Genomic DNA, 57,671 nt, shown 5'->3' with positions numbered 1-57,671 from the left:
CTTACGCTCCTGATCATTCTCGTCTTTTGAGTTTTTACTTCTAATATAAGTCAATGTTCTCCAGCTAAGAGAAGCACAAAACTTAGACATCCAATTATCGTAGTTCGCTACCGATTTACCCTCATTCACAAACGGATAAAAAACCTTGTTTGCAAATTCACGCTCCCACCCAGAGAACAGTTGTTCGCAAGCTCCACAAAGCCAATACTCTTTAGCTATATCTTGTGCTCGTTTGTGGAGTTGGTTTTTCTCACGAATATATCCCGTAACAGAGGTCTGCTTTATCCATTTTCCTACGAATTTCGGAATAAAATGACTTTCCTTCAAATTATCATTTTTTTCACATAGCTTACATACCCCTCCCATTACTCAGTACTCTGATTGCAGTAGCGGACCATTTGTAGTGAGAAAGGGGCGAAAACTAGATCTGACTGCCACCTATTGTTAGGTTTATTCATTTGGATTCCTATATTCAAGTAAAGGAAACCCACGGATATCCTGAAGCTTTGAATATATATGAAAAATTCTCTTGGCGATTTTTTGCCCGGTTGAGTTCTTTATTCTTCGCATTGTTGCTTCTAAATCTCCTCGAAATTGAGGTATTTCCGATTTATATTTTGTTGATTCAGCTATAACCCACCTATAGTCACCCCTCAACTCTTCGGGAAACTCTTTTTCCTGAAGTGGAAGCAGCGTCAATACTGCTGTATGCAGGCGTTTTCAAACATCACCTTGACCAGTGCAAAGCTGCTGGACGGCGAGATAGACCCTTTCAATGACTCCTTCAGCAGCCTGTCGCACTTCAATACTTTCCTGACTCCGCGTACCAAAATCTTCCATAGAGCTTTTATCGGCCTAACTGTATGTTCTGTGGATATAAATTAATTTTTTCACTAAACATCATATTGTTAGCACACTCCCTCGGTTATCCAAAAAAACTAAACAGGATCTAGTCTCTGTTTATCAGTTTTATCTTCACCCATCATTACAACTTTTATCAACTTAATCAATTAATTAAATAACTATAGGAATGTTTTTATTGTCGGGTATGCGGACCAGTAGAAATATATTTCCAAAGTATCAAGGTCTAACTTATCGTTGGTTATACTCCCTAGAAAGCAGCTCCCTCTGAGATTTGTACGACCTAGCAAGTAAGTCCTCTAAGTAATTGTTGAGAGGGGCTGTGGAACTGAAAATAGCGTTGCCAATACTCATAAAAATGCTCATAGATATAACGTCACGCGATGTCATGCCTGAGATACCTTACTATGTTTTTATCTGATTGCTGACTCAGACTGGTTGCCAACCTCATGTCGGGTAGGGCAATCTGTCAAGCTAATAGGCGCTAGTTGTTACTGTGAAGCGCTGAGGATTTCCAGTTCAATTCCATATACGGCAGGAATAAAACATGTACGAAGTATGGTGATGCATCGCTTTAAGATTGAAGAAGCATTGCGCACAGACTTTGAATAACGTTATTTTATCCAGCATCAAGTGGGTGTCTGATTGCCCCGATGCTATTTATTTATATGAGGAAACAGATTTGGCAGATATACATGGGGCAGGTGTTCGTGACGATATCGATGGTAATGGCTTTCGGGTAGGTATCGTTGTCTCGCGGTTTAATTCTGAGATTTGCACGGCGCTGTTAAATGCCTGCGTGGATCAGTTAAAAGCCAGTAACGTTCAGGAACAGGACATTCAGGTATTGTCTGTGCCGGGGGCATTGGAAATACCGATGGTCATGCATGAGCTGGCATTAAAAGGTAACTGTGATGGTCTGGTGGCATTAGGTTGTATCATTCGTGGCGAGACCTATCATTTTGAGATTGTGGCCAATGAGTCTGCTCGTGCTTGTACGGATATCCAGATTGGTACAGGTATTCCGCTGGCGAATGCGATTTTGACTACAGAAAACGAAGAACAAGCGAAAGATCGGATGATCATTAAAGGTCGTGAAGCGGCTTTGGTGATTATTGAGATGATTCAGACGTTAAAAACACTTCATACAGAGTAATTATTCTCTAATAAATATTTTTCATATCAAGAGGTTGTTCAGGTAGACGAGTAGATATTCTGGTGGTTTTTACCCACTAAGGAGTACTCCATCATGAGAATTTTTATACGCCGCTGATTTCGGTAAGTTTTTTACATTGAATTCGTTCTATGTAACCGGAGTTAGACCATGAATAATCCACTGCCCAAAGACACTATTACCCGTAACTCAGTTCTCAATGTTCGACATAGAGAGCTGGGTTGTACACTGGATGGCGAAACATGGAATGGCATGCCCATTCCATGGAGCTACCATACTGATGTTAACGATGAGGTTGTAGCTGTCCGTACCCGGGCAGGTTTATATGACGTATCTGGCCTCAACATTGTTAATGTTTCTGGGCCTGCGGCATTAAAAATTCTCGACAAGTTAGTGACAATTGATGTGACTAAACTTGAGCCCGGTACTTCTCGACTTGCTGGTGAAGTCAATGAGGAAGGGGCACTGGTCGATGACATCATGGTTATCTGTGATGATAAAGAACATTACCGTTTATCGCATGGTAGCGGGGCCACTCAGCAAACATTAGCTGAACTTGCCAAAGGCGAAGATGTGACGGTTGAGCAGGACTATGACGTGCATATCCTGTCACTCCAAGGCCCACGCTCTATCGATATTCTCGACCCTGAGCTGGATTTCGATTTGGCCCAATTACCCTATTTCAAACATATCAACACCACGCTATTTGGTCGTGACGTTGTTATTGCGCGTGGCGGTTACTCCGGTGAGCGGGGTTATGAAGTTTACTGTTCTGCTGCCGATGCTGTGTATCTGTGGGATATGATTCTAGAGAAAGGTCAGCCATTTGGTGCTATTCCGGCATCATGGGACTCACTCGACCTGACTCGTGTCGAAGCGGCCTTACTTTTCTTCCCATTTGATATGCCTGAAGGCGATACCACTCCGTGGGAAGTCAATATGGACTGGTGTGTTGATCTGGATAAACCTGGTGATTACATCGGTAAAGATGCTGTGCTGAAACTTAAAGGCAGAGAGCGCTTTAAACAAATAGGCCTGGAATGCATGACAAATCAGGCTGTTGAGATAGGTGCGAAATTACTTATTGACGGCAAGGAAGTCGGTGTCATCACCAGTGCCATCTACAGTCAATATCTGATGAAGTCCATCGCTATGGCCCACATCAAACCTCAATATTCACAACTGGGAACGGCTGTGACGATTGATTCTGACAAGCCTGTCAAAGCCAACATTGTCAAAATGCCTTTTTACGATCCAATGCGTATGCGTACCCATCCTAAATAAGCCGTTCATATAGAAACAGGCTATACCGTTATTCAGATTTAAGAAGAGGAAATGACAATGGAAAGAGGTTACAGAATTAGAAGTAAGCCTTTGTACGATCCGTTGATTTGGAAAGATCATGCTACTGATCATGTCGTGATTGCTCATGCTGAAGGTGGTGTTGGTGTATTGAAGCTATTTCAGATGATGACGCCAAAACAACCAATCAAAGTGTTATTTGCCGATGATGAGCGTGCACAGCGTTCTTATCGTGACATTATCAGTAAGTTGGTGGATGAAGGTCTGCAGATTCTTGATGATAAAGAAGGCGTATTGTCAGCCGTATCGGCCACGCTTGATGACTGTGTCATGGGCACACAGTTTTATATTGCGGGTAATGAGGATTTCATCTGGGCAGCATCTCAGATACTGAAATCAGCAGGTGTGGATGACAAAAATGTCATGAAAGAGCAGTGCGGCAGTCTGGCTCGTCCTGTCTATTGCGTGCATTGCAAAACGATCGATCCTGAAGTGCATCACAATGTTTACACCTGTCCTGGCTGTGGACGTCATCTCTTTGTCAGGGATCATTTTTCCCGTCGTTTGGGCGCCTATATGGGGCTAATGGTAGATGCAGAAGAACCCGGCAATATTCCTGAAGTTGAGGAGATGTACCCATGAGTGTTTTAAATGTGACCGTGGAAAAAGTGGAGCAAATCACTGATGTGGTAAAGCGGTTTACCTTTGTACAGGATAACGGTGAAGCTTTACCGAAATTCTCAGGTGGTAGCCACGTTGTTGTATCAATGGACATTAATGGACGCACGCATCGTAATCCTTATTCGCTGATGAGTTCGCCTGCCAATACCGACAGTTATCAGATTGCTGTTCGACGTCAGGATAAATCTCGTGGTGGTTCCGTGTTTATGCATGATCAGGTCAAACCTGGAACGAAATTAACCATTACATATCCGGTGAATTTGTTTGCCATCAACCGTCTTGGCAAAAAACATATTTTAGTCGCTGGTGGTATTGGAATTACGCCCTTTATGTCCCAAATCGCTGACTTGAATCGTTTAGGCGCAGACTACGAGCTGCATTATGCCTATCGTTCTTCTGAGCATGCGGCTTTTCGTGAACAACTGGAAGAATTATGTGGTGACCGCGTGCATTTTTATGTGGAAGGTGATGGCACTCGCATTGATTTTGGGGACTTACTCGGCCAGCAACCATTAGGTACGCATGCTTATGTTTGTGGTCCTGAACCAATGGTGAAAATGATGCTGCTGACAGCAAAATATTTAGGCTGGCCCAGTAATCATGTTCATAGTGAGCAGTTTTTAGCTCCACCGGTTGGTGATGAATTCACCGTTGTTCTGAATCAGTCAGCGAAAGAGATCGTTGTCCCGGGTGATATGAGCATGTTGGAAGCGATGGAAGAAGCCGGAGTGGATGCGCCTTTCCTATGTCGTGGTGGTGCTTGCGGTCGTTGTGAGTTAGATGTGCTTGAAACTGACGGTGCTTTATTACATCACGACCATTATCTCAGTGATGCTGAAAAAGCCGCTGGTAATAAGATTATGCCTTGTGTGTCTCGTGCGAAATGTACCCGACTTGTAGTGAATTTGTGAGGATATGAATTATGAATATGGCATTTAAAAATGAAACATTTCGGGATGACTATACGTTTACCAACTCACCCGAAGCGATTCGTCGTTTTCCTTTTCCGTTTGATAAAGACGAATATATGTATAGCGTCAATATCGAACAACATACCAAAGGGGCTCCAGGCTCAGTATTTGAGAATGTAATCGATCTCGACGAGCATTATCTGGCCGAGTGCGAAGACCGCCGTATTACTCTGGCTGATGACCCTGACAGATGTATTGCTTTGCCACACATGATGGATGCACAGTGGGATATGTTGGAGTTAGGCATGGAGTCTTTAGCGAAAGACTTTCCAGAGCATTTCCAACTGAGCAGAGATGGCGATAACTGGCATTGGGTGAATAAGCCATTAGACATTGATCAAAAATTTGTGTTTGGTGATCTCTCGACCTTACCTATGGAGCCGTTCGAATTTATTAGTCGTCAGCTTCAAGGCGACTGGGTCGTGATGGATCAGCGTGATGAAGATTTATTTGCTGATATGGGCATGGTCACCAGTCAGGCAGATTGGTCACTGGCATTTGACGCTGGGATGTCGTTTAAAGAATGGCATGGTCCAGTTCCACAGGCCAATGAAATGGGCATTTTTGAACGGGCATTAAAATATCTATTACATTTGCAATATGGTAGCCCGGTCCGTCGTCTGAACTGGACGATGACAGTCAATCCACGCTTAGATACTTCACCAGAGAATTATCCTATATGGGGACCGGACAACGTTTCTGTCACGGCGAATAATGTGGCAGATAAAGTGTTTCTGCGTGTTGAATTACAGACCTTATTCCGCTTACCCAGAAGCAATGCCATTACCTTTGGTATTCGTGGCTATCTTATCAGTGTGCGTGATATTGCTACTTATCCACGCTGGGCTAAACGTTTACATCGTGTGTTGACCAATCTGCATCCTGATTTGGCTGAATATAAAGGGTTAACTAATTATCGCCAGCTCGTTATTGATTGGTTGGCACCGATGGATGATGGGGCAGATATTGGAGAAGGTACTCATCCAGAATAAGGGATTAAGTTTAGGGGTAATCACTTAGGTTTAAAGGAAAGCAAGATGAAAAAAACAGTTTTGATGGTGGCAACGGCGGCAACATCAATGTTTTCAGCGAGCAATACCCTGGCAGAGGAAGCATCACCACATAGTTTTAGTTCCAACGTTGGAATTTTTAGCCAATATGTATTTCGTGGCATTACTTATAGTGATGAGAGACCTGCATTACAGGGTGGTTTTGACTATGCACATGATAACGGGCTTTATGCTGGTATCTGGGGCTCGACACTAGAAGAAGACGACAATTCTGGTAATAGTCTTGAAGTGGATTTTTATGGTGGTTATTACCATCAACTGACGGACGATATTGGCATTGACGTTGGCTTGCTGCAGTTTTATTACCCTGATCACAAAAAGTATAACGGCGAAAATATTGACACTACTGAGGCTTATATCGCGGCATCCTGGAAATGGTTTACGGCTAAATACAGCCGAACATTAACCGATTGGGGTGGGGTGAATAACAAGTCAGCGGGTATTGATGGTTATGCCAATGGTGATACCAAAGGCACTGAATATATCGAGTTGAATTTTGCCTATCAATTACCTTGGGAAATCAATTTGGATCTGCATGTGGGGCACTTAGATGTCAAAAACTACAGTGACTTTAACTACACGGATTATTTGATTGGCCTGAGTAAAGATCTGACGATCGGTCAGTCTGAAGGCTGGACAGTAGGCATCAATTACACTGATACCGATGCAGACAAAGACTGGTGGACAGGTGTAGATGGTGATAACCGTGGTGATAGTCAGTTTATAGGTTACATCTCACGATCGTTTTAACAGTTTCATAAGCGGCAGCAGAGGGTCATGGACGGCTCTCTGTTATTGCTCTGAAATGAGCTGCTCTAAGCCTTCCATCATGGCGTGATAATTACAATGACTGATATCGATAATGATGCCTTCGATGGTTAATAGCTCATCTGTACCCGAGAAGACGCCTTTACCTCTTTCCAGTACCCACTTCACTTTATTACTTTGGGTTTGAATTCTGTAAATTATCTGAAAGTTCTTCTGTTCACTAAGTTGTTGTTGTACATATTCCCATACGCGTGCCTGGTCGTCTGGGTGAATAAGTCTGTAACAATTGAAATGGATGGAATTGGTGATTTCATAAGGAGGATATTCTGTCAGTTCGAAACAGCCTTCACTGACAAAATCAAATGTCCAGTTACGGTCATTTTTACACCGATATAACATGCAGGGTAAATTTGACATGATCATATCGTTTGCAATGCGGGCACTGGCTTTAAGCTCAGCTGAGGTTTGCTTGATACGGCTAATATCGGTGAGTGTACCTAATACGCTGGTTCGTTCACTTTTAAGATGAGAGGTCGTGGTGGCACGCATTTCAAACCATTGTGAACGACCATTCTTAGCGATAAGTCGTAACTCAAACTGGCTGTGATGACGTTTGCCCTCAGTTAAGGCATTTATCCTGGCTTCTGCCAGAGGCAGATCTTCCGGATGAATGAATTGAAACAAGGTCTGCTGCATGCTTTCTTCTGACGTGTAGTCAAGTACATGCTCCCAGGCCGGATTAAGAAAAATAATTTTTTGATCGACATTGATTTGAAACACGATTTGTTCGAGCCGATCAATCAGATAGCGATAAGTATGGTCGATATCCAGCTTATTTGAGGTAGGTTCTGATGAGGTAGTGGTCGTAAACTGTAATAGGAATTGACCATCCTGCTGGACAGAATTAAGTGGTGACAGCGAAATTTGTGCTGGAATAGTTGTTCCATCCACATACAGCATTCTTAGCATCATGGTTTCGTTGGAACGCTTATTATGCTGACGACCTAAAAAGTCTGTCATTTGTTGGTGTGAACTGGGATGAATCAGGTTGGTAAGAGGTAAGTCGGTGATCATATCGCGCATACCATTCATACCCAGCTCTTTTAAAAAGGCATTGTTAGCAAATTTAATGTTATAACCATCTATGACGGCGGCGGGGGTGGAGAGTTTACTGGATAAATCTTGGCCCCAGGCAGCATCATCAAAGGCGATGGGCGATTGCTCGGATTGGAAGCGACGTTTTAACTTCGGGTAAAGCGTCATAGCTAAAGTGGCGGATAAAAACATGGCGAGTACGGCAGCAATAGTTGAGATGTGTACTTTGAATGGGGCGGTACTGTCCCACCAAAAGCCCAGTACCAACACAAACATACTGCTCAGCATAATTAGACTGAATAAAATGATATTCATTATTCGACCCTTATTTTTGTGCCTGCCTTGTCATCAAATGTGTGTCACATAATGAAATTGAAACATCGACTCAGCCAAATTTTTACTATTTTTTCTCGCCGCACTTTGTATGCAAAGTGGGTCGTGCTATTGATATGTATTGCTGCGACTTTTTCATTAATGCAGGCTGGAATTTTCTTTCTCCTCGATTATATGCCTTCTGTTCAAATAGCTCTAGCCAAGGTCAATGAGCAGAAGTTTTATTGGGAAAATCAATTAGTTCATATGGAGATGAAAAGCAGCGAGCGGGCACAAGAATTATTCCATGATATGCAGTCAAACTTTCTCGACACACACGATCCTGCGGTAGCTTGGATGCTACGACAGAAGAATGAAGATATCGCCGAAGCTGTAAAAGTTATCGAAACTGAACAGGCAAACTTTGATGAAATGGCGACGCTAAATTTGCGTGCTGCTGTGCAATTAAGGGGCGCAAGTCGTTTGGCTGATGCCTACAAAAAGCTGGAACAGGCCCTCTACAAGGATATTGAGATTAAAAGGGCGGTACTGACACTTCTGGAGTCAATTAGCCTGGTATTTGTGCTGAGTTGTATTTTGTTATTAGTGCTCAGTGTTCGAAGAGTGCTGGTCGAAAGACTGGATAGATTGCTGGCGTTTATTTACACCAAAAACGGTGAAAACACTGAACTCGATGTGGAAGATGAGTTTGCTGTACTTGAACACAGAGTGTCTGAGCTATCAGCCAAAATGGAGAGCTATGAATCAGAAGTGGCCTGGGCTCACCGTACCAGTGAACATATTCGTGTATTAACGCGTGCACAGGCATTTTTATTACGATTTATTGAGACCGTATCAGAAGATGTGTTGAGTGAAAAAACACTGCTGAAAATGCTGTACTCCCTGGAGCGTACCATGGGGTTTACCAATACCGCACTAATTTATACCGATGATGCTGCGGTGATATCCGCCGAACAAATCCTTTACTCTCATCATAAACCTAACCCTATTTCTGAGAGGGTGTTTGATGAGTTACTGACATCCGGGACGGCGGCATTTCTTGAGTTGAATATCGAGTCTGAAGAAGTGGAGTGCTTGGGGTTGAGTTTTACCGGTAGTGGAAATGCGGTTGGTATCTTATTGGTAGAAATGCATAAAGGACGCTTTCTTGAGGATTCTGAAATTAAAGTGCTGGAAATTACGGCGAATTTACTCAGCATGGTGACCAAGTTTCAGAGTCACGATGAAGAAGGCCGCCGCCTTGCTGTTCTGGAAGAGCGTGCCGCCATTGCTCGGGAATTACATGATTCGCTGGCGCAATCATTGTCATTTATGAAAATACAAATGGCCAGATTACAATCCAATGTGATTGATGATAAACAGCGTGAGGTCACCACAGAACTGAGGGAAGGTCTGGATAACGCCTATCGCGAATTAAGAGAGCTATTAACTACCTTCCGGGTGCATATGGACTTGCGAGGGCTGGGTTATGCCATACAGGCGACGATTGACGAGTTTTCACAGCGATCGAGTCTGACGATTACATTAGACAATCGGCTGGTCAATTGCCGGCTGACAGTGAATGAGGAGTTTCATATTCTTCATGTGGTTCGTGAGGCTTTATCTAATATCGTACGCCATTCCGGAGCAAAAAATGTCTCCATATTGATGTTGGTGACGAGTAGTGGTGAATTAGAGTTAACAATAGACGATGATGGAGTGGGCTTTAGTAAACTTTCATCCACTTATGACCATCATGGTCAGGCGATAATGAAAGAAAGGGCACAGACCCTGGGGGGAGAAATTGATGTGATGTCGAGACGACATGGCGGCACTCGGGTGCGTCTCAAGTTTCTACCCAAACTGGCTGAATAACGGATTATAAAATTAAGAGAGAACTATGCAGACTAAAATAAGAATATTGATTATTGATGATCATCCTCTGTTTAGGAAAGGCGTCAGTCAGATTATTTCTGATGAGCCTGATTTTGAGGTGGTTGGTGAGGCCGCATCGGGACTGGAAGGCATAGAGTTAGCGTTAAAACTCACGCCGGATCTGGTTTTGCTGGACTTGAATATGAAAGGTATTGATGGGCTGGAAACCTTAAGAAGACTCAAACAGACAGATCTGAAATCACGCTATGTGGTATTGACCGTTTCTGATGCAGAAGAAGATTTATTGGAAGCGTTGAAATCGGGTGCAGACGGTTACTTATTGAAAGATATGGAGCCTGAGGACCTACGCTCGAACCTGGTGAAAGCCACACTTGGGACTACCGTGTTACAAGACAGTATGACCGATGTACTCAAAAAAGCGCTGATTGATCCGGACAAAAAAAGTACGGCCTCAGATGTGAGCTTGACGGAGCGTGAGACAGAAATTCTGGATTGTTTAGCGGAAGGGATGAATAATAAAAATATCGCCAGAAAACTGGGGATTAGCGATACCACAGTGAAAGTGCATATCAAGAATATTCTGCGTAAGCTCAATCTAACCAGTCGACTTGAGGCTGCTGTCTGGCGACACCAGAATAAATAAAACCGGTAAGCGAGTTGCCTACCGGTTGGTGAACCATCTGAACGTGATCGTTTACAGTGGTTTACGTTGGCCTACAAAAAAGCCGACACCTCTGGATGGTGTTGAAAATGTAATGGTTTCACCATTACCGAAATAAAATACGTCGCCGACTTTGGCGTGAACTTCTTTGCCAGATTCATCACTGATGATAAATTCACCTTCAGCGATAAGCTTCATTTCTTCATAATCGTAAGTGTAAACCAGTGGTTTATCACCTTTGTTGAGATGAAAGAACCCAGCACAGATTGTTTTATCTTTGCTGTCTGAAGTGACTGTATCACCAAGTGTTGCATCTACTCCATCAACACCCATTGAAGGTTGTGGATCTTTTATCGCTTGCTGAAAATATTTCATATCTTGTCTCCGTATTATTTGTGTATAAACACAGAGGCTATTAAATCGACATGATGGCGTGGCAACAATTATTCAGAAGGCTTAATCAAAAAGAAGTAGATGCTCACAACACGCTACCTGAGTCTGGTCTGGTTTTATATCGTTATGGAAAAAGAATTTCTGCTTGTTCAGCATGCCACTGTTCATATTTCACCATGACATTGGCAAACAAATCACTGTGTAAAAACTCACTCAGCCAGTCTCTGACGAGGGGATAGGGTGATTGTTCGAACCAGTCTTTATCAACAAATGCGAACTGACGGATAAAAGGCAACAGTGCAATGTCTGCCATCGTCCATTTTTCAGTGAGCAGGCAACCATTTTTTGCCAATAAGGATTCCAGTTTTTGTAAGGTTTTTTCACCTTGCTCACGGTAATACAGCTCTGGGTATTCCGGGTATCGGTCAGCATATTTATAGCGATCGAGATAATACTTAAACTCACCATCATTATTGGCAATCAGTTCGTCACAGTGCTGTTTTTGTTGATGTGTGAGCGTTTGATACCACTCCTCGGGGTCTCGCTTTTCCAGTGCCCAACGCATAATGTCGATACTTTCGTCGATGACTTTGCCGGTCTCGGTCTGTAGAACGGGGACAGTCCCTTTTGGGGAAATAGCTAATAATTCTGCAGGTTTATCTTTTAATACCACTTCGCGAAGTTCGGTTTTAATACCGCTGGCAGCGAGCGCTAACCTGGCTCGCATAGCGTAAGGACAACGACGAAAGCTGTATAAAGTCGGGTACCGCATTGAGTAAGAATTCCGGTTTGAATAAAACGCCAGTATAGACAATCAAAGCAGATGACTGTAAATTAGCAAATGCTAATATAGTTATTGAGAACACCATGGAACAGTCATTATTAAGGTGGACCGCTTTTATCACATTGCTGTTGTCAGCCAGTTTTAATATTAACGCGGAGGGGCTGCCCCATACCGAAGCGGTCTATAAAAACTATGCTCGACAGTGGACTTATGATGGCAGTGTTGAAGCTATCAATCAGGCAACTGTTTCGTCGCGTGTTTCTGCGCAAGTGGCTGAGATTTTTTATGACGTGAATGACCGGGTAGAAAAGGGCGAGCTGATTTTACGTTTTAACGACGAAGAAATTAAAACCCGTTTATGGCAAGCAGAAGCGAACCTGCTGGCTGAACAAGCTCAGTTAAAAGAAGTACAGGCCAGATATACTGAAGCCGCAGCGGAAGCCAAACGAATCAGTGATTTATACCAACGCAAACAAGTGACACGTTCTGCGCTTGATAAAGCCGAAGCCGATAAAGCAGCGACAGCGGCGCGGGTCAATGTATTAAATGCTCAAATTAAAGCCCGCCAAGCGGAAGTCGAGCAGGCTAAAGTTGAGCTGTCATATACCGAAGTCCGGGCACCTTATGCTGGTGTGATGACCAAGCGCTGGATTGAAGTGGGTGAAATGGCAACACCGGGCCAGCGCTTAATGTCAGGCCTGTCACTGAATGATTTGCGTGTGGTTTTTTCCGTGCCACAGAAACAATTAACAGAGGTGATGGCGGCCAAGCTGGATGTGCTTTTACCTTCAGGCGAGCATTTAACACAGCTTGATAAAACCTTCATTCCAGCAGCAGATCCACAGACTCACAGTTTTCATATCCGTTTGGATTTACCACAAAATATCAATGATATTTTCCCTGGCATGACGACAAAAGTCATCGCTTATGGCCGTGAGCAGCCGGTACTCGTGATTCCAAAACAGGCCTTGGTAAAACGGTCTGAAGTGGATGGGGTTTATGTGCTCGCGAAGCAACAGCTTGTATTCAGACAAGTCAGAGTTGGGATGGAATATGAGGATGGCTGGGTTGAAGTCTTATCCGGTATCGATGCCGGAGAACAAGTGATGACTCAGCCAGATAGGGCTTTAGTGTATTTGCAGCAACAACATGACTGATCTTAAGCCAACATTGGGAATATCCGGCCGTATTGCCGCCTTATTTCAGGACAATGCACTGACACCGCTAATGGCATTGCTGGCTTTATTGCTGGGGGTGTTTGCATTGATGGTAACGCCGCGTGAAGAAGAGCCGCAGATTGATGTCACCATGGCAGATATTTTCATTGCTTACCCTGGTGCGTCAGCCAAGGAAGTGGAAAGTCTGATAGCGACTCCGGCGGAGCAGGTGGTGAGTGAAATTTCTGGCCTGAAACATGTGTATTCAGTATCGAAGCCAGGGCTGGCTATCATCACTGCACAGTTTGAAGTAGGCGAGAACCGTACCGATGCGATTGTGCGTTTATACAATAAAATCTATTCCAATATGGATTGGCTGCCAAAAAACTTAGGTGTGTCCCAACCCATTATTAAACCCAAAGGCATTGATGATGTGCCGATTCTGACACTCACTCTATGGCGTGAAGGCCAGCAGGATTCCAGTCAGTTAAAACAGTTAGCTCAGTCCTTGGAAGTAGAACTGAAGCGGGTTGATGGAACACGGGATATTTATACTGTTGGCGGTGCTGATACCGTAGTGAATATCACCTTAGATCCAGAGGCTATGGCGGCCTATCACATGGATAGTCATAGCCTGAGTTTGGCTTTGGAAGCCGCAAACCAATCGGTCGAAGCCGGGACGACGGTACAAAATAATCAAATGACAAGTGTTCAGGCAGGTCAGTTTATCGTTTCAGCTGACACGCTGAAATCACTCATTGTCGGTGTCTTTAATGACCAAGCGGTGTATTTAACGGATGTGGCTGATATTTATCTTGGTCCAGAACAACCCCGTCAATATGTCTGGTTTGGTACGGGGCCAGCGGCAGCAGACAAACAGATAAAAGCTCAGGGTGAATATGATGCTGTCACCATTGCCATTGCCAAACAGCCAGGAACCAATGCCGCCGATATTGCCAATGCGGTTCTGCAGCAGGTAACAGCATTAAAAGGCGTGATGATTGCGGATGATGTGCAGGTGACCGTGACGCGTAATTATGGCGAAACGGCGGATCAAAAGGCTGATACGCTGATCCATAAACTAATTTTTGTCACGGTAGCTGTGGTTTTATTGGTGTTATTTGCACTCGGCTGGCGAGAGGCTATTATCGTTGGCGTAGCGGTGGTGATTACCTTATTACTGATGTTATTTGCTTCGTGGGCATGGGGTTTTACTTTAAATCGGGTGTCGTTGTTCGCCTTAATTTTTTCTATTGGCATTCTGGTAGATGATGCGATTGTGGTGGTGGAGAATATTCATCGTCATATTCAACAAGAAAAATTAAGCTTAAAACAAGCGATTCCAGTCGCTGTCGATGAGGTGGGGCAGCCAACAATATTGGCGACTTTAGCCGTGATCGCCGCCTTATTACCCATGGCCTTTGTCAGCGGTTTGATGGGCCCGTATATGAGCCCGATTCCGATTAATGCCAGCATGGGCATGCTGCTGTCATTAATGGTGGCCTATGTCGTGACACCATGGATGGTGTTGAAGATGCTTTCACATTCTCGTTCGGCCAAGCATGAGCAAGTTGCCGAGTCCCAATATGACGCGGTTTTTCAGCGTGTTTTGAGCCCCTTTCTATTACATGAACATGCTGCCCGCCGCCGAAAATTACTGTGGGGTGGACTTATTTTGCTGGTTATTGTGTCTGTTGGTCTGGCAGCAATGAAACTGGTCATTCTGAAAATGCTGCCGTTTGATAATAAGTCTGAAGTGCAGATTGTGATTGATATGCCTGAAGGCTCGCCATTAGAAAAAACAGCAGCAGTCACCCGTGCGTTGACAGATTATCTGTCGACCGTTGACGATGTGACTGATTATCAGGCCTATGTCGGCACAGCTTCGCCGATTAATTTTAATGGTCTGGTGCGTCAGTATTATTTACGTGAAGGCTGGCATCAGGCAGATATTCAAATCAACCTCAGAGATAAACATCAGCGTGATGAACATAGCCATTCTTTAGCACTGAAGCTAAGAGAACCACTAACAGTGATTGCTAGGAAATGGGACGCGCGTATCAAGGTCGTTGAAGTGCCGGCGGGGCCACCTGTGTTATCACCCATTGTGGCGGAGTTGTATGGCTTGAGTGAACAACAGCGACAAAATCAGGCATCACAACTTGTTAAGGTGTTTGAGCAAACTGATGGCATTGTCGATATTGATAGCAGCATTGAAGCGAAAGCCGACAGACAAATCATTCATGTGGATAGAAATAAAGCGAGCTTGTTTGGCTTGACTCAGCAGCAGATTGTTGAAGCTATTCAGTTGGTCCTGGCTGGCGAGGATGTTGGGTATCTGCATGATGATAATGTGAAATATGCCATACCATTGCGATTGCAATGGGCAATCAAGGATAAAGCGAACCTTGATGCTGTATTGAATATGAAGCTCATCAATCAACAAGGTGAGCTGATTCGTTTAGCTGATGTCGTCAATGTGGTGGAGGAGGAACATCAACAAACGCTTTATCATAAGGACTTACAAGCCGTGACTTACGTGACAGCGGATATGGCTGGCAAGGTCGATAGTCCCTTGTATGGCATGTTTTCGGTGTATCAGCAATTAGAGAATATACCGATTCAGCAATATTTGGTTTCAGTACCGAGTCTGGCCTTACAAGATTCATTGAAATGGGACGGGGAATGGCAAATTACCTATGAGACGTTTCGTGATATGGGATTAGCCTATGCCGTAGGCATTATTCTGATTTATCTGCTGATTGTGGCGCAGTTTCGATCTTATTTATTGCCGTTGATTATTATGGTGCCGATTCCGCTGACCGTGATTGGCGTCATGCCTGGGCATGCTTTATTAGGCGCACCTTTTACAGCAACATCGATGATTGGCATGATTGCAATGGCAGGGATTATCGTGCGTAACTCTATTTTGTTAGTCGATTTTATCCGTCAGGCGATGGCTGAAGGCATCACGGCTGAGAAGGCAGTAATTGCCGCTGCTGCAACCCGTGCTAAGCCTATTATTCTGACTGCGCTGGCTGCGATGGTAGGGGCGGTATTTATTCTCGATGACCCTATATTTAATGGTTTGGCTATTGCCTTATTATTCGGAATTCTGGTGTCGACTTTATTAACCTTATTGGTCATTCCGTTGCTGTATTACAGCTATATCAAGACTCGATAAGGGTCATGGCGCCTGTGAGTTCACCTTCGCGTAGACGTTCTGCCTGACGTTTTAATGTATGACGAATGAGCACATTACGATCCATTTCATCCATATGAGTGAAGGCCATACGCAATAAATAAGGTGTTTCAGCCGGTGCTTGTTCGATTTTGTCACAGCCAATCACCGTTGCCAGAGTGTGAATAGTGCTGGCTGAGGGTTTTAGCTGCATAAAGAGTTCAACATAATCTCTTGGCTTGATAGGGGTAGCGACCAATAAGGCAACACCACCCCCACTCAAGTTTACGTCTGTCAGCTTGTCAGGATTGATAGGATTATTGTGACGTTCAATACGTTGTGCAATCAGGTTGACTTTGTCATCTAATAAGCGCAGTGCACGTGCAATTTCACGATCATGCTGACTGATTTGGTCTAATAAGTGTGAAAACACGTTTTGCATCGTACGAAGCTGAGCCCGTTCAGAATCACCATCACTTTCTGATGATTGTGAAATACGTTTGGCGACTTCACCGACGTGCGTTTTTTCCACAGGTTTGTACTCAATGACTACCGAGTCATTGATTCGAAAAAACTCACGTCTGTCTGAACCTGGATGTTGCATCACTCTCTACCGTTATCCTTAAAAGCTTAATGTCACTTAATCGGCCTGAATATAAGATTCTTTATATCATGTTCAGACTAAGTTGCCAGCATTAAAGGTTTTCAGAGGCGTAATCAGCCAGTCTTGAACGCTCACCACGGAGCAGCGTAATGTGACCACTGTGCTGCCAATATTTAAAGTGATCAACCACATAGGTCAGGCCAGATGTTGTTTCGCTCAGGTACGGTGTATCAATTTGAGCGATGTTACCTAAACAGACAATTTTGGTACCTGGACCGGCACGCGTAATCAATGTTTTCATCTGTTTCGAGGTTAAGTTTTGCGCTTCATCGATGATTAAAAAGCGATTCAGGAAGGTGCGGCCGCGCATAAAGTTGAGCGAACGGATTTTAATCCATCGCTGTAATAAATCGTTAGTGGCCTGACGACCCCATTCGCCACCTTCTGTTTTATTTAATACCTCAAGGTTATCCATTAATGCGCCCATCCAAGGGGTCATTTTTTCTTCTTCGGTGCCTGGTAAGAAACCGATATCTTCACCGACAGGCACGGTAACCCGTGTCATGATAATTTCACTGTAGCGCTTGTGTTCGACAGTCTGCGTTAAGGCTGCTGCTAATGTCAGTAAGGTTTTACCAGTACCGGCCTGACCCAATAAGCTGACAAAATCCACTTCAGGATCCATTAATAAATTCAGTGCGAAATTCTGTTCGCGATTACGGGCGGTAATGCCCCAGATGGCATGATTATCTTTGCGGTAATCGTTAATGAGTTGAATATCTGCACTGGTTTCAGTGACGGAACGCACCACGGCTTCAATATTATGATCTTCACCTGGAGAGTAAATAAGCTGGTTCGGATACCAGTCTTTAACCACATCGCCTTCAACTTCATAGAAGGTCTGCCCATCCGCTGTCCATGATTCCAGACGATTCAAATCATCCCAGAAATCCGCATTGAGCTCGCTGGCACCGCGATAGAGCAGATCCACATCATCCAGCACTTTATCGTTGTAATAGTCTTCGGCACAGATACCTAAAACGGTGGCTTTAATCCGTAAGTTGATATCTTTTGAAACCAGAATAATGGTGTGATCTTTAATGGCTGCCTGTAAGGCAATCGCCACACTCAAAATAGCGTTATCGCCCTGATGGCTGGGGAGTTCTTTAGGTAATTCCTGCTCCATTTGGGTGGTCTGGAAAAACAGACGACCGCTGGCATTAGGCATATCACCACTGTTCACGCTGGGTAGAGGAATGCCTTTGGTAATGGCTTCATTATCTTCAGCCTGCAGTAATAAATCATCGAGGAACCGACTGACCTGGCGTACATTACGGGAGACTTCAGATAAGCCTTTTTTACCACGATCGAGTTCTTCTAATACAACCATGGGTAAGTAGATATCATGCTCATCAAAACGGAATAAAGCCGTTGGGTCATGCATCAATACATTGGTGTCCAGAATAAACAGACGTTTACCTTCGGCGGGACGTTTGATCATTGGTTCGAGATCCTCTTTGGTTAGTTGGAGACCTGAGGTTGATTATGGTGCAAGAAATCACTGATGCAAAGAGTGAATAAAGATTATTTTGCCAATGTCATCCCTATAAACGTACTACCACTTCACAACTGGATATTTAGTGTTAATATGAAAAGCCTTCCTCAAACAATTTATATCCGAATATTTAGCTATCACTCTGCTTTGATAGGCGGGATTCTTTTCTGAATGTATTTCCTATCTTATTGATTGTTAAGATCTCTATGTCTTTTTCCTTAGACATGCCTAAATTGCTCAGTCGGTAATGATTGACCGCTTTGCTCTGACTTGAAAGTCATTTCCATCTCCTGAAAAGACAGTAAAAAAGTTCTGTTTTTGCAGCAAGCTGATATTGAAAAACAGGGCTTTTGCGATAACGCTGCATTAACGATCTAGGAGTCAATCCCAATTATCACTAGGATGTCTTGTTCTGCATGAGCAGCGAGATTAGTGTTATCGGATGAGTTAGGTGGGTGTTCTGAATCTTGTTTGAGTAATGAGTCCTCCTATACCTATGTAGACATCTAAGGAGGTTGATTCCCATGAAATTAAAACCAATGTTGTATGCCGTGTTGGCTGGTTTATCCGTATCAAGTGTGGCTGTTGCAGATGTGACATTCGATGATTTAATTGGCACCTGGTATGCCGAAACCCAACATGATGGTGAAACCATGAAATGGTTAGTCAAACGTGAGCCTGATCAAAGTTATGCGGCATTATTTCTAGTCTGTGATGGCGAAAATCTGTCATGGGTTCAAAAAGAGCGTGGCCAATGGAAGATGGAAGGGGACGAAATGCACACGGTCATTGCTGCTTTTCAGGATATGAATGGTGGCCCCTCTGATCAGATTGGTAAGCAAATTCATTATGAGAATCTTGAATTAGCTGATGACGAGCTGAATTATGAACAGAAAGGTAACGACAATACTTACAGCTTTAACCGCGTGAAAGATGGCTATCAAGTCAGCTGTCAATAATCGAAAACAGGTCAGTCTGAATCAGGCTGACCTGTTTAGGCTTAAACACATGCAAGATGTGTTTAAGCTAGTCATATTGTGGTTATCAGTGTCGACGAAGACGTATCAAGCCGATCAAACCAGACAGTAATAACCAGAATGCAGCGGGTATGGGGACGGCTGAGATATTAGCGCCATAAAGGTATTGAATACCGGCGATATCGTCAGCTTGAAGGCCGGTCAATGAGGGATTATAAAAAGGTCCCATTACTGATTTAGATGCCTCGGAGTGTCCCAGTCCAAGTGAGTGCCCGATTTCATGTAAAGCTACCCAGAAAATACTGATACCATCTATGAGGCTATTGATACTCCATGTTTCTGCACTATCAAAATGCAGATCACCACCTGCAGAGAAATACCAGTGGGTATCTGGATAAAAGGCATGCGCTAATACCCCGCTCGGGCCATCAATCGCTTCACCTCCAATTCGAATATCACCTGATGTTGTGAGTGTATTAAAGTTAGCACCATCATCTGCTACTTCAATAAAATTGAGGTTAGCGACACTGCTCCAGGCATTAAAGGCTTTTTTAATTTCTTGCTGAAAACCCGTGGGCATAAAACTGTTTAGTGGAGAGCAAACCGCTTGGTCACATTCTTCACCACCCAGCATGAAGCTATAACTAATCGTTGCCCCGGTACCCAATGTGGGGTCGCCCCACTTTTTTATCGGACCGGGAGAGAGGGTGTAAGCATTGGCTGTGGAAATAAAAAAGAATAAACAAAATAGGCTTAAAAAGAGTTTCACTGAAGTCATCCTTGTCTTAAGTTTGGTGTAAATTAGCTATCCAGCTAATGTGAAATTTATCACATTTTTCGGCTTCATAGTCTAGCCATAAATATCACTTCCAGTCTGCTTGGATAAGCAAACGTATGAGGATAATCAAAAAATATTCTGATGGATGAGCTCGATAAAATGATATGGCAAATGGTTGATGCTATTCCTTATGGTCAAGTCATGACCTATGGGCAAATTGCAATCAGTTGTGGTTACCCGGGGTATGCCCGCTACGTAGGTACCGTTCTTAAAAAACTTCCACCAGACACACATTTGCCCTGGCACCGCGTTGTCAATGCTCAGGGGCGTTCTTCTTTTCCAGAGGGAAGTGAGAAATATCGGGAGCAATTACAGAGGCTCCTCGCTGAAAATATTGTAGTGAATAACGGCAAGATAGTCTTATCGGTTTATCAGTATCAGTAAGGTCAGCCCTCATTTTGCCAATGAGGATGTGGATATATTAATAATAGTATTTATGGTAACAAGCGCCACTGATACCATATGTGTTTAAATTTCTGAGAACACCATGCAAGGTTTAATCTTAGCCGTTCTGGCTTATACCATCTGGGGGCTTTTTCCTCTCTTTTTCAGTTTCCTGAGTCACGTGTCACCGATTGAAGTTACGGCGCATCGGATTACCTGGTCACTGGTAGCGACTTTGACCGTGGGCCTGGCCTTAAGACGTGGCAAGCATTTATGGGAAGCGTTACACAATAAAACGACCTTACTCTGGCTTGGTGGCTCAGCGGTGTTTATTGCGATTAACTGGTTGGTCTATATCTGGGCCGTTGGGCAGCATCGTGTGCTTGAAGCCAGTTTAGGTTACTTCATCATGCCTCTAGTAAGTTTATTGATGGGGAGGCTTTTGCTAAAAGAGTCGCTGCATCCTTTACAGGCCATAGCTGGGGGCATTGCTTTTCTAGCCGTGCTCTGGGAGTTGTGGTCGTTTGGCAGTTTACCGTGGGTAGGCGTGGTGCTCTCATTTGCTTTTGCATTCTATGGACTGATACGTAAGGTGCACCCGATTGATGGGATAAATGGATTAACCATCGAAGCGTTGTGGTTAATGCCTTTTGTTTTGTTGTGGATTGGCTGGCAGTCAAATTCAACAGAATCGATATTACAATTCGGCGAAGATACAACGACGACCGTTTTGCTCATTAGCTCTGGTTTTCTGACGGCATTACCTTTGGTTTTATTTGCCATGGCCACTCGTCGCATCAATTTATCTATTGTCGGTTTTATTATGTATATCAATCCGACCATACAATTTTTGATTGGGGTCTACGTGTTAGATGAGCATTTCCCTCAAGCCAGGTTAGTCACATTTATTCTCGTTTGGTCGGCGATGGTGTTGTTTATGATGGGGATGTGGCAGTTACAAAAACAGAAACGACCTGCGTCATAAGTTTTGGCTGATCTACTCACTACATCAACCAACCGGCAGCGCCGTTGTTTTGATAGGTGATTTCATGACAAACGAGGTATGAACTCCTGTCACACCCTCAATGCGCGTTAGTTTATTGAGCAGGAATTGTTGATAGGCATCCATATCTTTCACAATCACCTTTAATAAATAATCGGCAGATTGGCCGGTAATGAGGTGACATTCGAGTACCTCAGGATAGCTGGCAAGTGTGGTCTCCAGTGCTTCAAAACGCTCCGGTGTGTGTTTATCCATACTGATCCCAATAAAGGCCATTAAAGTCAGACCTAATTTTTTTGCGTTGAGTAAAGCAACGTAACCATCAATTAAGCCTTTTTCTTCCATTTGTTTAACCCGACGAAGACAGGGCGAGGGGGACAGTTTGATAGCTTCGGCTAATTCCTGGTTGGTAATGCGTCCGTCAGCCTGTAATTTTTGCAGGATCATGATGTCGTATTTATCGAGGTTATCAGACATGTAATTTCTCCATTAATTTTTATTGTGGTTATATATTTCAATATTTGTATTATTTAAGCAATATTATTCTTGTTTAAGTCGGTTTTATGCAAATATAGCAATTTAATTCCATAGTGACTTCTTTATACTATTTCACATGGCTGGAACTGATAGCCGATGCGTCAAAAGCGCAGCTGGCACGATGAACTGACATGATCAAAAGTCATGAAAGTCCTATCGGAAAAGTATGAATTAACCCGGTTCATATGGTGAGTCAGGCAAATTTGTTTCAGCAACTTGTGTGTCATTAATAGTTATTGTCAGGAGTCAGACATGATTAGTCAGCCCGCTCAAAAATATCGTCGCTTTGATGCTATCCAATTGCCTGATCGGCGGTGGCCCAATGTGGTATTGGATAAAGCCCCAATCTGGATGAGTACAGATTTACGTGACGGTAATCAGGCTTTGATTGATCCGATGTCTGTTGATACCAAAATGCGGTTTTTCCTAGCCTTGGTGGATATGGGCTTTAAAGAAATTGAGGTTGGTTTTCCATCAGCCTCAGAAACGGACTTTAATTTTGTACGTCGTCTGATTGACGAAAATCGTATTCCTGATGATGTCACGATTGAAGTGTTAACGCAGGCCAGAGAGGATTTAATTGCCCGAACCGTGGAATCCTTGAAAGGTGCCAAACGCGCTATTTTGCATATGTATAACCCGATTGCCCCTGCTTTTCGTGAAATTGTCTATCGCACTGATAAGGCTGGGGTGAAAGAGATCGCTGAGCGTGGAACGCGTTGGGTGAAAGAGATGACGGCAAAACAGCCAGAAACCGAATGGGTATACCAATATTCACCGGAGACCTTTTCCAGTGCGGAAATGGAGTTTGCGAAAGAGGTTTGTGACGCGGTGACGGCCATCTGGCAGCCAACACCAGAACATAAGATGATCATCAACTTGCCGGCAACAGTAGAAATGGCGACGCCGAATACCTATGCCGATCAAGTGGAATGGATGCACCGCCATCTAAATCAACGTGACAGCATTATTCTGAGTGTGCACCCACATAACGATCGTGGCACGGCGGTAGCAGCAGCTGAGTTAGCCGTCATGGCGGGGGCTGATCGTGTGGAAGGTTGTTTATTTGGTAATGGTGAACGCACGGGTAATGTGGACTTGATCACCTTGGCGATGAATTTGTATTCGCAGGGAATTCATCCTGAGCTTGATTTCACTCAGATGGATCAGATCCGACAATTGTTTGAAGAAGCCACACAATTACCCGTGCATCCGCGCCATCCTTATGCGGGTGAATTAGTGTTTACGGCTTTTTCTGGCTCGCATCAGGATGCGATTAAAAAAGGATTGGCCGTACAAAAAGCGGATGACTATTGGCAGGTACCTTATTTACCCATTGATCCAGCCGATGTAAATCGTAGTTACGATGCTGTGGTGAGGGTCAACAGTCAGTCCGGCAAAGGTGGCGTGAGTTTCTTGTTACAGCAACATGCCGGCTTTGAATTGCCACGTCGTTTGCAGATTGAGTTCAGCAAAGTGGTTCAAAAGGTCAGTGACAGCAGTGGTCGTGAGATTAACGCTGAGAATATCGTCTCACTGTTTGATGATGAATACGTGCAAGTGAACAGTCCTTATCAATATATGGGAAGTCATATCGTCGATGAAGAAAGTCATCAAGTCATGAGCCATGTGGTGGTGAAATATGAGCAACAGCGTATTGAGTTAAAGGGACAAGGCAATGGACCATTGGATGCTGTGGCCAAAGCTATCTCAGAGCATATCGGTGAAACAGTGACTGTCGCGGATTATCATGAACATGGCATGACGGCCGGTTCTGACGCAACGGCGGTGAGCTATGTTGAAGTCAAGGTGGGAGAGCATGCAACCGTGTTCGGTGTGGGGCAGGATAAAAACATCACTACTTCAGCGATAAAAGCATTATTAAACGGAGTCAATCGCTTTATGAATACTGGCACTTCTGTAGCCGTTGATAAAAAAGCAGTCAGTTAATCAGTGATATCCTGAGTCAGCTGTAAGGATTGTCTTGACTAGCGTTAAGGATAATCATTGAATAAATGATGTGAGTGTGAGTTGTTGATTATTAAGGTTATTTTGTTTCTTGGCGATTTGATCTCATATGAATAATTCGTTAGGGTAGGAATCAGTCCTGAATGATAAATTCAATATTCAGGCTCTTTTTACCGATGTTTGATGGTTCAAACAAAGGAGAAAATAATGTTAAACAAACAATTTACAACATTGTTATCAGTAGTATTCACGCTTCTATTCGCATCAAGTATGGCGTTTGCGAATGAGCATAAAGACTCCCATGACGGTGCGAAACATCCTGCCCATGAAATGGGAGAGTCTGTCGACACTCATAAAGATAAAGAAATGAGTGATGACTACAAAGAAAATATGAAAGAAGCTGAAGATGCAGCTAACGCTCCTCATCCTGCACATGAAATGGATGAAAACGAGGAGCTTCAGGAACGAGGTCAATAACCGTTTCTGAATGGGATAAAGTCCCATTAAAGCGATTAAACGCCGCATATTGATTGAAATATGCGGCGTTTTTTTATGTCACTAAAACAAGTATCGATTGAATAAGCTTGAATTAAGGCGTTGCGTCTATATTAATACTTAACTTTCTTATTGCATCAATGAACAACAACAGGACCGTGTTATGCGACAACTCCGCTTTATTTTTCTATTCACCATGGTTTATTTTTTGTCGGCATGTGCGAGCTTTTCGCCTGAATTTGAACAACCTCAAGTCAATATCACTTCGTTTAATCTGGCACCGTCTTCAACTGCCTCAACACCTATATTCATTATCGGTTTACAAGTGATTAATCCTAATCGACAAGCGCTACCATTGAAGGGGATGAGCTACTCCGTTGAGGTAGATGGTTATCGGATATTGAGTGGAGCGGAACCGGATTTACCGCGAGTTGCGGCATACGGCACCGAAGAATTTACAATCCAAGCAATACCAGATTTGCTTGGTAGTGCGAAATTGATTAGTCAGTTAATGTCTCATCATCAGGATGCGGTTAAATATCGATTTAAGGCACGTTTGGATATCGGTAGTCTTTTTCCATTTATTGACATTGAAGAAGCTGGAGAGTTGAGTTTAAAGCGGCCATCATCATCTCAATAAATTCACTGTCATTTCGTGCTCTTCAGAGCATTTGTTGCTATGTTTAGTCCATAGATCACTGATAAAAGCGCCTTTATGAATTCGATAAGTATGTTGTTTTTGTTAAGCGGAACCTTGATTGCTTTAAGCATTCTGGCCAGCCGCTTATCTTCTATTTTTGGTTTGCCATTGCTGATCATTTTCCTGGCACTAGGCATGCTGGCCGGAGAAGATGGCATATTAGGTATTCAGTTTGATAATTATTCCGTGGCATTCGTTATCGGTCATTTGGCACTTGCCATGATTTTGCTCGATGGCGGTATGCGTACTCGCCTCAAAACATTTCGTGTCGGCTTTAAACCTGCTTTATCCATGGCAACGATAGGTGTGTTTATCACCAGCGGTGTGGTGGGGTTAATAGCCATGTGGATATTCAATCTAACACTGGTTGAAGGCTTATTGATTGGTGCGATTGTAGGGTCGACAGATGCGGCTGCAGTCTTTTCTATGTTGCGTGGTCAGGGCATTAATATCAACGAACGAGTTGGGGCGACGCTAGAAATCGAGTCTGGCACCAACGATCCGATGGCGATTTTTCTTACATTGATGTTCATCCAGTTATTGATTAGTGATGAAAACACTGTGTTAGGCAATGTACTGTTTTTCCTTCAACAATTCGGCTTTGGTATTGGTATTGGTCTCTTAGGTGGCTGGTTAGTTAAGCGTTTATTGGCAAGACTGGAGTTAATGCCAGGCTTGTACTCACTGTTGGCATTAGCATTGGGGTTTAGTATTTTTGGTTTAGCGTCCTGGATGGGGGGCAGTGGTTTTCTGGCTATCTATCTCTGTGGTTTGATGATAGGCAGTGAAAACACCCGTCAATTACAGCATATTTTGCCGGTATATGATGGTCTGGCCTGGTTAAGCCAGATTGGTTTATTCCTGGTGTTGGGGTTGCTGGTCACTCCAACCGAATTAATGGAATATGCTTTGCCATCACTTGTGATTGCCTTAGCCCTGATATTTATTGCAAGACCACTGGCAGTCATTCTCTCCGTAAAACCATTTTTTAAATTCCGCTGGCGTGAAATTGGTTTTATTTCCTGGGTGGGATTACGAGGAGCTGTGCCTATTGTGCTGGCGATTTTTCCTGTCATAGGTGGGGTAGATAATGCCCCGATGTATTTTAATGTGGCGTTTGCTGTTGTGTTGTTATCGCTACTTATCCAAGGCGGTACTTTATTACCGATGGCAAAATGGATGCGAGTGCAGATCCCTAAAAAGGCCAGTCCAAGACAACGCGGTTCTTTAGGTATCTTGCCTGAGCGCGATTTTGAAATGTTTGTTTATAAAGTAGAGAACCAACGTCTCGATGACCAACCTATTCGTTTACTGCGTTTTCCATCTGGTGCGATGATTTCTGCCTTATTCCGGCATGAGGAGATGATTCATCCTAAGGGCAGTACGCGTCTAAAACTAGGCGATATTCTATGTGTGATCAGCCGTGAAGAAGACCTAGATAACCTGAACGAATTATTCAATGGTGATACTCAGCTGAATCAGAAGCAATTAGCATTTTTTGGCTCTTTTGTTCTCAATGGTGAAGCGATGTTAGTGGATATCGCTAAAGCCTATGGTCTGACGATCAGTCCACAGGAAGTGGGGGTGAGTTTAGGCGAGTTTATTGCACGACGGGTGGGGGGACATCCTGTTGTGGGTGACGACATTGATTGGCACGGCATTCATTGGGTCGTGAATGAGGTCGATGGTGACATCGTGAAAAAGGTTGGGATGCGTTTATATTAGAAAAAACGGAAATAGTTCATGTTTCCTCTCATTAAACATTGTTTTCTGAGAGGCTTTCTGTCATATTTTGCGCATCATCATTTCTTTGGTGCCCTGTTGTCATTCATAGAACATTTTCCGGCTGCTGTTTAATGAAGAACTGTCTGCATGGTTTGTGCCTGTTTGAGTCTTTCACTGTAAAGGTTTAGCTTGATTTTTCAGCTGATAAACATGATGCGATGTTGACGGGGAACCGCTTTGTGTGGAGTCAGTATGAACTTATCTATTCAGCAACGGTTTAGCTTCTGGGCTGGACTTAGTCTACTCTCTGTTGTGCTCGTGACCGCCTTGGTGGCGATGTATAACTTTGGCAAAATTAATCAATCACTCACAGAATACAATAGCGAACTGACAAAAAAGCAGGCGGAATCGTACCTCGGACTACTCGCCAGTGATACCAGTGCCAGCCTGCTTGTCCCTCTGGAGAAAGCATTGAACGTGGCCACATCTACGTCGATGTCCATGCAATCGTTAGCCAGTGCTTCTAATACTATAGACAAACGTCAACTGGCTTTGGATACCCTAAAAAAGACCTTGAATCTGAGTCCTAATTTCCTGGGTACCTATGTTGCCTTTGAACCCAATAAGTTTGATTTTTCAGATGCTTTGTATCCATCAACCGTTGGTAGTGATGAGAGTGGCCGGTTTCTACCCTATGTGATTCATGGCGATAATGATGGTTTCACCGTCGAGAGTTTAGTTGGATTAGAAGACCAGACGCTTGACGATAATGGTGTGAGAGCCGGTGAATATTACTTATGTCCCAAAGAGTCCAACAAAAGCTGCGTCGTTGACCCTTATATCTATCCGATAAATGGGAAGGATGTATTGCTAACCAGTATGGTTGTACCAGTAACGAAGAATGGTAATTTTATTGGTATGACAGGGATTGATATCAGTGCTGACTTCCTACAGTCCAATATCGTGAAAGTCGATAAACAGCTCTATGACGGCGCTGGTGAGATTTTATTAGTTAGTCCAAAGGGCGTCATTGTTGCTGATAGTGAGAATCCAGAATTAGTCGGGAAAAATTTGAAGTCAATTGACGCTGATCTTGTGAGTAAAATTAAGAATCTATCCATGTCAGATGAGAGTACTATTTTTGCTGCTGATGATGCTTTGAAAGTGTTAAAACCTTTTAAGCTAGGTGATACGGGTGCTCACTGGACTGTTTATATCTCCGTGCCTGAGTCCGTTATTTATGCTGATCTTCAGCAACAACAAGCCTTTATGGATCAGCAACAATCACGCTTTATCAGTCAGACGACTCTGCTGGGCTTTTTGTTTGCGATGATTGGTGTGGTCATTGTCTGGTTTGTTGCCAAAAACAGCGTTAAGCCCCTGCATGATATGACCGGTATTGTTGGTAAACTGGCCGGAGGCGAAGGGGATCTGACACAACAAATCACTGTCTCTCGCCAGGATGAAACCAGTAAGCTGGCAAATCTATTGAATACCTTTATTCAAAAACTACAGACTTTGATTAAGGGGATGTTGCCGATTGGTAACCGTATAAGCGCCTTATCTGCTCAAGGTAAGCAAATTAGCCAACAAACCAGTGATCAGATGAATGAACAGAGCAGTTTACTGGATCAGATGGTCTCTGCAGTCACTGAAATGTCGGCTTCAGCTCAGCAGATTGCTGGTAACGCAGAGCGCACCGCAACATTAGTCAGTGATGCGCATCAATCAACAGAAGCGGGTGCAGATCTGGTGAGTCAGAATGCTCAATCAATCAGTGATGTGAAAAATAGTGTTCAACTCTCTGAAGCTGCATTGGATCAACTAGTCAAGAATAGTGGCGCCATTGCAGAGATTCTGGTGGAAATTCAGGGCATTGCTGAACAAACAAACCTATTAGCTTTGAATGCTGCGATTGAAGCGGCCAGAGCCGGTGAAAAAGGTCGTGGTTTTGCCGTGGTGGCAGACGAGGTGCGAGCGTTGGCGAATCGTTCACAATCAGCGACTGTGGAGATTCAAAATCGTTTGGCCTTACTGAACCAAGGAAATAAAGAAGCCTCTGTCGCTATGAAGAAAAGTGGCGAGCAGGTCGAGCATAGCGTGGAATTAGCGCATTCTGCTGCTAGCGCTTTAATCAAAATTAGAACCGCGATTGATGAAGTCTCTGAGATGACCTTACAGATTGCATCCGCAACAGAAGAGCAAAGCAATGTTTGTGAAAATGTCAGTGAAAATTTAACCCGTATTTCGGATTTGGTTCAGCAGACAGCTGAGGGTGCAAAAGAACTCAGTCAGGTCGGTAGCGATTTGGATGCCACAGCCAATGAGTTACAAACAGGCTTATCGTCATTTAAGGTATAAATTCTAATGCTCAGCCAGTAGCGATGCTGGCTGAGTTCAATCTGTCACAGTTCAAAAGTCGTGATGAGTATCTGGTATAATCGTGCGATTTTTATAATCGCTTTACCAGATGGGAAATCTGCTTTAAATGACTGTGCATCAACAAATTAAATCCTTACTTGAGCAACGTATTCTGATTCTAGACGGTGGAATGGGGACGTTGATCCAAAGTTATAAACTGGAAGAAAAAGATTTTCGTGGTGCGCGATTTGCAGATCATCCCTGTGATGTAAAAGGCAATAACGATCTTTTGTCTTTGACCCAGCCGCAAATTATTCGCGATATCCATCGTGCCTATTTTGAAGCCGGTGCGGATATTGTTGAAACGAACACCTTTAATGGTACGTCAATTGCCATGGCTGATTACCAGATGGAAGATCTGGTTTATGAGTTAAATAAAGTCTCAGCCGAATTAGCTAAAGAAGTGGCTGATGAATTTACGGCTAACAACCCAGACAAGCCACGTTTTGTCACCGGTGTATTGGGCCCAACTAACCGCACGGCCAGTATCTCTCCTGATGTGAATAATCCTGGCTTTCGAAATGTCAGTTTTGATGAACTGGTTGATGCATACATGGAAGCCATTCGTGGTTTGGTTGATGGCGGTGCTGATTTGTTGCTGGTCGAAACGGTGTTTGACACCTTAAATGCCAAAGCCGCCTTGTTTGCGATTGATCAGTTCTGCGAACGAAATGGTGTACATATCCCGGTCATGATTTCAGGCACGATTACTGATGCCAGTGGTCGTACACTTTCAGGCCAAACGGCCGAAGCATTCTGGAACTCGCTGGCGCATATCCAGCCTCTGAGTATTGGCCTGAACTGTGCACTGGGTGCGGAGCAGTTACGTCAGTACGTGGAAGAGTTAGCCAATGTAGTGACTTGTCATATCAGTGCTCACCCCAATGCAGGCTTACCTAATGAGTTCGGTGAGTATGATGAATCACCAGAAGTCATGGCAGCACAGATTAAAGAATGGGCTGAGTCTGGTTTCTTAAATATTGTTGGAGGCTGCTGCGGTACCGCCCCTGCTCATATCAAAGCGATTGCTGATGCAGTAGAGGGTATTCAGCCTCGTCAGCCAAAGAAGAATCTACATCACTGCCGTTTGAGTGGTTTAGAACCTCTGAATATTACCCCTGACAGTTTATTTGTGAATGTAGGCGAACGGACCAATGTCACGGGCTCGGCGCGTTTCGCCAAGCTAATCAAAGAAGGCGATTACGATACGGCATTGGAAGTGGCACGTCAGCAAGTAGAAAACGGTGCTCAAATCATTGACATCAATATGGATGAGGGCATGCTGGACTCGAAAGAGGCCATGGTCATCTTCCTTAACTTACTCGCTGCTGAACCAGATATCAGCCGTGTGCCTATCATGATTGACTCATCCAAATGGGATGTGATTGAGGCTGGTCTGAGATGTATTCAAGGTAAAGGCATTGTTAACTCCATCAGCCTGAAAGAGGGTGAAGATAAATTTATCGAACAGGCCAAATTGGTTCGCCGTTATGGTGCAGCGGTGATTGTGATGGCCTTTGATGAAGTCGGTCAGGCCGATACACGTGAACGTAAGCTGGAAATTTGTCGACGTTCATACGAAGTGTTGACTGAGAAAGTGCATTTCCCACCAGAAGACATCATCTTCGATCCCAACATCTTTGCCGTCGCCACAGGTATCGAAGAGCATAATAATTACGCCGTCGATTTTATTGAGGCTGTTCACGATATTAAACAAAGTCTGCCACATGCGCTGATCAGTGGTGGTGTTTCCAACGTCTCGTTCTCATTCCGTGGTAACAATCCGGTGCGTGAAGCGATTCATGCGGTTTTCCTCTACCACGCGATTAAAGCGGGAATGGATATGGGGATTGTTAATGCTGGCCAGCTGGCTATCTATGATGATCTGCCTGAAGAATTGCGTGAAGCCGTAGAAGATGTCGTCCAAAACCGCCGTGAAGATTCTACTGACCGATTGCTGGAACTCGCCGAAAAATACAAAGGCGAAGGTGGCAGTGTGGCTAAGCAGGAAGACTTGGCCTGGCGTGAGCTACCTGTCGTCAAGCGTCTTGAGCATGCTTTGGTAAAAGGCATTGCGGATTATGTTGAAGACGATACAGAAGAAGCGCGCCAACAATTTGCCAAACCACTGGAAGTGATTGAAGGGCCGTTGATGGACGGTATGAACGTGGTGGGTGATTTGTTTGGCGAAGGTAAAATGTTTTTACCTCAGGTGGTCAAATCTGCCCGTGTAATGAAAAAAGCTGTTGCGTATCTGATGCCCTTTATCGAAGCAGCGAAAGAAGAGGGCGACGATAGCAAAAATAACGGCAAGATTTTGATGGCCACCGTCAAAGGTGACGTACATGATATCGGTAAAAATATCGTGGGCGTGGTATTGCAATGTAATAACTTTGAAGTGATTGATCTTGGCGTGATGGTGCCAGCGCAGAAAATTCTTGATACGGCACGCGAAGAAAAAGTCGATATTATCGGCTTGTCTGGTCTGATTACGCCATCACTTGATGAAATGGTGCACGTCGCGAAAGAAATGGAGCGACTGGGCATGGAAACCCCACTGATGATTGGTGGAGCTACTACTTCTTTAATCCATACCGCCGTGAAAATTGAACCGAACTATCATGGCTGCAGTATCTATGTAAAAGACGCGTCACGTGCGGTGGGTGTGGCTCAACGTTTAGTCACCAAAGATACACGTGATGCCTTTATTGCTGATCTGAAAAAAGACTATGAAGAGAAGCGTTCAAGACATAAGGGACGTAAGAGCAGTCGACGTCAATTAAGTATCACGGAAGCACGAGCGAATAAAACCAAGATTGACTGGGCCGCTTATCAACCAACCAAACCTGCTAAATTGGGTCTGGAGGTGTTTGATGACTATCCTCTGGCTGAATTGGTGGATCGCATTGACTGGACGCCTTTTTTCCAATCCTGGGAGCTGGCTGGCAAGTACCCTCGTATTCTGACCGACGAAGTGGTTGGCGAGCACGCCACACATCTATTTGAAGATGCACAAAAAATGTTGCAGCAAATCGTCGATGAGAAATGGCTGACAGCCAAAGCGGTCATTGGCCTTTTTGCGGCGAATAGCGTGAATGACGATGATATTGAAGTGTATCGTGACGATAGCCGTGATGAGGTATTGATGACATTGCATAGCTTACGTCAACAAACCGAGCGTCCACCTGGTCGTCCAAATGCCGCTTTAGCCGATTTTATCGCGCCAAAAGACACGGGCGTCAATGATTATATTGGGGCGTTTGCCGTAACGGCAGGTATTGGCATTGATGAGCACGTTGCACGCTTTGAAGAAGATCATGACGACTATCACAGCATTATGCTGAAAGCGCTGGCGGATCGTCTGGCAGAAGCCTTTGCAGAACGCATGCATGAACGGGTTCGAAAAGAATTCTGGGGTTATGCTAAAGAAGAGCAATTAGACAATGATGCCTTGATTGATGAGAAATATCAGGGCATTCGTCCGGCACCAGGTTATCCTGCCTGTCCGGATCATACTGAGAAAGGTCTGTTATGGGAGCTGATTGATCCTGTTACCCATGCCGATATGACCATTACAGAAAGTTATGCCATGTTGCCAACTGCCGCTGTCAGTGGGTTCTATTTTGCCCACCCTGAGTCACGTTATTTTGGCTTGGGTAAAATCGACCAGGATCAGGTGGAAGACTATGCTGAGCGAAAAGGTTGGGATAAACAAACAGCTGAACGTTGGTTGGGACCGGCATTATCTTATGATGGAGATGACTAATGACGGTAAATGAGAATGACATTATTGATCTTCAAACGCGTTTAGCATTCCAGGATGGTTTGCTGGAAGACTTGAATCAAGTGATTATTGGCCAGCAAGATCAAATTTCTCGCTTAGAACTTGCCATTGAAACCTTAAAGGTGCAAATGCGTACTATGCAGACCTCAATGCATCAGAGTAATAATGGTCAGGAACATGAGATACCACCGCATTATTGAACCATAAAGTATGTCACTGCCACAGCGTCACTGTTGGATCATACAAGGCGATACCGAATGGCTTTATCAGCAGGCATACGCTTTGTACCAGTCTGTGTCGTCATCAAGCTGTTTTTGGTTAAGTGATGCTGAACACACCAATCAGGCAGTGCATGTTAAACAGGCTCACCAGCATTTAGGGCAAGAGTGTGAGTTATTACTTTTTGAGGTAAGCAATAAGTTTGATGCCGATGCCTTCGGCGCAGTCGTTGGCTGTGTCAAAGCTGGTGGCACTGTCGTTATTTTATTAAACAGTACATTATCATCGACCCGATGGTTGAGACGATTTCTTCGAACTGCAACTGACTTTCCAGCAATTCAACAATTCCATCAGCCGCAGTCTTTACCCTCTATATCCAAATTACACGCTAAGAATATAACCACCACTATTATCGAGCCCACACAAGAGCAAGAGCAGGCGATAGCGTTGGTTCAGAGGGTAGTCACGGGGCATCGCCGTCGCCCGTTAGTGTTAACAGCGGATCGTGGTCGGGGGAAAAGTGCCTTATTGGGTATGGCTGCCGCTGAGTTGCTCAAAGCTGGAAAACAACATGTCCTGGTCACAGCACCAAGCCCGGCTAATATCCAGACGTTACTCTTTCATGCCCATCAGCAATTACCATCAAGTAAGTTAAGTGCAACGTCAGTGACATGGCAGGATGCCATGATTGAATTTATGGCACCAGATGCCATTTTACAGGCACAACCGACTACTGATTTATTGATCATCGATGAAGCTGCTGCTATCCCAGCTAATATGTTGGAGCAATACCTGATTCAATATTCGCGTTTGGTGTTCAGCTCAACTATCCATGGTTATGAAGGCACCGGGCGAGGGTTTGCTTTACGGTTTTATAAAACACTGGATAAGTTAGCACCGGACTGGCGAGCTTTAAGCCTACAACAGCCTATTCGCTGGGGTGAGGGAGATATCGTTGAGCAGTTCTGTTTTGCGGCTTTATTACTGGATGCTGAGCCGATTGATAGCCAAGAGATTGACGCTGCAACCTTAAATGAGCTGAACTATGTTCAGCTTGAACAAGGGCAGTTATTAAATGATGAAAGCCTGCTCAGGCAAGTCTTCGGTTTAATGGCTTTGGCGCATTATCGTACACGACCTTCTGATTTACATATGTTATTGGACCAGCCTGATATACGAATAGGTGTTTTACGTTTTCAGGGTAAAGCCGTCGCCACACTGTGGACTATCGCCGAACCGCAGCTTGAGGACACGCTTGCTCAGGCTGTTTATGACGGTCAACGGCGGTTGAAGGGCCATTTGCTGCCACAATCTTTATTAGTGCATACGGGAATCATTGATGCGGCACAGTGTGACTATCAGCGTATTAGTCGTATAGCGGTACACCCTGACTTTCAGCAGAAAGGTTGGGGACAGTATTTATTAAAATGCGCTGTTGCCGAAATGACTGATGACACCGATGTGGTGGGAGTGAGTTTTGCGATGTCGGAGGATTTGTTACATTTCTGGCACAAAGCCGGATTTGAAACTGTTCGGCTGGGTCAACATCGTGATGAGGTGTCCGGCAGTTTATCGGTGATGATGTTAAAAGCATTGACGCCAAGGGGGCAGACCCTGGTTGATAAGGCCCGTAAAATATTATCTTGTCAGTGGTCGTTTTTATTAAGCAGACAATGGGATGAGCTGGATGCTGAGTCGGTAATTCAGATTAGCCAGACATTGCTTGATGACGAAACCTTCAGTATTGATGTGTTGCCGCAGATACAGAGTTTTGCATTCAAGCAGCGTCCTTATGAGTCCTCGGAGTGGGCATTATGGCAGTGGTTCAGGTCTCAACTATCCAGCCCAGGATTTGAACAGTTACATAAAGAGCAGCAACAATTATTGATTATGTTGATTCTGCAAGGTTTGCCATTTGATAAAGCGGCTAAGCAACTCAAACTATCTGGTCGAAAACAGATCATTACACAATTAAGAAAAGCGGTAAGTCAATTACTCGACTTCGAAGCAGATATTAGTTCATAAGCAGTTTGACTATCACCCCACCAACTAACCAGATACCTGATAAAGTAACAAGTGTATTCATTACTATTTTTCCAAGGGAAAGTGACGTTTGATGATGTTGGCCTGATTGTGACCGTTTCCAGTCATAAAAAAGATAGCTTGAAATAAGTAAAAAGCCAATATTTAAAAAGAAATTATAGTTGAGTTTGAAATGGTCTTGCTCAGCAGGTGATGACCAGTTTTCAGGATTAGGTAATACATCAAATAATTGAAAGCCATAATGAAGTAACAGTGATGTTATTACCAGGCAGATAAACAGCATCATAAGGATGAATAAGGCCATTTTCCAACCGTAATATTTGGCATTAATACGAAGTACTGGCAGAACGACCATATCAGAAAAAATAAAAGCCATCACACCAGCGAAGGCAACTCCTTGGCCGTATAAAACAGCAGCCAGAGGAATATTACCCATTGAGCCAATGAAAGTGAAAAAAGCAGCGATTGGACCCACTAATGTTTGTTGTAAGACTGACCAGAAGTCTGGATTGTCTGTGCCTGCGCCGATGAATAGCCATTTAAAAAAAGCATCAGGGACAAAAGCAGAGATGATACCGGCAACAGTAAAGCCAATTAGTACATCTTTCCATACCATTTGCCATTCCATGACATATTTCTGACTGATTTGTTGCCAGATATCTCGGCTGAATAGTTGTGACCATGCATGTCCATCAGACTCATTTGCCTGCATATCCTCAGATTGATTATCACGAGCCTGCTTTATCAGGGATTTAGGGTTGGTTAAGTAAATAAACAACCAAGCGATCAGAATTAATAAAATTGCGCCTAGGTATTCACCAATAACAAATTGCCAGCCTAGAAAAATGGCGATGACAAAACCCAGTTCAATAACCAGATTCGTTGAAGCCAGCATATAAGCCATAGAAGCGGCGAAAGTGGCGCCTTTTTGGAATAAGGCACGTGTGGTGGACAAAGCAGCAAAACTGCATGAGCTAGATATAAAGCCGAATAGTGTGCCTGTTGATATGGATTTAAGATCATCGCCTCCCATAAGCTTTCGCATTTCTTTTCGAGAGACCATGACTTGAATAATACTGCTGACGATGTAGCCAAATATAAATGCCCACAACGCCATCCAGAAAAAACCAAGACTGGTTAGAGAGGCTTCAGACCATTTTTCCAATAGTTGCAAAATAATCTCCCCTGGAAGGTATAAATCTACCGTATCAGGAGATGGAGATAAGGTAAACCTCGCCCGATGCTAGAACCTTAATGTTAAGCGGTGTGAGACTTTCCCCCCGGCAGGGGCCTGAAAAGCAGTAACCGTCTTCCAGTTGAAACAAAGCACCGTGAGTTGAACATTGGATATGGGTTCCTTCCAGCGACATAAACTGATCGGGTTGCCAGTTCAGTGGGATACCTAAATGAGGGCAAAAATTTAAATAAGCTCGCACCTCACCATCTTGTTTCAGTAAAAAACAGTCCAGTGTTTTATCGTCTTCCAGCTCAATGTTAAACCCCCGCGTTTGGTATTCCTTGAGCTCATTTTTATTACAAAGATAGATTTCTGTCATAACGGTAATAAATTCTCCAGTCCTTCCTGGCCACATTTTTTGCCTGCCAGGCGACAAGCAAACGAAAGTGTCTCTTCATCAGTTAGTTGTTTTATCATTCCAGAAATGATGCCGGCATTAAATGTATCTCCGGCGGCGAGCGTATCAATCACGTCGTTAGGAGGGACAGCTGGACTAAAAATGAGCACATCATGGTTTTTTAACCAAGCCCCCGTTTCACCCCAGGTACAAGTCATAAGACTCGGCAGGGATAAACTCTGAAGAAACAGCTCAGCGGAGTCATATCCCTGACTGAGCACATAAGGTTTAGAGAATAACAGTACATCTGCCAGAGGAAACAGTTTTTCTATACCTTCACGTGGTTTCTCTATTTCCAGAGAACAAGGTAAGTGTGGGTAATGTGTTTTTAACCATCGCAGCATTTTGTCGAGCTCATCGACATTTCTACCTTCAAAATGAATCCAGTCAAAGCCAGCCAGATCTTGTTGTGAAAAAAAGTGAAAATCCAGCTCGGGACAATCACGGTAGTGCACGATGGTGCGACTGCCTGTTGGCTTGCTCACCGTGATGTAAGAGGTCGGTAACTTACCTGTAGAGAGTTGCTTACAGAATCGATAGCTGATCTGATGAACGTCTAGATCTTGTTTAACAATAGTGGCATCGCTTTCGTCAATCAACACGCCAGACCAGGCGCATTGATGGCCTAACTGACTGAGAACGACCAGTGTATTTGTCGCATTTCCACCACGACGAATACTCTGGCTGATAGCTCTGATCTCATCATCTTCGTGAGGATAGCCGTTAACACGGTTGATGATATCTATGGTGGCGATACCGACAGCTAAAATATTTGCCATAAAGTGAAGCCGGCCCTTTAGGGCCGGTATCTGTGTTGATGGATTAGATGTTATCGAAAACAGCACCGACGGCATTGGTGATTTCATCAATATCACCTGTGCCAGGAATGGCGTGAAGCTTATGCTGTCTTTGATAGTAACCAATTAATGGCGCAGTCTGTTCTTCGTATACTTTCAGACGATTACCAATGGTTTCTTCATTATCATCAGCGCGCTGAAATAATTCGCCGCCACAGCTATCACATTGGTCTTCTTTTTTAGGTGGTGACAGGTGGATATTATAAATGGCACCACAGTCTTTACAGGTACGACGACCAGTTAAACGTTGCATTAACTCTTCAAAAGGAACGTCTAGTAACACAACACCCTGCAAAGGTTGGCCTAATTGCTCAAGCATGCTGTCTAAGGCTTCTGCCTGGGCAATATTGCGTGGGAACCCATCAAGAATGTAACCATCTTGAGCATCTTCTTCTGATAAACGCTCGCGAATAAGACCGATAACGATATCATCCGATACCAGAGCACCTGCATCCATCGCACTTTTGGCTTGTTTGCCTAACTCTGATCCCGCTTTTACTGCCGCACGCAGCAAATCACCCGTAGAGATTTGTGGAATATTGAATTTCTTTGATAACACAACGCCTTGTGTGCCTTTACCGGAGCCTGGGGCACCGAGAAGAACCGTTCTCATTGTTAGCCTCTTAAATAGATTAATTTTATGTTGAACTTTAATGCTCAGTCATCATAACGGATTCCAAACGCTGGATTTGTTTGGCAACCTGCCTGAGTAAATCCGGAATTTGGTATTCATTCAAGCCCAGCAAATCCCAAGCTGCTGGGTCTAGCGGTGGAACATGGCTGTCGCCACTGTGTCCGAAAGGCACGGAAGATACCAATATGTCGGCAATATGTACAACTGCGGCATCAATCAAAAACTCATCCGCATCGGAAGGAGAATGGTGATAACGTGCGACTTCCTGAAGTGATTTTGGTAAACGCCAGGCTTTAGTCAGCGCTTCACCTACGTGAGTGTGATCAAAGCCCATTGCCCGCTGCTCGGCTTCAAAAATTATTTCATGGCCGAACTCAGCACTATTAATCGCTTCACGCGCTAATTCAGGCACTGTCTGATAAATCACCAAACTACCGATATTGTGAAGCAGGCCGGCAATAAAAAAACGCTCACTTGAACGTTGGCCACACTCTTCAGCCAACAGCTTGCTGGCGATCGCACTGGCAAAACTATGGCGCCAAAACTCATTCATGTTGATCAATGAGGTAGGAATGCCTCTGAATGAATTCAGTACTGATGTCGCTAGAATTAGATTAGTCAGCTCACGGGTACCTATAATGGTGATGGCTCGCGAGATAGTATTTATTTGAGAGGGAAAGCCATAAAAAGGGCTGTTCACGATTTTTAACAGACGTGTTGCTAATGCCGGATCGGTATTAATGACCGCACTGATATCATCGATACTACTATCGGGGTCTTCCATTAGCTCATTGAGCTGTGTGTAAGTAGTGGGTGGTGAAACGAGTTCCAGTGATTTGTTGACCAGTGATTCAGCTGTGAGACTCATGTTTGCTCCTCCTGCTCATTTTCCAAGTCTAACTGCATTTCATACAGTGCTTTCATGAGGGGGTGACTCAGATCAACATAGCGAAAGCGTTCATCACGCTCTTCGCGTTGGGCTTCAGTTAATTCAATGGTGTCTGCCATATTATTTCACACTCCATGATGCCTTCTCACTGACGAATTGAGAGATAGATGCGCCGAGCTTGCCTGCAAACTGATCAAGGTAGTTTGGACGCGGGGTGTAATCAACAATATCTTCTGCGCCCAGAATATCACGTGCCACAGTACTGGTGTTTGCTAAACCATCAATCAAACCAAGATCGACAGCTTGCTCTCCCGACCAGAACAGTCCAGAGAATAAATCATCATTATTCGCCAATCTATCGCCACGACCTTCCTTTACTACGTCAATAAATTGTTGATGAATGGTGTCCAGCATATTGTGGGCATGTTCGAGATCCGCCTCTTTCATCGGCAGGAATGGGTCTAAGAATGCTTTGTGTTCACCAGCGGTTAAAGAACGTCTTTCGACACCCACCTTGTCAATTAAATCAGTAAAACCAAAACCATCCATTCTCACGCCAATTGAGCCGACTATACTGGCTTTATCTGCATAAATTTTGTCAGCTGCTACGGCGATGTAGTAACCGCCTGAGGCACAGACATCTTGAATAACGGCATAGACGGGAAAATCAGGGCGTGTTTTTTTGAGGCGCTGAATTTCATCATTGACGATACCTGACTGAACAGGGCTACCGCCGGGAGTATTCATTCTCAGGATTAAACCTTTGGCTGATTGATCTTCAAAAGCGTTACGAATACCCGTAACAATACTGTCAGCATTCGCTTCGGATTCACTGGCTATAGGGCCACTGATTTCAACCATGGCTGTGTGGGGGCCAGTAGCAGAAGATAATTGTTTGGGTGAGTAACTTAGAATTAGAAAGGCGATAAGATATAAAAAAATCAGGCCTTTAAAGACATATCCCCAGCGGCGTTTGTTACGCTGTTCTCTTATGGCTGCAAACGCCAAATCTCTCAGAACATTGCGTTCCCAAGTCTGATCTTCCTTGCTGTTGCTTGTATTTTCCGAATTATTATTAGGTGGGAAATCGCCAAATGTTGCCATGTTTATCTATCCTGAAAAAAACATAAGTATGCCATCATATCAAAACTCTGTGTCAGGACGAGCTAACCACTTCTCAACTTGATATAGATCATGAACAATGGCTCTGGGGTTCGCTGCTTTAAGAGTGAATTCTGGGTGTGCACCATGAGTGATTCCGAGACTGTCAGCACCGGCATTATGGGCCATCATTAAGTCGAACTCTGTATCACCTATCATCAGCGTTTGGTCAGAAGTGACACCAGCATAATCCATCAGTTCCATCAGCATTTGAGGGTGTGGCTTTGAATGGCATTCATCGGCACAGCGGGTTGATATAAACAAATTACCCAACCCGGTTTGTTGCAAGGCTCTATCCAAGCCTCTACGACTTTTCCCTGTGGCCACGCCTAACAAAATATTTTGTTCATTAAGTCGACTTAGTAAGGCTTCAGCATGGGTAAAAAGCGGTGTTGACTCCGGCGTGTTTACCCAGGTTTGACGATAGCAGTCAGCCAATGCTGTCCAGGTTGCCGCATCAGCATCTGGATAGAGTGTCTGCACTGCTTCATGTAATCCCAGCCCGATGATATGGCTGACTTGCGTATCTGACAGTGGTTCTAAAGATAAGGTTGAAATAGCTCGGTGCATACAATGAGTGATGTGCGCCGTTGAATCCATCAAGGTGCCGTCCCAATCAAATACGATGAGTTGGTAGTCCATTATGCATGCTCCATGAGTGAAACAACGCTCACCAGGTTGTCTGGAAGAGGGGCCTCCAATAGAAGTGGCTCATTGCTGATGGGGTGTCTGATACCCAGACGCCAAGCGTGAAGAAACAAGCGTTTCAGGCCATAGCTTTTCATGATTTTATTGAATTCGCGATCGCCATATTTGTCATCACCTGCAACAGGATGACCAGACCAGGCTGAATGGACACGTATCTGATGAGTTCTGCCAGTAAAGAGTTTGACCTCAGTCAGCTGGGCAAGGCCAAAAGCTTGTTTGGTGATAAATAAGGTTTTGGCTTTTTTTCCTGCAGAGTCGACTTTGACCATGCGTTCACCGGAAGAGACGGTATTTTTCTGAAGAGGTTGTTCGACGTAGAGTTCGTCTTGCTTGATTTCACCTTTTAATAAGGTTAAATAACGTTTGTCGATTTCATCAGAAAGCATTTGTTGTTGTAGACTCAATAGACATTCACGACTTTTTGCTATTAACAAGCAACCTGAGGTGTCACGATCGAGGCGGTGAACTAACTCGATAAATTCCAATTCAGGTTTTATCAGTCTGAAGGCTTCGATGACGCCCATTTGAATCTGAGTGCCTGCATGAACCGCCAGACCTGAAGGTTTATTCAACACCAGCATGGATTCGTCTTCAAAAATGATGCAAGCGAGTAACTGCTGTTTTAATGCGTCTGAAATCTCTGTTGGCTGATTTTTTTCAGATACCTGCAAGGGTGGCACACGAATAGAGTCACCAGCCTGGATTTTATAGGTTTGTTTAATACGGCCTTTATTGACACGCACTTCACCTTTCCGGATGGCACGATAGATCCGACTTTTTGGCACACCTTTTTCAAGTGTAAGCAAAAAATTATCGATACGCTGCCCAGCTTGAGATGCGCTTATTTCAATAAATTGTACTTTTTGTGACTGAGGTTTGTGAGCTGCCATAGAAATAGGTTAAATTTTGAGTTGCTGAGATGGCAATAGACTGCTATATTCGAACGTTGGTCCGTGCGTAAAATGAGGTCAGTATACCTACTTTTGTCCACGATGACTGAATTTTGCGTCGCGCCCTCGAAAAAGAGGTTGATGCGGCGCCCGGTAAACAAATATATATCTTCGCTGGACAGGGGTTCAGCGGGTGGGCTCATAGGGAGCCCTTGTAAGAATATCAGGTTCCCATGTCTTGATTGCCATCAAAACGAGTAGAAAGACGCATCAGACAGGACGACAATTAAGTAATTAATATAAACAAAAAATGGTTCAGATTTAGGCTTGAAGGTAAGCTAAGAAACCAATGAAAGTTGCAGAACACTATTGCAACCCGATGAAAGAAAAAGATGACTCATGTTCGCCTTGATGGGATGGCGCATGAAAGAAACGATACGATAGACAATTAATTACTGAACAACAGACATCGTCGCTCTGTAAAGCCCGACTGGCTAACGCGTCCCCTACGATGGTGGGCGGCAGGATATGCGAACCTCAACATTGAGGTTAGTGCATGAAACGAATTTTAATCAACGCAACACATGAAGAAGAGTTGCGTGTGGCAATGGTCGATGGCCAACGCCTATTTGATCTGGATATTGATACCCCATCCAGAGAACAGAAAAAAGGTAACATCTATAAAGGAAAAATCACTCGAGTAGAGCCGAGCTTAGAAGCTGTTTTTGTTGACTATGGTGCAGAAAGACAAGGCTTTTTGCCACTGAAAGAAATTTCAAAAACGTATTTTAAAAAACGTGATGATTCTGATGACAACAATGGGCGTCTCAACGTTCAGGATGTGCTTTCTGTTGGTCAGGAATTAGTTGTCCAAATCGAAAAAGAAGAGCGTGGCAATAAAGGTGCGGCTCTGACGACTTTTATCAGCTTGGCTGGTCGTTATTTAGTTCTAATGCCTAACAGTCCTCGTGCAGGCGGTATTTCTCGTCGGATTGAAGGGGATGACCGTGCAGAGTTGCAAGAAGCTTTACGCTCCTTAGAAGTCCCGGAAGGCATGGGCATGATCGTGCGAACTGCTGGTGTTGGAAAACAGCCAGAAGAGTTGCAGTGGGATCTTGAGTATCTTGTCCAGCTCTGGACGGCTATTGACGTGGCTGTCAAAGATCGTAACGCGCCATTTTTGGTTTACCAGGAAAGCAATATTATTATCCGTGCTTTACGTGATTACTTGCGTAAAGACATTGGTGAAATTCTGGTGGATTCGCCTGAAGTCTATCAAACAGGCTATGACTTTATGCGCATGGTTATGCCGCATGAACTCAGTAAATTTAAACTGTACCAGGATAGAGTGCCGCTATTCACTCGTTATCAAGTTGAAAGCCAGATTGAGAGCGCTTTTCGACATGAAGTGCGTTTACCATCCGGTGGCGCATTAGTTATCGATCCAACGGAAGCGTTGATCTCGATTGATGTTAACTCAGCACGCGCTAATAAAGGCGGTGATATAGAGGAAACAGCACTTAACACCAACCTGGAAGCTGCCGAAGAAATTGCACGTCAGTTAAGATTACGCGATCTGGGTGGTTTGGTCGTTATTGACTTTATCGATATGGGGCCTAGCCGTAATCAGCGCGAAGTTGAAAATCGCCTGCGTGAACATCTGAAAGCCGATCGTGCACGTGTTCAGGTTGGTCGGATATCTCGTTTCGGTTTGCTGGAAATGTCTCGCCAGCGTTTGCGTCCTGCTCTTGGTGACGCCCATCAGGAAATTTGCCCACGTTGTGCTGGTCTTGGCCATGTGCGTGGTGTGGAATCCTTGGGGCTGGCGGTATTACGCCTGATTGAGGAAGAAGCAACCAAGGATAAGGTCACGCAATTAATCGTTCAACTGCCTGTACCTGTTGCTACGTTCATTCTTAACGATAAACGCGAACAAGTCGATATTATTGAAAAGCGTCACGGTGTGAAAGTGGTGTTGATACCGAATCCACACCTTGAAACACCTCATTACGATATCGAACGTATCAAAGATGGCGGTGAGCGAAATGAAGTCAGTCACCAGCTTATCTCTCAACCAGAACAAGAGGTTCCGGTAGTATTACGCGATAAACCCGTCATGGAACAACCAGCAGTGAAGGGAATATCACCCGCAGCACCTGCACCGGTGATTGTTAAGGAAAAAGAGCCTGAACAAAAACCTAGCCTGCTGAAACGTTTGTTAAATGTGCTGACAGGAAAAAGTGAGCCAGAGAAGGAAGAAAAGCCTGTCGTGGATACAAAAAAAGAAAAAAGCTCACCAGAACAACGCACACAGAATCGTCGAGGACGTGGTCGTTCTAAGAATAATTCAGCAAATAATCAGAATCAGGAATCTGCTGATAATAATGAACGTAAAAAACCACGCCGTAGAAATGATAAAAATACGGACAATACTGAGCAGAAGAAGACTGAATCAGCAAATCCAGTAAAAGAAGAGGCTGCTTCAGACAATAATGACGATAAGCAGACACGTAGCAGTAATGGTCGACGCTCACGTCGTGGAGGCCGTCGCCGTCGTCCTGCTCGCGCTGAAAATACATCACCTGAGAATAATAACTCAGCTGACACTCAGAAAGGCAACATTGCTCCACCGCCGCCACCTGAGGTTAATGGCAATGCCGTTCCTGAGCCTGAGCCAGAAGTGAATGGTAATGTGATTAAGGCAGAAAAAGAGCCCGAAGTGGATGGCAACAAAGTACCTGCCTCAAAACCACGCAGACCACGTTCGTCAGGCCCGACAAATAGACGTCGTCGTCCGAGTGATAAGGATAAAGCAGAAGCGGCTGCTGCTAACAATGCTTCTAGCAACGAGGATGCTGCAAAACCAGCTCCCAAGCCAGAAGCGACAGATAAGCCTGTTGATAAAAAGGTAGAAAAACCAGCTGAGGAAAAAAAACCGGTGGTAGAAAAAAATTCGTCTTCGGATGATAATGGCTCTGAAAAGAAAAATAAGGCCAAATCTGAAGCGAGTGAGACGAATGCCACGCAAGAGTAATATTCCGCATGAAGAACTGCTGGCCTTAATTGGCCAGCAGGTTTCGTATCAACAACAACGTTGTGAGATTATTGAGTTGTTGGATGGCGCTGAATTAATCCTGCAAGTGCTCGAATCGGGCCACAACATTCAGCCCAACCAATATGGTGAAGGACACCGACCGGTGCCAGTAACGTATACCCTACCTGTATTTGATGGTGAGGGAAATTTACACGCTGAGCTTATTGCCGCAGGTTTAGATAAGTTACTCTGCCAATAACTGCCTGACTTCAATTAAGTCTGCTTCTGTATCTACCCCATGTCCGGCACTGATAAGAGCTTCTGACATGTGGATTTTTTTCCCGTGGAATAATACACGTAGCTGTTCCAATGATTCTTCCGTTTCAAGCAAACACGGCGCCATCCCTGTGTAGTTTTTCAAGAAGTGAGCGCGGTAACCATATAAGCCAATATGGCGATAATGAGGAAGTTCTGGTGGTAATTCCGTTTTGTGAAAGTGATCTCGCATCCACGGAATAGGAGCACGGCTGAAATATAAAGCATAGCCTTGATTATCCATCACCACTTTGACCACATTAGGATCGAATACTTGTTTCTCTTGATGAATTCGACTAAATAGCGAAGCCATATCTGCTTCTTTGTGTTGAGCTAGGTCTGCGGCAACCTGATTAATCAGTAAGGCAGGTAAACAAGGCTCGTCACCTTGTACATTAATCACTATTTCCTTATCATTGAACTGACGTTTTTCAACGACTTCGGCCAGTCTGTCTGTTCCGGAGCGATGAGTCTCCGCCGTCATACATACATCGGCATCAAAAGCGGTCACTGTGTCAGCAATACGTTCATCATCTGTTGCGATAATGACCTTGTCAGCATCACTCTCCAGAGCACGTTCATAGACATGTTGAATCATGGGTTTACCAGCAATATCCATTAGCGGTTTACCTGGCAGGCGACTTGATGCATAACGAGCTGGAATAATGATACTAAAGCTCATTCATTAGACCTCTTCATCTGCTGGCATTTGACGTGCTTCCTCTATCAACATGACGGGAATATCGTCTTTAATCGGATAAGCAAGACGGCAAGCTTTACAAATTAATTCCTGAGATTCTTTTTTATAATGCAATTTACCTTTACAAGCAGGGCAGGCGAGTATCTCTAAAAGCGCGTTATCCATTAGATCGTTCCTTTAATATTTGGTGAATAGCCGGAAATACAGGGCTATCGAGTGTGGCCTCAACCGGCAAATACCACATATTTTTGTGAGCAAAAGACTGACATTTTACGGCATCTTTCTCGGTCATTAGAATGGGGAGGTCATCATAAAATCTCAGGTCATCCGGTAAATACTGATGATGATCAGCAAAGTCGTGAGGGTGAACAATAATGTCATGAGCGGTTAAAGAATCAAAAAACCGTTTAGGATGACCGATTCCGGCGACCCCATGGACCTCTTTATGCTGGAAATAGCTTAATGGCACGGTCACGGTCTCATCATGTAAATTGAGCCACTGCATAGGGGTTAGCTGCATGGAATGACCATGTTCATCACTAGAGCCATTATAGATAATCAAGTCAACAGAATTTAAACGAGACAAGGGTTCCCGCAGTGGACCTACCGGCAGGCACTGTTTATTTCCAAAACGTCTTTTACCATCGATAATCACAATTTCCAGGTCACGTGCTAATGCATAGTGTTGCATACCATCATCAGAAATGATCACATTACAATGATGCTGGCTGAGCAGATGAATTGCTGCTTGTGGACGATCAGGATTAACGACGACCGGACATGCTGTGCGTTTTGCGATAAGTACGGGTTCATCACCACATTGTTTTGCATTGCTGTTTGCTGTGACTTCTAATGGATATTTTCTGCTGGCGCCACCATAACCACGACTGATAATCCCTGGCTTATAACCCGCTTGGCTAAGCTGTTGAGCCAACCATATAACAAAGGGTGTTTTACCGGTGCCGCCAACCGTAATATTGCCCACAACAATGACTGGTACAGGCATGGTGTGCTTGGTCAGCAAGTTTTGACGATAAGCCCACCGACGACAGAATATGACAAGCCGATATAACCAGCTAAGCGGTAATAAAAGCCAATATCTGGTGCCGGACTGATACCAACTGTCAGTTAACCAGCGCATGATGATCAGTCATCCTGAAATTGTAGACGATACAACTCGGCATAGTGTTTGCCATTAGCTAATAATTGCTGGTGAGTACCTGTTTCAAGAATTTCACCATCATGCATGACAATAATTTTATTGGCTTTTTCGATGGTAGATAGGCGATGAGCAATGACCAGCGTAGTGCGTTCACGCATAAGCTCTTCAAACGCCGCCTGGATATGGCGTTCAGCCTCAGTATCCAAGGCAGAGGTGGCTTCATCCAGAATCAGAATAGGTGAGTTTCGGAGCAGTGCCCTTGCAATAGCCAGACGTTGTCGTTGTCCGCCGGATAACAGTACCCCATTTTCACCAACTTCAGTGTGTAGTCCCTGAGGGAGTTTCTGAATGAATTCCCAGGCGTGAGCTGACTTAGCGGCTTGTATAATCGCTTCTTCACTAACGTCACCTGCCTGACCATAACTGATGTTGTTAGCTATCGTGTCGTTAAACAAGACAACTTGTTGGTTAACCAGAGACAATTGTTTACGCAAATCTTTTAATGTGAGCTGACTGATATCAACGCCATCAATCAGAATTTGTCCTTTTTCAATATTGTAAAACCGTGCCAGCAAGCTGACTAATGTGGTTTTACCACTGCCTGAATGACCAACAAAAGCGATGGTTTGTCCAGGTTCTGCATGAAAAGAAATATCATTGAGTACGCTTCCTTTTCCCTCATCGTAGCTGAAGCTGACGTGACGGTATTCAATCTGTCCTTTGGCACGGTCCATGGTAAGTGTGCCATTGTCATGCTCAGGTTCTTCATCCAGTAAGGTGAAAATACTCTCGGCTGCTGCGATACCTGCCTGTAGTTTTGAGTTTATTTTTGTTAAACGCTTTAACGGTGTCAGCAGCATAAACATTGCCGTGATAAAGGAAATGAAGCTCCCGACTGTGATGGCTTCAAGTACTTCTGGCAGCGTGGCCAGATAAATGACGACAGCAAGGCCTAACACAGTAATTAACTGAATCACCGGCTCACTACAGGCATCCGTGGCTATCTTTTTCATTTGCTGGCCACGGTTTTTTCTGTTGATACGATCAAACCGTTCAGTTTCATACACTTGACTACCAAATGTTTTGACTTCGCGATGCGCTTCAATGATTTCTCCACAGACATGACTGACATTGCCCATAGAACCCTGGATTTCTTTACTGATTCGACGAAATCGTATACTGACAAAATAAACCAGAACAGCCACAAAGGGGACGGTGACTAAAATGATCAGAGACAGGAAACCATTCAGATAAATCATCCAGGCAATCAGACCAATGATCGTTAATGTGTCACGTATAACAGTCAAAATAGCATCAGTAGCCGCGCCCGCAACTTGCTCGACATCGTAAAGCAGTTTGGACATAAGCTGACCAGAGTTATTTTTGTCGTAAAAACTCGCAGGTAGCGTAATGAGTTTTTCGAACATTTCTTCACGTAAGGTTTTAATGACATTACGTGCAATCCACCCCAGTCCATAAGTCGTCAGAAAATTAGCCACACCCCGGATAAAGAACAAACCGATGAGCATCAGTGGCACGTACTTAATCGTAGTGGGATCTTTTTCTACAAAGCTGCCATCAAGTAGAGGTTTCATTAAGGCGGCCATGCCGGTTTCTGTGCCAGCAAAGACAATCATTGCCAGTATCGATATCAGAAAAGCCAGCCAATAGGGTTTAACGTAGTTTAATAAACGCTTGTAAAGCTGGACGGCTGTCAGGGTGACAGGTGTTTGACTCATTGATTATTCCGCAGTTGTTTGACGTGTCGCCAGGGTCAATTTGGTGTAGCCGAGTTGTTGTGCTGTGTCCATCGCTGTGACGATAAGTTGATATTCTGCTTTGGCATCAGCACTAATAATCACATGGGGATCATTTTGTTCACCAACAACGCGTTTTAACACCTCGGCTAGCCCAGCGGAGGTGACGTTAGTGACAGCCTGATCATTGATAAGGACTTTACCATCCGCTTGTATCACAATATCGATTGGATCGATCTGCTCAGCCATGGCTTCGCCCGTCGCCTCAGGTAGGTCTACTTTTAAAGAGCTTTCACGAATAAAACTGGTGGAGACCATAAAAAACAATAACAGCAGAAAAACGACGTCAATCATCGGGGTCAGATTGACATCGGGTTCTTCAGAGCGTTTTGGTGATAGATTCACGTCTTGCTTCCTCATCTGGATCATACTGACGGTCACCATGCAGAATCTCGATAAGCTGCATCGCTTGTTCTTCCATGCCTACCACTAACATATTAATTTTACCGCGGAAATAGCGATAAAAAATCAAACTAGGGATGGCGACAGCCAGGCCGGTAGCCGTGGTAATCAAAGCTTCTGAAATACCCCCTGCCAGCACTTCAGGATTACCCACTCCTGCAGTGGTAATAACGGCGAAGACTTTAATCATGCCTAAAACCGTACCCAATAAGCCTAATAGCGGTGAGATGGCTGCGATTGTTCCTAATGTGTTGAGATTACGTTCCAGGGCAACGGTGACATGACGACCAATGTCCTCAATACTTTCTTTCGTTATTTCACGTGAACTGTTGCGGTTGACGAGGCCAGCGGCCAGAATCTGGCCAAGAGGAGAATTGCTTTGTAGCGCTTTAATGCGATGTTCATCAACCTGATTAAACTTTAACCATTGCCAGATTTGGGTAATGAGCTCCTTGGGGGCAATACGTTTCTTTTGCAGGCTCCAAAAACGTTCTGCGATAATAGCAATGGCAATGACCGAGCAGATAAATAGCGGGATCATTAACCATCCGCCTGCTTTAAACAATTCCAGCATGATGTCAGTCTCAGTTGTTTAAATGAAAATAGCGCTCATGATACGTGAAAATTGACTTACTCAGTAGCTTTCGACGTCCACAATTGTTCTTGTTGTTGACGCCAGAATATTGGACTATCGCCTTTACCGAAGAGGATAGCGCCATTCAAGTCGGTTCTGAGAATGCTACTAGGGATGTTTCTGTAGCGATCAACTACGTCAGTCACAGGAAAACCATACCGATTACGAAAACCAACAGAAAACACAGCATACTTTGGAGAAACGGACTCGATGAAATGACGGCTGGAAGACGTTTTACTACCGTGATGAGGTACAAGTAACACATCGGATTTAAGCGATTTTCCATAGCTGGCTACTAATATTTGTTCGCCTTGTTTTTCAATATCACCGGGTAATAATACTGACAGGTTTTTGCCTTTTATCTGGAGGACACAGGAACGTTCATTGTCCGAGCCTGATTGATTTTGAAACGGATGCAAAATTTTAAATTCAACCTGATCCCATTGCCAGTGTTGGCCCGCGGTACACAAGGTGGTGACTTTATGCTCGAAGGGTTGGCTGGTCATGATTTGTGTGACGTTAATATGCTTGAGAATGCCAGATAAGCCACCGATATGATCATTGTCACCATGACTGATGATAACCATATCAACATCATCAATGTCTCTATAGCGTAAAAAAGGCACCACAACAGCTTCGCCAGTATTAAAACTCTGACTGTATTTTGGACCTGTATCAAAGATTAACGTGTGGTGTTTTGTTTCGATGACAGAAGCCAGGCCTTGTCCGACATCTAAAACGCTGACATAAACATCCCCCGAAGCAGGGCGGTCAGTCTTGTAAAACAAAAGAGGTATTAACAACAAGACAGCAAGATATTTTCCTGGAAAGCCCCTAGGCAACATCATTAATAAAACAGCCAGCGCCAACATGACCAGTATTGGCCAGGGATAAACGGGTGTATGCCAGCTGGCAAATGACAAGTGACTTAGCCAGGACAAAATAGACCAGAGACAATTGAGTAAATAATCTGCCGCGGCTAACAATAATGATGAAAGCTTCATGCTGAGCGGCAAGAGCATCATAGCCAGGATAATCAGCGGCACAATCAATACACTCACCAGAGGTACTGCCATCAGATTGCCTATCGGCGATACGACTGATACATCGTTAAAGAAAGTGATCAGTAGCGGTATCAGTGCCACAGCCATGAGGAAATGAATTTTCAGCCAGGCCAGTTTGATACTTGGGAAACGCTGAGTGCAACTCATCAAAATGATGGCTACGGCACCAAAGGATAACCAAAATCCTGCATTTAACACGGCAAAAGGATCAAGGAATAAAACAATGATGCAGGCGAGTGACAACACATGTGAAGGGTAGAATGCACGTTTAAAAAATACAGCTAGCATAGCCAGACTCACCATAATCAATGCACGTTGAGTGGGAATGGATAAGCCTGCCAGGCAAGCATAAAAAATAGCAGTGTACAGTCCGCCCAGTGCGCCTATTCTGTGCGCAGGGATTCGAACGGATATCAACGGACAATAGCGCCAGAAAGCGCTTGTCAGTAAAAAACCTAAAGCGGCGGCCAGTCCGATATGCAAGCCAGAGATTGCCATTAGATGACTGGTGCCAGTTTTGCGTAATACTTGCCATTGGGTTTGACTGATATCGTCACGTTGGCCTATAGCTAAACCGAGTATTAAAGGTAATTGTTCCGCTTGAGGAATGAGTGAACGAATATGCTGTTCGAGTTCAGAGCGCCAGACATTGATCTGCCATTGAGATGATATGGCCAGTCGCTGATTATCTTCGGCTTTTTTTATATAACCTGTTGCGCCAATGCTTTGGCTGAATAACCATTTTTCATAATCAAAACCACCGGGATTCATCATGCCATAGGGTGGTTTGAGTTTGACACTGAATTGCCAGCGCTCTCCAGCTTGGGGGATGTCTTTAGGTGGGTAATACCAGCTGAGTTTTATTTTTTTGGGGAGGGATGAATCTTCTGGAGAAAATTCAAAACTAATATGGTGATCACCTGTCTGAGGTATGGAGGCGATAAGGCCTTGTACTTGTGTTGTTTTTGCAGGCGTGTATGTAGCTAGTTTATTTTGAATAGCTGATTGAGCTTGAAATGCACACCACAATAGTCCGACAATAAAACCTAAAATCCATAATTTTCGATAGTAGGCTAATGCCACGAAAGACAGTAATAGTAAGCTCCCTATTAGCAGTGGAGAGCTGACATATAGACCAAGCAATGTGCCGAGCAAAAATGCAATGGCAGTTTTATTCATATATCCCTATAATGACGCCCGACTTAGCATGTTACTGAGACGCCATGCCTCGTAAATTCCTAAAACGCATCATGCCAGATCACAACACGATGCGCGAACACCCACATCTGCGTAAGTTTGGTCAGCGACTAACTGAACCACGTTTATGGCATACCAATCGACGCTCTATTTCAGGTGGGGTGGCGTTAGGGCTGTTTGTTGGGTTTATGCCGATTCCTGGTCAAATGTTTATTGCAGCGGCATTAGCCATTTTATTCCGGGTGAATCTTCCTATTGCAGCGATGGGAGTATGGATTACTAATCCTTTCACCATGGCACCTATTTTTTTCTACGCCTATAAACTCGGGGCTTGGGTATTGAGTATCCCCATGGGCGCCCCGGCTTTTAGTCTGACCTGGGAATGGTTTTCAAAAGAGTTTCTAGCCATATGGCAACCACTACTCTTAGGTTGCACAATTCTGGGACTGGTATCCGCCATAGCGGGGATTCTTTTTGTTCGAATAGGTTGGCGACTGGTTGTTATCCATACATGGACACAACGTCAGCGCCAACAAAAAGATAAATCAGGCTCCTAAAGCCAGACAGCCATCAATCAATGTCAGTTGTTGATCCATTTTAGCGGCAAGCCCTGTATCGTGAGTCACAATGACTAATGCCGTGCCAAAATCTTCATTTAATTTCAAAATCAGATCAAAAATCCCTTGAGCTGTTCGATGATCCAGATTGCCCGTTGGCTCATCCGCCAGTAAGCAGGCGGGTTCGGTGATTAATGCTCTGGCCAGGGCTGCCCGTTGGCGTTCACCACCCGATAATTCACTGGGTTTATGTTGAAAACGATGGGCTAGTCCGACTTTATCAAGCAGTTCAGTCGCTTGTTCTTGAGCTGAGGTGGGTGACATGCCTCCAATCACTAATGGCATAGCGACATTTTCAACAGCCGTAAACTCTGGCAGCAAATGATGAAATTGATACACAAAACCCAGCTGCTGGTTACGTAATCGACTTGCCGCTTTATTTTTCATGGCATGAATATCTTGACCTTGCACCAGTACCTGGCCCTCTGTGGGGGAGTCAAGCCCACCAAGAATATGTAATAAGGTGCTTTTACCAGAACCAGAACTGCCTATAATGGCGATACGATCAGAACGGTTTACAGTCAGGTTCACATTATTCAGCACATCGGTTTTTAACTGACCATCTGTAAAAGATTTTGATAATTGGCTGGCAGATAATACTGCTTGATTAGTCATAACGAAGCGCCTCGGCCGGTTTAATCTGTGATGCACGCCATGAAGGGTAAAGCGTGGAAAGAATCGATAAGACAAAAGCCGTAATAGCAATGACGGTGACATCACTCCATTCTAGCTGTGATGGCAAACTGCTGATGTAATACACATCTGCAGGCATGAATTGATACCCGAGCAGTTTTTCTAAACTGGCGATCAAAGACTCAATATTCCAAGCTAAAAGTACGCCACCAACAACACCCATGGCGGTACCGATTAAACCGATTAACGTGCCTTGCACCATAAAGATACCCATAACGCTGCGTGGACTCATACCCAAGGTACGCAATATAGCGATATCAGATTGTTTGTCGGTGACCATCATCACTAAGGTCGATACGATATTAAATGCTGCTACTGCCACGATAAGCATCAGGATGACAAACATCACTGTTTTTTCTGTTTTTAGGGCGCGGAAAAAATTGGCGTGCTGGAATGTCCAGTCAGCAGCTCGATAATTAACGGGAACATCCTGCATGACTTTGCGAAGTAGTTGTGGTGCCTTGAAGACATCATCAAACTTTAAGCGTAAGCCAGTGACGCGATCGGGAATTTTGAATAATTTAGCGGCATCGTTGATATTCATCACGGCTAGACCGCTGTCATATTCATACATACCTATTTCAAAAATACCGACAACGGTTAAACGTTTAAGACGAGGAATCACGCCTGCGGGTGTGGGACTAACGTGTGGTGTGATCATGGTGATTTTGTCACCGGTTGTCACGCCCATAGCGGAAGCTAAATCTTTACCTAAGACAATGCCAAAGCTACCGTCAGTTAAATCAGCTAATTTGCCTTGAATGATTTTCTCACCAATCGTAGAAACACTTTGTTCCATATCGGCATCAATACCGCGAACCAGCGTGCCTCTGACACGGCTTCCCTGACTGAGCATGGCCTGACCCTCTACAAATGGAGCTGAGGCAATCACGTCGGGATCATGCTTAATTAAATCCTGTAAATCTGGCCAGTCTCTCAGCGTGCCATCCTCTCCAGTGATGAACGCATGTGAGGTCATACCGAGAATGCGATCTTTCAGTTCTTTTTCAAACCCATTCATGACAGACAGCACGGTGATGAGAGCGGCTACACCTAATGCCACACCGAGCATGGAGGTTAATGAAATAAAAGAAATGAAGTGATTACGACGTTTGGCGCGTGTATAACGCATGCCGATATAGAGACTGAGCGGTCTGAACATAATGTCGCCAATAGTGATGAGAGAGAAAACTGATCCTGCTAAGCAGGATCAGTCCATGTTTCGCCTTTTATGATTTCGCGAAGACGGTTTTGGTTCCTTCTGGTGAACCCAGTAACAGGACATCTGCTGGGCGCATCGCAAATAAACCGTTGGTGACTACACCGACGATATCATTCAGTGTTTTTTCTAATTTAATAGGTTCCATGATATCTAAACCATGAACATCCAGAATTACGTTGCCATTATCTGTGATCACACCTTCACGATAGACAGGTTGACCACCCAGCTTGACGATTTCACGAGCAACGTAGCTGCGTGCCATTGGAATGACTTCCACAGGAAGAGGGAATTTACCCAGAACGTCGACAAGTTTAGATGCATCAGCAATACAAACAAATTGTTTACTGGCTGCGGCAATGATTTTTTCACGTGTCAGCGCACCGCCACCACCTTTGACCAATTCGAGTAAGTGGTTAGACTCGTCTGCGCCATCGACATACACTTCGATGTCGTTGCAATCATTTAAATCAAATACTTTGATGCCATTCGCTTCTAATTTTTGTGTTGAGGCTTCTGAGCTTGATACTGCGCCTTCAATACGATCTTTGATGGTGGCCAGCGCATCAATGAAGTGATTCACGGTAGAGCCTGTGCCAACACCGACAATTCCGTTACCTTTGATGTACTCAAGCGCTGCCCACGCAGCTTGTTTTTTCATTTCATCAGCATTCATATGCAGCTTCCTTTGTTTCAATACACTTAAAAATTATCCCGGCAATTATAGAGATAAATGGCGGTCAATGGTAACGTAAGCGATTGCTTAGAAAATGATGACAGGATTTAGCTGTTGATCACTGAGTCTTTTTTTCAACATAACTGACTGATTTGGGCTGAAATGCTGACTGGATACGTAGAAAAAATTCTTAAAGCGCGCGTTTATGATGTGGCAAATGAGACACCTCTTGAGGTTATGCCTCGTTTATCGAAGAGATTAAGCAATACGATTTTGCTTAAACGAGAAGATCTTCAACCGGTTTTTTCATTTAAATTACGCGGCGCTTACAATCGTATGAGTCAGTTATCTGCTGATGAGCGAGAACGTGGCGTTGTTTGTGCATCAGCGGGCAATCATGCGCAAGGTGTAGCGCTGGCAGCGAATAAAATGAATATTCCTGCTTTGATTGTCATGCCCAAAACTACACCACCTATCAAGGTGGAGTCGGTGCGGGCTTATGGTGCGGAAATTAAACTGCACGGCAATAGTTATGACGATGCCAGTGCTTATGCCTTATCCGTTGCTGAGAAAGATGGTCGCACTTTTATTCACCCTTATGATGATCCTGAAGTCATTGCCGGACAAGGCACGATTGCGATGGAGATTATCCGTCAACACCCTGATCCTATTCATGCCGTATTTGTGCCTGTCGGTGGCGGTGGATTGATATCCGGTGTGTCGGCTTATATCAAGGCATTCTGGCCAGACATTAAAATCGTTGCGGTTGAACCGGCCGATGCAGCTAGCCTGAAAGCGGCGCTGGAGGCGGATGAGCGTGTCAAACTGGATCAAGTCGGATTGTTTGCTGATGGCACGGCAGTCAGACAAATTGGTGTCGAACCTTTCAGAATCTGTCGTGAAACAGTGGATGAGGTCGTGACTGTCAGTAGTGATGAGTTATGTGCAGCCATTATGGATATCTTTCAGGACACGCGCTCTATTGCTGAGCCATCTGGCGCACTCGCTGTGGCTGGCGTGAAAAAATACTTAGCCAACAACCCGATGGAAAATCAGCAACTCGTTGCCATCAATAGTGGTGCCAATATTAATTTTGATCGTTTACGTCATGTTGCTGAACGCTCTGAAATTGGTGAGCGTCGAGAAGTCTTGTTTGCCACCAAAATTGATGAACAACCAGGCAGCTTTCAAAAATTCTGTAAAACACTGGGTGAGCGAGGGATTACCGAATTTAATTATCGTTACGCTGATGACAAACAAGCTCAGGTTTTTGTTGGTGTCAGAATGAACGGCCAGGAAGAAGAACGCCAACAATTATTTTCTCAGCTGGATCAAGCTGGGTATGACTGGGTTGATTTCACCGATAATGAAACTGCCAAGTTACATGTACGTTATATGGTGGGTGGTCATGCCCCTCAGGTAGATAATGAACGTCTAATTCGTTTTGAATTTCCAGAGCGACCTGGCGCCTTACTACGGTTTCTAACGCGCATTGGTCAGCGCTGGAATATCAGCCTTTTCCATTACCGTAATCATGGGGCTGATTATGGTCGTGTGCTGGTGGGCATTCAGGTGGGTGATGATTATAAACAGGAGTTCCAAATCTTTTTGGATACGCTTGGATACACATACTGGGAAGAGACCGACAATCCTGCTTACGATCTGTTTCTGAAGTAATAAGGCAGCCACGGCAGTCATTTTATGCTGCCGTGGCTTTGGGCTTTACTGATTGAGTTTGATACTGCCGCGAACGTTCACTGAAATTTCGTTACTGCCGCCAGCTAATGCAGCTGGTGCAGCTTTGACTCT

53 protein-coding genes (2 of these 53 only partly in view) are annotated in these 57,671 nt (G+C 44.3%); 25 read left to right on the top strand and 28 right to left on the bottom strand.

What is annotated here, in order from left to right; translation table 11 throughout:
- Positions 1-366 carry the 5' end (the start) of a hypothetical protein gene (locus B3014_RS01100; protein ID WP_289243160.1) on the bottom strand. It extends 513 nt beyond the left edge of the window, so only the first 366 of its 879 coding nucleotides appear in the window; its start codon is at positions 364-366; the stop codon falls past the left edge of the window.
- A 1,177-nt stretch (positions 367-1,543) separates the two neighbouring features.
- On the opposite strand from B3014_RS01100, the gene ribH reads away from it, so the two are divergent.
- The 6 genes from ribH to B3014_RS01070 all read left to right on the top strand — a co-directional run bounded on the left by ribH (position 1,544) and on the right by B3014_RS01070 (position 6,809).
- Complete coding sequence (gene ribH, locus B3014_RS01095) at positions 1,544-2,017, top strand: 6,7-dimethyl-8-ribityllumazine synthase (RefSeq protein WP_289243161.1); 474 nt, start codon at positions 1,544-1,546, stop codon at positions 2,015-2,017.
- A 168-nt stretch (positions 2,018-2,185) separates the two neighbouring features.
- A complete protein-coding gene (locus B3014_RS01090; RefSeq protein ID WP_289243162.1) occupies positions 2,186-3,319 on the top strand; it encodes an aminomethyltransferase family protein in 1,134 nt (377 codons plus the stop codon).
- Positions 3,320-3,376: 57 nt separating this feature from the next.
- On the top strand, positions 3,377-3,979 hold the full coding sequence (locus B3014_RS01085) for a dimethylamine monooxygenase subunit DmmA family protein (RefSeq protein ID WP_289243163.1): 603 nt from the start codon (positions 3,377-3,379) through the stop codon (positions 3,977-3,979).
- Complete coding sequence (locus B3014_RS01080; protein ID WP_289243164.1) at positions 3,976-4,929, top strand: PDR/VanB family oxidoreductase; 954 nt, start codon at positions 3,976-3,978, stop codon at positions 4,927-4,929. Before B3014_RS01085 ends, B3014_RS01080 begins: the two co-directional genes overlap by 4 nt.
- 11 nt (positions 4,930-4,940) lie before the next feature.
- A complete protein-coding gene (locus tag B3014_RS01075) occupies positions 4,941-5,981 on the top strand; it encodes a heme-dependent oxidative N-demethylase family protein (protein ID WP_289243165.1) in 1,041 nt (346 codons plus the stop codon).
- A gap of 45 nt (positions 5,982-6,026) precedes the next feature.
- Positions 6,027-6,809 carry a TorF family putative porin gene (locus B3014_RS01070; RefSeq protein ID WP_289243166.1) on the top strand — a complete coding sequence of 261 codons (783 nt, stop codon included), beginning with the start codon at positions 6,027-6,029 and terminating at the stop codon, positions 6,807-6,809.
- A gap of 42 nt (positions 6,810-6,851) precedes the next feature.
- Here the strand turns inward: B3014_RS01070 and B3014_RS01065 are convergent, their stop codons facing one another.
- Positions 6,852-8,237, bottom strand: a complete 1,386-nt coding sequence (locus tag B3014_RS01065) for a PAS domain-containing protein (RefSeq protein ID WP_289243167.1) — start codon at positions 8,235-8,237, stop codon at positions 6,852-6,854.
- A 51-nt stretch (positions 8,238-8,288) separates the two neighbouring features.
- Between B3014_RS01065 and B3014_RS01060 the strand changes: the two genes are divergently transcribed.
- Together B3014_RS01060 and narL are read left to right on the top strand one after the other, a co-directional pair.
- On the top strand, positions 8,289-10,109 hold the full coding sequence (locus tag B3014_RS01060) for a histidine kinase (protein WP_289243168.1): 1,821 nt from the start codon (positions 8,289-8,291) through the stop codon (positions 10,107-10,109).
- 25 nt (positions 10,110-10,134) lie between these two features.
- Positions 10,135-10,773, top strand: coding sequence for a two-component system response regulator NarL (narL, locus tag B3014_RS01055; RefSeq protein ID WP_289243169.1), 639 nt, complete (start codon positions 10,135-10,137; stop codon positions 10,771-10,773).
- Positions 10,774-10,824: 51 nt separating this feature from the next.
- Here narL and B3014_RS01050 read toward each other — a convergent pair whose 3' ends face one another.
- Both B3014_RS01050 and B3014_RS01045 read right to left on the bottom strand, forming a co-directional pair.
- Complete coding sequence (locus tag B3014_RS01050) at positions 10,825-11,166, bottom strand: cupin domain-containing protein (protein ID WP_289243170.1); 342 nt, start codon at positions 11,164-11,166, stop codon at positions 10,825-10,827.
- 142 nt (positions 11,167-11,308) lie between these two features.
- On the bottom strand, positions 11,309-11,956 hold the full coding sequence (locus tag B3014_RS01045) for a glutathione S-transferase (protein ID WP_289243171.1): 648 nt from the start codon (positions 11,954-11,956) through the stop codon (positions 11,309-11,311).
- Positions 11,957-12,051: 95 nt separating this feature from the next.
- On the opposite strand from B3014_RS01045, the gene B3014_RS01040 reads away from it, so the two are divergent.
- Complete coding sequence (locus B3014_RS01040; RefSeq protein ID WP_289243172.1) at positions 12,052-13,125, top strand: efflux RND transporter periplasmic adaptor subunit; 1,074 nt, start codon at positions 12,052-12,054, stop codon at positions 13,123-13,125.
- Positions 13,118-16,309 (top strand): efflux RND transporter permease subunit, encoded by a 3,192-nt coding sequence (locus tag B3014_RS01035; protein WP_289243173.1) that lies wholly within the window; start codon positions 13,118-13,120, stop codon positions 16,307-16,309. Before B3014_RS01040 ends, B3014_RS01035 begins: the two co-directional genes overlap by 8 nt.
- On the opposite strand, the gene B3014_RS01030 is transcribed toward B3014_RS01035, so the two are convergent.
- Positions 16,296-16,910, bottom strand: a complete 615-nt coding sequence (locus B3014_RS01030; RefSeq protein WP_286306111.1) for a PilZ domain-containing protein — start codon at positions 16,908-16,910, stop codon at positions 16,296-16,298. The genes B3014_RS01035 and B3014_RS01030 overlap by 14 nt on opposite strands.
- Before the next feature lie 91 nt (positions 16,911-17,001).
- Positions 17,002-18,411, bottom strand: a complete 1,410-nt coding sequence (locus B3014_RS01025) for a PhoH family protein (protein WP_286303902.1) — start codon at positions 18,409-18,411, stop codon at positions 17,002-17,004.
- Positions 18,412-18,989: 578 nt separating this feature from the next.
- Between B3014_RS01025 and B3014_RS01020 the strand changes: the two genes are divergently transcribed.
- Positions 18,990-19,424, top strand: coding sequence for a hypothetical protein (locus tag B3014_RS01020; protein ID WP_289243174.1), 435 nt, complete (start codon positions 18,990-18,992; stop codon positions 19,422-19,424).
- Positions 19,425-19,509: 85 nt separating this feature from the next.
- Here B3014_RS01020 and B3014_RS01015 read toward each other — a convergent pair whose 3' ends face one another.
- Positions 19,510-20,211 (bottom strand): matrixin family metalloprotease, encoded by a 702-nt coding sequence (locus B3014_RS01015; RefSeq protein WP_289243175.1) that lies wholly within the window; start codon positions 20,209-20,211, stop codon positions 19,510-19,512.
- 150 nt (positions 20,212-20,361) lie between these two features.
- Here B3014_RS01015 and B3014_RS01010 point away from each other — a divergent pair, with 150 nt between their 5' ends.
- Positions 20,362-20,664, top strand: coding sequence for an MGMT family protein (locus B3014_RS01010; RefSeq protein ID WP_289243176.1), 303 nt, complete (start codon positions 20,362-20,364; stop codon positions 20,662-20,664).
- A gap of 103 nt (positions 20,665-20,767) precedes the next feature.
- On the top strand, positions 20,768-21,649 hold the full coding sequence (rarD, locus tag B3014_RS01005; RefSeq protein ID WP_289243177.1) for an EamA family transporter RarD: 882 nt from the start codon (positions 20,768-20,770) through the stop codon (positions 21,647-21,649).
- A gap of 24 nt (positions 21,650-21,673) precedes the next feature.
- Here rarD and B3014_RS01000 read toward each other — a convergent pair whose 3' ends face one another.
- Positions 21,674-22,144, bottom strand: coding sequence for an Lrp/AsnC family transcriptional regulator (locus B3014_RS01000; RefSeq protein ID WP_286303907.1), 471 nt, complete (start codon positions 22,142-22,144; stop codon positions 21,674-21,676).
- 312 nt (positions 22,145-22,456) lie between these two features.
- On the opposite strand from B3014_RS01000, the gene leuA reads away from it, so the two are divergent.
- The 8 genes from leuA (at position 22,457) to B3014_RS00960 (ending at position 35,541) form a co-directional block, all read left to right on the top strand.
- On the top strand, positions 22,457-24,154 hold the full coding sequence (gene leuA, locus B3014_RS00995) for a 2-isopropylmalate synthase (RefSeq protein WP_289243178.1): 1,698 nt from the start codon (positions 22,457-22,459) through the stop codon (positions 24,152-24,154).
- Positions 24,155-24,379: 225 nt separating this feature from the next.
- Positions 24,380-24,649 carry a hypothetical protein gene (locus tag B3014_RS00990; protein ID WP_289243179.1) on the top strand — a complete coding sequence of 90 codons (270 nt, stop codon included), beginning with the start codon at positions 24,380-24,382 and terminating at the stop codon, positions 24,647-24,649.
- Between the two features lie 181 nt (positions 24,650-24,830).
- The gene (locus B3014_RS00985; RefSeq protein WP_289243180.1) at positions 24,831-25,307 is read left to right on the top strand and encodes an LEA type 2 family protein; all 477 of its coding nucleotides are present in this window, start codon (positions 24,831-24,833) and stop codon (positions 25,305-25,307) included.
- A 75-nt stretch (positions 25,308-25,382) separates the two neighbouring features.
- Positions 25,383-27,092, top strand: a complete 1,710-nt coding sequence (locus tag B3014_RS00980) for a potassium/proton antiporter (protein WP_289243181.1) — start codon at positions 25,383-25,385, stop codon at positions 27,090-27,092.
- 252 nt (positions 27,093-27,344) lie between these two features.
- Positions 27,345-29,453: a methyl-accepting chemotaxis protein gene (locus tag B3014_RS00975; RefSeq protein WP_289243182.1), complete on the top strand. Its 2,109-nt coding sequence runs from the start codon at positions 27,345-27,347 to the stop codon at positions 29,451-29,453.
- 127 nt (positions 29,454-29,580) lie between these two features.
- Positions 29,581-33,279, top strand: a complete 3,699-nt coding sequence (gene metH, locus B3014_RS00970; protein WP_289243183.1) for a methionine synthase — start codon at positions 29,581-29,583, stop codon at positions 33,277-33,279.
- The gene (locus B3014_RS00965) at positions 33,279-33,497 is read left to right on the top strand and encodes a SlyX family protein (RefSeq protein WP_286303914.1); all 219 of its coding nucleotides are present in this window, start codon (positions 33,279-33,281) and stop codon (positions 33,495-33,497) included. The genes metH and B3014_RS00965 overlap by 1 nt, the downstream gene beginning before the upstream one ends.
- Positions 33,498-33,507: 10 nt before the next feature.
- Positions 33,508-35,541 carry a tRNA(Met) cytidine acetyltransferase TmcA gene (locus B3014_RS00960; RefSeq protein WP_289243184.1) on the top strand — a complete coding sequence of 678 codons (2,034 nt, stop codon included), beginning with the start codon at positions 33,508-33,510 and terminating at the stop codon, positions 35,539-35,541.
- Here B3014_RS00960 and B3014_RS00955 read toward each other — a convergent pair.
- Genes B3014_RS00955 through B3014_RS00915 form a run of 9 tightly spaced genes read right to left on the bottom strand, consistent with a single transcriptional unit; the run spans position 35,531 to position 42,332 of the window.
- Positions 35,531-36,733, bottom strand: coding sequence for a permease (locus B3014_RS00955; RefSeq protein ID WP_289243185.1), 1,203 nt, complete (start codon positions 36,731-36,733; stop codon positions 35,531-35,533). The genes B3014_RS00960 and B3014_RS00955 overlap by 11 nt on opposite strands.
- A 34-nt stretch (positions 36,734-36,767) precedes the next feature.
- Complete coding sequence (locus B3014_RS00950) at positions 36,768-37,115, bottom strand: Rieske (2Fe-2S) protein (protein ID WP_289243186.1); 348 nt, start codon at positions 37,113-37,115, stop codon at positions 36,768-36,770.
- Positions 37,112-37,972, bottom strand: coding sequence for a PfkB family carbohydrate kinase (locus B3014_RS00945; RefSeq protein ID WP_289243187.1), 861 nt, complete (start codon positions 37,970-37,972; stop codon positions 37,112-37,114). The genes B3014_RS00950 and B3014_RS00945 overlap by 4 nt, the downstream gene beginning before the upstream one ends.
- Before the next feature lie 43 nt (positions 37,973-38,015).
- The gene (locus B3014_RS00940; protein ID WP_286303921.1) at positions 38,016-38,663 is read right to left on the bottom strand and encodes an adenylate kinase; all 648 of its coding nucleotides are present in this window, start codon (positions 38,661-38,663) and stop codon (positions 38,016-38,018) included.
- Positions 38,664-38,700: 37 nt separating this feature from the next.
- Positions 38,701-39,552 carry an HDOD domain-containing protein gene (locus tag B3014_RS00935; protein ID WP_286303922.1) on the bottom strand — a complete coding sequence of 284 codons (852 nt, stop codon included), beginning with the start codon at positions 39,550-39,552 and terminating at the stop codon, positions 38,701-38,703.
- A complete protein-coding gene (locus B3014_RS00930) occupies positions 39,549-39,692 on the bottom strand; it encodes a hypothetical protein (protein ID WP_286303923.1) in 144 nt (47 codons plus the stop codon). Before B3014_RS00930 ends, B3014_RS00935 begins: the two co-directional genes overlap by 4 nt.
- Position 39,693: 1 nt before the next feature.
- Positions 39,694-40,677: a S49 family peptidase gene (locus tag B3014_RS00925; RefSeq protein ID WP_286303924.1), complete on the bottom strand. Its 984-nt coding sequence runs from the start codon at positions 40,675-40,677 to the stop codon at positions 39,694-39,696.
- Between the two features lie 39 nt (positions 40,678-40,716).
- Positions 40,717-41,376: an HAD family hydrolase gene (locus B3014_RS00920; RefSeq protein WP_289243188.1), complete on the bottom strand. Its 660-nt coding sequence runs from the start codon at positions 41,374-41,376 to the stop codon at positions 40,717-40,719.
- A complete protein-coding gene (locus B3014_RS00915; RefSeq protein WP_289243189.1) occupies positions 41,376-42,332 on the bottom strand; it encodes an RluA family pseudouridine synthase in 957 nt (318 codons plus the stop codon). Before B3014_RS00915 ends, B3014_RS00920 begins: the two co-directional genes overlap by 1 nt.
- 556 nt (positions 42,333-42,888) lie before the next feature.
- On the opposite strand from B3014_RS00915, the gene B3014_RS00910 reads away from it, so the two are divergent.
- Both B3014_RS00910 and B3014_RS00905 read left to right on the top strand, forming a co-directional pair.
- Positions 42,889-45,366 (top strand): Rne/Rng family ribonuclease, encoded by a 2,478-nt coding sequence (locus tag B3014_RS00910; protein WP_289243190.1) that lies wholly within the window; start codon positions 42,889-42,891, stop codon positions 45,364-45,366.
- Complete coding sequence (locus B3014_RS00905; RefSeq protein WP_286303929.1) at positions 45,350-45,625, top strand: hypothetical protein; 276 nt, start codon at positions 45,350-45,352, stop codon at positions 45,623-45,625. The genes B3014_RS00910 and B3014_RS00905 overlap by 17 nt, the downstream gene beginning before the upstream one ends.
- Here the strand turns inward: B3014_RS00905 and kdsB are convergent.
- The 7 genes from kdsB to B3014_RS00870 are packed head-to-tail and all read right to left on the bottom strand — an operon-like array spanning position 45,611 to position 52,639.
- Positions 45,611-46,363: a 3-deoxy-manno-octulosonate cytidylyltransferase gene (kdsB, locus tag B3014_RS00900; protein ID WP_289243191.1), complete on the bottom strand. Its 753-nt coding sequence runs from the start codon at positions 46,361-46,363 to the stop codon at positions 45,611-45,613. The genes B3014_RS00905 and kdsB overlap by 15 nt on opposite strands.
- Before the next feature lie 3 nt (positions 46,364-46,366).
- Positions 46,367-46,546 (bottom strand): Trm112 family protein, encoded by a 180-nt coding sequence (locus tag B3014_RS00895; RefSeq protein WP_289243192.1) that lies wholly within the window; start codon positions 46,544-46,546, stop codon positions 46,367-46,369.
- Positions 46,539-47,522: a tetraacyldisaccharide 4'-kinase gene (gene lpxK / locus B3014_RS00890; RefSeq protein ID WP_289243193.1), complete on the bottom strand. Its 984-nt coding sequence runs from the start codon at positions 47,520-47,522 to the stop codon at positions 46,539-46,541. The genes B3014_RS00895 and lpxK overlap by 8 nt, the downstream gene beginning before the upstream one ends.
- 5 nt (positions 47,523-47,527) lie before the next feature.
- On the bottom strand, positions 47,528-49,282 hold the full coding sequence (msbA, locus tag B3014_RS00885) for a lipid A export permease/ATP-binding protein MsbA (RefSeq protein ID WP_286303932.1): 1,755 nt from the start codon (positions 49,280-49,282) through the stop codon (positions 47,528-47,530).
- A gap of 3 nt (positions 49,283-49,285) precedes the next feature.
- Positions 49,286-49,705 (bottom strand): ExbD/TolR family protein, encoded by a 420-nt coding sequence (locus tag B3014_RS00880; protein ID WP_286303933.1) that lies wholly within the window; start codon positions 49,703-49,705, stop codon positions 49,286-49,288.
- Positions 49,680-50,336, bottom strand: coding sequence for a MotA/TolQ/ExbB proton channel family protein (locus B3014_RS00875; RefSeq protein WP_286303934.1), 657 nt, complete (start codon positions 50,334-50,336; stop codon positions 49,680-49,682). Before B3014_RS00875 ends, B3014_RS00880 begins: the two co-directional genes overlap by 26 nt.
- A gap of 56 nt (positions 50,337-50,392) precedes the next feature.
- The gene (locus B3014_RS00870; RefSeq protein ID WP_289243194.1) at positions 50,393-52,639 is read right to left on the bottom strand and encodes a DNA internalization-related competence protein ComEC/Rec2; all 2,247 of its coding nucleotides are present in this window, start codon (positions 52,637-52,639) and stop codon (positions 50,393-50,395) included.
- A gap of 44 nt (positions 52,640-52,683) precedes the next feature.
- Here B3014_RS00870 and B3014_RS00865 point away from each other — a divergent pair, with 44 nt between their 5' ends.
- Positions 52,684-53,214: a DUF2062 domain-containing protein gene (locus B3014_RS00865; protein WP_286303937.1), complete on the top strand. Its 531-nt coding sequence runs from the start codon at positions 52,684-52,686 to the stop codon at positions 53,212-53,214.
- Here the strand turns inward: B3014_RS00865 and lolD are convergent.
- The 3 genes from lolD to rpiA all read right to left on the bottom strand — a co-directional run bounded on the left by lolD (position 53,203) and on the right by rpiA (position 55,862).
- Positions 53,203-53,889, bottom strand: a complete 687-nt coding sequence (lolD, locus tag B3014_RS00860; protein WP_289243195.1) for a lipoprotein-releasing ABC transporter ATP-binding protein LolD — start codon at positions 53,887-53,889, stop codon at positions 53,203-53,205. The genes B3014_RS00865 and lolD overlap by 12 nt on opposite strands.
- The gene (locus B3014_RS00855) at positions 53,882-55,129 is read right to left on the bottom strand and encodes a lipoprotein-releasing ABC transporter permease subunit (protein WP_286303939.1); all 1,248 of its coding nucleotides are present in this window, start codon (positions 55,127-55,129) and stop codon (positions 53,882-53,884) included. The genes lolD and B3014_RS00855 overlap by 8 nt, the downstream gene beginning before the upstream one ends.
- A 67-nt stretch (positions 55,130-55,196) precedes the next feature.
- The gene (gene rpiA, locus B3014_RS00850; protein WP_286303940.1) at positions 55,197-55,862 is read right to left on the bottom strand and encodes a ribose-5-phosphate isomerase RpiA; all 666 of its coding nucleotides are present in this window, start codon (positions 55,860-55,862) and stop codon (positions 55,197-55,199) included.
- Between the two features lie 162 nt (positions 55,863-56,024).
- On the opposite strand from rpiA, the gene ilvA reads away from it, so the two are divergent.
- Positions 56,025-57,539, top strand: coding sequence for a threonine ammonia-lyase, biosynthetic (gene ilvA, locus B3014_RS00845; protein ID WP_286303941.1), 1,515 nt, complete (start codon positions 56,025-56,027; stop codon positions 57,537-57,539).
- A gap of 45 nt (positions 57,540-57,584) precedes the next feature.
- Here the strand turns inward: ilvA and B3014_RS00840 are convergent, their stop codons facing one another.
- Positions 57,585-57,671, bottom strand: the final stretch of a protein-coding gene (locus B3014_RS00840) for an SIMPL domain-containing protein (protein ID WP_289243196.1). The gene runs 603 nt beyond the window's last position; 87 of the gene's 690 nt are visible here — the last part of the coding sequence; the start codon falls outside the window, past its right edge — the gene reads right to left on this strand; it ends in the stop codon at positions 57,585-57,587.

Source organism: Methylophaga sp. UBA678, assembly GCF_002299105.1.
GTDB lineage: Bacteria > Pseudomonadota > Gammaproteobacteria > Nitrosococcales > Methylophagaceae > Methylophaga > Methylophaga marina.
The sequence above is the reverse complement of the archived record's forward strand: the minus strand, read 5'-3'. Positions and strand labels throughout refer to the sequence as shown.

Bases quoted from the DNA above. Each gene is read 5' to 3' on its own strand.
- B3014_RS01090 (WP_289243162.1), top strand. From the start codon at position 2,186: ATGAATAATCCACTGCCCAAAGACACTATTACCCGTAACTCAGTTCTC.
- B3014_RS01085 (WP_289243163.1), top strand. From the start codon at position 3,377: ATGGAAAGAGGTTACAGAATTAGAAGTAAGCCTTTGTACGATCCGTTG.
- B3014_RS01080 (WP_289243164.1), top strand. From the start codon at position 3,976: ATGAGTGTTTTAAATGTGACCGTGGAAAAAGTGGAGCAAATCACTGAT.
- B3014_RS01075 (WP_289243165.1), top strand. From the start codon at position 4,941: ATGAATATGGCATTTAAAAATGAAACATTTCGGGATGACTATACGTTT.
- B3014_RS01070 (WP_289243166.1), top strand. From the start codon at position 6,027: ATGAAAAAAACAGTTTTGATGGTGGCAACGGCGGCAACATCAATGTTT.
- B3014_RS01065 (WP_289243167.1), bottom strand. From the start codon at position 8,237: ATGAATATCATTTTATTCAGTCTAATTATGCTGAGCAGTATGTTTGTG.
- B3014_RS01060 (WP_289243168.1), top strand. From the start codon at position 8,289: ATGAAATTGAAACATCGACTCAGCCAAATTTTTACTATTTTTTCTCGC.
- narL (WP_289243169.1), top strand. From the start codon at position 10,135: ATGCAGACTAAAATAAGAATATTGATTATTGATGATCATCCTCTGTTT.
- B3014_RS01050 (WP_289243170.1), bottom strand. From the start codon at position 11,166: ATGAAATATTTTCAGCAAGCGATAAAAGATCCACAACCTTCAATGGGT.
- B3014_RS01045 (WP_289243171.1), bottom strand. From the start codon at position 11,956: ATGCGGTACCCGACTTTATACAGCTTTCGTCGTTGTCCTTACGCTATG.
- B3014_RS01040 (WP_289243172.1), top strand. From the start codon at position 12,052: ATGGAACAGTCATTATTAAGGTGGACCGCTTTTATCACATTGCTGTTG.
- B3014_RS01035 (WP_289243173.1), top strand. From the start codon at position 13,118: ATGACTGATCTTAAGCCAACATTGGGAATATCCGGCCGTATTGCCGCC.
- B3014_RS01030 (WP_286306111.1), bottom strand. From the start codon at position 16,910: ATGCAACATCCAGGTTCAGACAGACGTGAGTTTTTTCGAATCAATGAC.
- B3014_RS01025 (WP_286303902.1), bottom strand. From the start codon at position 18,411: ATGATCAAACGTCCCGCCGAAGGTAAACGTCTGTTTATTCTGGACACC.
- B3014_RS01020 (WP_289243174.1), top strand. From the start codon at position 18,990: ATGAAATTAAAACCAATGTTGTATGCCGTGTTGGCTGGTTTATCCGTA.
- B3014_RS01010 (WP_289243176.1), top strand. From the start codon at position 20,362: ATGGATGAGCTCGATAAAATGATATGGCAAATGGTTGATGCTATTCCT.
- rarD (WP_289243177.1), top strand. From the start codon at position 20,768: ATGCAAGGTTTAATCTTAGCCGTTCTGGCTTATACCATCTGGGGGCTT.
- B3014_RS01000 (WP_286303907.1), bottom strand. From the start codon at position 22,144: ATGTCTGATAACCTCGATAAATACGACATCATGATCCTGCAAAAATTA.
- leuA (WP_289243178.1), top strand. From the start codon at position 22,457: ATGATTAGTCAGCCCGCTCAAAAATATCGTCGCTTTGATGCTATCCAA.
- B3014_RS00990 (WP_289243179.1), top strand. From the start codon at position 24,380: ATGTTAAACAAACAATTTACAACATTGTTATCAGTAGTATTCACGCTT.
- B3014_RS00985 (WP_289243180.1), top strand. From the start codon at position 24,831: ATGCGACAACTCCGCTTTATTTTTCTATTCACCATGGTTTATTTTTTG.
- B3014_RS00980 (WP_289243181.1), top strand. From the start codon at position 25,383: ATGAATTCGATAAGTATGTTGTTTTTGTTAAGCGGAACCTTGATTGCT.
- B3014_RS00975 (WP_289243182.1), top strand. From the start codon at position 27,345: ATGAACTTATCTATTCAGCAACGGTTTAGCTTCTGGGCTGGACTTAGT.
- metH (WP_289243183.1), top strand. From the start codon at position 29,581: ATGACTGTGCATCAACAAATTAAATCCTTACTTGAGCAACGTATTCTG.
- B3014_RS00965 (WP_286303914.1), top strand. From the start codon at position 33,279: ATGACGGTAAATGAGAATGACATTATTGATCTTCAAACGCGTTTAGCA.
- B3014_RS00960 (WP_289243184.1), top strand. From the start codon at position 33,508: ATGTCACTGCCACAGCGTCACTGTTGGATCATACAAGGCGATACCGAA.
- B3014_RS00950 (WP_289243186.1), bottom strand. From the start codon at position 37,115: ATGACAGAAATCTATCTTTGTAATAAAAATGAGCTCAAGGAATACCAA.
- B3014_RS00945 (WP_289243187.1), bottom strand. From the start codon at position 37,972: ATGGCAAATATTTTAGCTGTCGGTATCGCCACCATAGATATCATCAAC.
- B3014_RS00940 (WP_286303921.1), bottom strand. From the start codon at position 38,663: ATGAGAACGGTTCTTCTCGGTGCCCCAGGCTCCGGTAAAGGCACACAA.
- B3014_RS00935 (WP_286303922.1), bottom strand. From the start codon at position 39,552: ATGAGTCTCACAGCTGAATCACTGGTCAACAAATCACTGGAACTCGTT.
- B3014_RS00930 (WP_286303923.1), bottom strand. From the start codon at position 39,692: ATGGCAGACACCATTGAATTAACTGAAGCCCAACGCGAAGAGCGTGAT.
- B3014_RS00925 (WP_286303924.1), bottom strand. From the start codon at position 40,677: ATGGCAACATTTGGCGATTTCCCACCTAATAATAATTCGGAAAATACA.
- B3014_RS00920 (WP_289243188.1), bottom strand. From the start codon at position 41,376: ATGGACTACCAACTCATCGTATTTGATTGGGACGGCACCTTGATGGAT.
- B3014_RS00915 (WP_289243189.1), bottom strand. From the start codon at position 42,332: ATGGCAGCTCACAAACCTCAGTCACAAAAAGTACAATTTATTGAAATA.
- B3014_RS00910 (WP_289243190.1), top strand. From the start codon at position 42,889: ATGAAACGAATTTTAATCAACGCAACACATGAAGAAGAGTTGCGTGTG.
- B3014_RS00905 (WP_286303929.1), top strand. From the start codon at position 45,350: ATGCCACGCAAGAGTAATATTCCGCATGAAGAACTGCTGGCCTTAATT.
- kdsB (WP_289243191.1), bottom strand. From the start codon at position 46,363: ATGAGCTTTAGTATCATTATTCCAGCTCGTTATGCATCAAGTCGCCTG.
- B3014_RS00895 (WP_289243192.1), bottom strand. From the start codon at position 46,546: ATGGATAACGCGCTTTTAGAGATACTCGCCTGCCCTGCTTGTAAAGGT.
- lpxK (WP_289243193.1), bottom strand. From the start codon at position 47,522: ATGCGCTGGTTAACTGACAGTTGGTATCAGTCCGGCACCAGATATTGG.
- msbA (WP_286303932.1), bottom strand. From the start codon at position 49,282: ATGAGTCAAACACCTGTCACCCTGACAGCCGTCCAGCTTTACAAGCGT.
- B3014_RS00875 (WP_286303934.1), bottom strand. From the start codon at position 50,336: ATGCTGGAATTGTTTAAAGCAGGCGGATGGTTAATGATCCCGCTATTT.
- B3014_RS00870 (WP_289243194.1), bottom strand. From the start codon at position 52,639: ATGAATAAAACTGCCATTGCATTTTTGCTCGGCACATTGCTTGGTCTA.
- B3014_RS00865 (WP_286303937.1), top strand. From the start codon at position 52,684: ATGCCTCGTAAATTCCTAAAACGCATCATGCCAGATCACAACACGATG.
- lolD (WP_289243195.1), bottom strand. From the start codon at position 53,889: ATGACTAATCAAGCAGTATTATCTGCCAGCCAATTATCAAAATCTTTT.
- B3014_RS00855 (WP_286303939.1), bottom strand. From the start codon at position 55,129: ATGTTCAGACCGCTCAGTCTCTATATCGGCATGCGTTATACACGCGCC.
- rpiA (WP_286303940.1), bottom strand. From the start codon at position 55,862: ATGAATGCTGATGAAATGAAAAAACAAGCTGCGTGGGCAGCGCTTGAG.
- ilvA (WP_286303941.1), top strand. From the start codon at position 56,025: ATGCTGACTGGATACGTAGAAAAAATTCTTAAAGCGCGCGTTTATGAT.